This window comes from Ottowia beijingensis (assembly GCF_042680925.1).
Classification (GTDB): domain Bacteria; phylum Pseudomonadota; class Gammaproteobacteria; order Burkholderiales; family Burkholderiaceae_C; genus Ottowia; species Ottowia beijingensis.
Genome location: NZ_JBHUEP010000004.1, coordinates 1 through 56,703 on the forward strand (window position 1 = coordinate 1; position 56,703 = coordinate 56,703).

The window sequence follows — 56,703 nt, forward strand, 5'->3', positions numbered from 1 at the left end:
CGCGGCCGCCGGGGGCGCCGCCGGGGTGCGCGCGGCGGGCGCGGCAGACCGCGCCGCGGGGCGGCCGGGGCTGGGCGGGGTGGCCGCCGCATCGGCATCGGCGTAAGTCACCGGCAGCTCGATGCTGCGGCGTTCGGCGCCGCGCACGAAGGCAGCGGCACGGTCCTGCAGGCTGTCGAGCGTCCAGTCGCCGACGCGCTCGCCGCGCCGCACGAAGCGGGACTGGCCGTCTTCGTCGATCAGCACGCCGCTCAGGGCGGGGCCGGCCACGATGCCGAGCAGCTTGATTTTTTCGATCGCGGCGGGCGGCGGGGGCGCGGCGGCGGCGGCGGCCGGCGCACTGGCAGCGGCCTGCGGGCGCCGGGCGGGGTCCATCAGGGGGCGCTGCAGCACGCCGGGATAGGCGGCGCCGGCGGCAGGGTTGGGCGTGAGCTGGGCGGCGTCGATGTCGTCGAGCGAGGGCGGCTGCGGCTGTGGCGCCTGCCAGGTGCGCCATTGCGCCGGCGCGCCGGGCGCCAGCCACAGCACGGCCAGCACGGCGGCCAGGCCGAGGTCGAGGGCGAGCAGCCCGGCGGTGGGGCCGGTCATGGGACGAGCTTGCGCGCTCATGGCTGGCGCTCCTGCAGCACGAACAGTTCGAGCTGCGCCTGGATCATCGCTGAGGCGCGGCCGGCCTGGGTGCCTTGCGACAGGAGTTGCATGGTGTCGCTGTAGATGGCGGGACGCTCGGCCGGCAGGGCACGCAACAGGCTTTGCAGCTGCGGCCAGTCGCCTTCAACCCGCAGGCTGACGCCGATGCGGCCGAAGCCGGGCTGGTCCTTGTCCTCGCGCGGCGCGGCGGTCTGGCTGCTGGTGACGCGCAGGCCCTGCGTGGTGGCGAGTTCGCGCACGCGCTGCAGCACCGTGTTGCCGAGCTGGGCGGCATCCGCTTCTGGCGGGTGAACGAATTGAGCCAAATTGGCCTGCAGCGCTTGCTGGGATTGCGTAAGGCGCTCTCCGCTTTGTAGCAAACCGGCGAGGCGTGCATGCCGCGGCTCCAGTTCGGCCAGGCGCGCGGCGGCGCGCTGGTGCACACCGGCGACCCACAGCGCGGCGGCGGCCAGGGCCAGCAGCAGGACGGCCAGCGCGCCGAGCGCGAGCCAGCGTGGTTCGGGGCGGGTGGTCACTGATGACCTCCGCTCGCCGGACGCGCCAGTCCGTAGCGGTGGGCGTCGAGTTGCAGTTCGATGATGAAGGTCTCCTTGGTGGCGCCGAAGCCGCGGGTGGCGGGCGAGGCCAGGCGCACGTCGTGCACGCCGGGTTGCGCGGCCAGGCGCTGCACCAGGGCGGCGGCGTCGTCGGCGTTGCCGTTGAGCACCAGCTTGCCGCCTTCGGTGCGCAGGGCGGTGAGCCAGGCGCCGTCGGGCAGCGCGCGCGTCAGCATGTCGAGCACGGGCGGCAGGGCGAGCTGGCGGGCCAGCAGCTTGTCGAGCGCCTGCAGGCGTTCGAGGCGCTGCATCAGGGCCTCGCGCTGCGCGATCTGGGGCGCGGCCTGGCGCTGCAGGGCCTCGAAGGATTGCTGCGCCTGGATCGCGCGCTGGCGCAGCATGAGGGTGGGCGTGAGCGCCAGCGCCGCCAACAGCACCAGCGCCAGCGCCAGCAGCGCCCCGCGCAGCAGCAACCCTTGCCGGGCCAGGCGCTGGCGCAGGTCTTGGCCGTAGCCGCGCAGCACCAGGGGGCGCAGGACGGCGCCGGACGGCGCGGCGGGCAGCACCCAGACTTCGGGCGGCGCGGCGGGGTCGGCGCCGGCCTGGCGCAGCGCGGCTTCGACCTCCTGGCGCGAGGTGACGGCGACGTCGACGCGCTGCAGGCCGTCGGCCGTGGGCGCGGCGGAGAAGCCATAGACGGTGTGGGCGGCGCCGAAAGGGCTGGCGGCGGCGACGTCGAGCTGGACCGCCTGCGCCAGCTCGGCCGGCGCCAGTGGCGGCAGCGTGAGGCGGCGTTCGAGCACCCGGTCGGCGGGCAGTTGCAGCGCAGCCACCGGGGCTTCACCGCCCGCCGGCGCGGGCGTGGCGACGCCGTGCGCCAGGTTCCAGTGGCTGGTCTGGCCGTCGGCCTGGCGCAGCTGCACGCGCACGGCGGGCTGCACCCAGCGCAGCGCCGGCAGCGCGAGCAGGCGCTGCGCGCTGGTGCGCCAGGCGCCGGTGTCGAGACCGAAGAAGCTGCGGGAGTCGGTGCTGAGAAGGGCCATGCAGAAAACGAAGGGCGACCTTTGGGTTCAGGCCGCCGGGGACAGGATTTGCCGGTCGGCGCGCAGGATGCGCCAGGGTGCCGTGTGCGCCAGCGCCGCGCCCAGGGCGACGTCTTGCGTCAGGAGCAGTATTTTGCCAGCTTCGAGCGGCACCCTGGCCTGCAGCCGGTAAACATCTGTGCCGCCGCCGGCGGGCGGGCTTTGCAGGCCGGCGGCGGCCAGCAGGGCCTGCACGGCCGGCGGCGCGGCCAGCGGGTTGACCTGGCCGGTGTTGAGGTCGGCGTTGACCAGGGGCGCGATGCGGGCGTAGAGCGCGTAGTCGACGCCGGGCACCAGCAGCAGGTCTTCGGTGGCCTCGAAGCGGCGTGCCTGCACGCTGGCGGCGCCGGGGGCGGTGGGGTCGACGTCGGGGCGGCCGTCGCGCCAGGCCACGAGCTCGCCCGCCAGCGCCTGGGCGCGGCCGGCGTCGAGGCCGCCGGCGCCCTGCAGCAGCGCCGCCAGCAGCGGCACGCCGGCGCCGTTGAGCGAAATCGTGCCGTTGAGCGGCGCGAGCTCGACGGCGATGTCGAGGCCGCCGTAGGACAGCGCGAGCGTGCTGCTGCCGGCCGGGCGCTGGGGCGCCACCTGCAACGCCTGCAGGGCGAGCGCGATGGCGGCCTCGCCGGCGGCCAGGCCGCTGACCTGGTCGCGCTGGTTGCCGATGATCTGGATCTGCTGGCGCACGGTGCCGGCCAGGCCGATCACCATGAGGCTGAGGGCGGCGACGATCCACAGCACGGCGATCAGCGCCATGCCGGCGGCGCGCCGCGCGGGCGGGGTGGGTGGGCGCTGCTCGGCTTGCTCCCTCTCAGTCGCTCCACCGCGCTGCGCGTCCCCCACGTCGCTTGAAACAAAAAGAGCCCGATGGCCGCGGAGCAGGCCGCACGGGGAGCGCCGTGGCCGGACCTGCGCCGGCCACTGGCGTTGTCCCCCCTCCCGCAGGAGAGGGGGGAAGGCGCGAAGCGACTCAGGGGGGTGTTTCATCTCGCACCACCCCCAAAGCTGCCACCCTGGGCCGAAGGGTCGCTGGTGCGCGTGGCGCGCAGCGGCACCACCAGCGGCGGCCAGGCGGGCTGGGCGCCGTCGATCTGCAGGGCGACGGCGCCGGGCAGCAGGGTTGACGGCAAGGTGTTGAGGGGCACGCCGGGCGGCGGCCAGACCGGGCTCCAGCCACCGCTGGCCGGCTCCTGGTAGCGCAGCGCGAGCGACTGCACGGGCGCCGCCAGCACCCGGGCCTGGGCCTGGGGCCAGGCGTCGAACGTGGGCGCGCCGCTCCAGGGCGCGTAGCGCAGCACCAGCTGGCCGTCGCCGTCCGGCCCCGGCTCGACCGCCAGGCGCAGGTAGTGGCGCCCGCCCAGGCCGTAGCGCGCGGGCATGACGCCGATCCAGGCCAGGGTGTCGGGCGCGGCCTGGAAGAAGGGCTGCTGCTGCGGCGTGCCGGCCTGCAGCGATGCGTAGCGGCGCGCCGAGACGCGGCCGAGCACGTCGTTCAGCAGCTGGACGGCGGCGCGGTAGTCGTCGGCCGCGGCGACGCGCTGCTCGACGCGCTCTTCGGTCTGGCCCATGGCCCGCAGCGCGCCGCTGAGCACCAGCATGAGCAGCGACAGGAGGGCCAGAGCGATCAGGACTTCGACCAGCGTGAAGCCGTGGCAGTGAAACACCCCCCTGAGTCGCTTCGCGCCTTCCCCCCTCTCCTGCGGGAGGGGGGACAACGCCAGTGGCCGGCGCAGGTCCGGCCACGGCGCTCCCCGTGCGGCCTGCTCCGCGGCCTCTCGGCTCTTTCGGCTCTGGCATCGCGGGGGGGGCGGTGCGCCATGAGACTTGTGGGAGCGGGCTTGCCCGCGATCGGCCTGGCCGGCGAGCGGTGCCCCCATCGCGGCCAAGGCCGCTCCCACAAAAGAAGAAAGCGGGCGCCGACGGATTGTCGGGGCGAGGGTCATGGTGGCGCCCTCCCCGGCACGGCGAGGCGCTCGGGGCGCAGGCTGGCGAGCTCGAAGCTGCGCGGTGCGTTGCCGTCGAGCCAGTGCACGCTGACCTGGACTTCGTGCAGGCGCGCCGCCTGCGGAGCACTGTTGGCGGGCGTCGGGTAGGGCTGGCTGCGCAGCTGCCAGGCGTAGCCGGCGGCCTGGTCGGACTCGTTCAGGCCCTGCGGCGGCACGGTCTCGTGCGCAGCCAGCAGCGATTCGGCCAGCAGCATGGCGCGTTCGTGCTGCGCCAGACCGCCGGCCTGGCGTGCGTTGTTGCCGGTGACGCGGTACAGCATGCCCAGCGCCATGGCGGCAATGGCGAAGGCGACCAGGATTTCGAGCAGCGAGAAGCCGCGCGCCCGGCGCGCCGTGTGTGCCCTCATGGCGCAATCGCCTCCTGCTCGACGCGGCCGGAGAACCAGTCGACGCGCAGGCGCACGCCGCTGCCGGAGGGCCGGATCAAATCGACGCTGCCGCCGGAGGCGCCGCCGCGCGGCAGGAAGCGAATGGCCAGGCTGCCGTCGGCGCCGGACTCCTCGGCCGCCATCACGGCGCGCAGCACCAGCGGCTCGGGCACGTGCTGCGGCTCGGCGCCCTCGACGCCGAAGGTGCGGGCCTGCGGGTGGACGGCGAAGCGCACCTCGGTGCCGCTGCTTTGCGCCAGCGCCCGGGCGGTGCGCAGGTCGGTAAGCACCGCGCGCACGGTGTCGCGGTACTGGGCGGATTCGTGCAGGCGGTTGAAGGCGATGGGCACCAGGCCGGCGATCAAGGCGACGAGGGCGAACACCACCAGCAGCTCGATGAGCGTGAAGCCGGCGGCGTGCCTGGGCCAGCGGTTTGCTGCGGTATTCATAGCTGCTGGCGCTTGCTACATAAGCGCTGGAGGCCAATTTGACATCAAATCTGCCCGCGCGCGTTGCTCACTGCTTGTTGCGCACGTCGGCGTTCTCGCCTTCGCCGCCAGGGGCGTTGTCGGCGCCGAGCGAGAGGATCTCGATGCCGCCGTTGGGACCGGGGTTGGCATAGCGGTAGGGGTTGCCCCAGGGGTCGCTGGGCAGGCCGCCCTTGAGGTAGGGGCCGTTCCAGCCGTTGGCGGAGGCGGGCTTGGTGACCAGCGCCTGCAGGCCCTCGGCATTGGTGGGGTAGCGGCCGACGTCGAGCTTGAACAGCTCCATGGACTTGTCGAGGTCGGCGATCTGGATGCCGGCGGTCTTGCTCTTGGCGCCGCCCAGGCGGTCCATCACGGCGGGGCCGACCAGGCCGGCCAGCAGGGCGATGATGGCGATGACCACCAGCATCTCGATGAGCGTGAAGCCACGCGCCGCGCGCGCCATCAAGGGGCGGAGGTTGCGGTTCATGAAGCGATTCCTTTCAATTGATACACAGGGCCTTAGCCCGCCAGATCGTTGATCGACAGGATACCCAGAAGGATGGAGACGATGATGGCGGCGATCAGCACGCCGAGCAGCAGGATCAGCACCGGCTCCAGCAGGGTCAGCGCGCGCTTGATGCCGGTTTCGACCTCGCGGTCGAGCACGTCGGACAGCTCCAGCATCATGGGGCCGATGCGGCCGGTTTCCTCGCCCACTCTGACCAGGTTGATGGCCAAAGGTTCAAACACCTGGGTGCTGTCCATGGCGCGGGTGATGCGCACGCCTTCCTTGACCTGCGGCGCCATTTTGGCCAGCGGCGCGCGCAGGTTGAGGTTGCCCACGGTCTCGGTGGCGATGTGCAGGGCGGTGAGCAGGGGCACGCCGTTGCCCAGCAGGGTGCCGAGCGAGCGGGTGAACAGCGTCAGCTCATATTTGTAGAGCAGGCTGCCGATGATGGGCAAGCGCAGGGCCAGGTTTTGCCACCATATCTGCCCCGCCGGCGAGCGCAGCCAGCGCCAGCCCAGCCAGCCCAGCAGCAGCGCGGCGATGGCGATGGCCAGCCCGTAGTGCTTGAAGCCCTGCCCCAGCATCATGACGATGCGCGTGGGCAGCGGCAGCGCATCGCCCATGTCCTTGAACAGCTTCTCGAACTGCGGCACCACGAAGCCCAGCATGCCCACCAGCGACAGCAGCGCCACGCCCAGCAGAATGGCCGGGTAGATGGTGGCCGAGACCACGCTTTCGCGCAGTGCGCGCAAGCGGTTCATGTGCGCCACCAGGCGTTCGAGCACCTGCGACATCTGGCCGCTGGCCTCGCCCGAGCGCACCATGTTGATGTAGAAGTCGCCGAACAATTCCTTGCGGGTGCTCAAGGCGCGGCTGAACGGCGCGCCGCCCTTGACGTCCTCCAGGATGCCTTCGAGCAGCGTGCGCACGCTGGGCTTGGCGCTCATCTCGATCAGCACGCGCAGCGCGTTGTCGAGTGCCAGGCCGGCGCGCAGCATGATGGACAGCTCGGTCGTCAGCGCCAGCAGGTCGGCCTGGGTGACCGGGCCGCGCAGCGCGCGACGGCTGGTGCGGCCGCGCAGGCCCCTGGCACTGGCGGCGGCGACGGGCGCCTCGGCCGCGTCCTGTACGCGCAACGGCGTCAGGCCGCGCTCGCGCAACTGGCGCAGCACGGCATCGGCGGCGCCGGCTTCGGTGCGGCCCTCGACCAGTTGCCCATCGGGTTGCGCGGCGCGCCAGGCGAATTCAGGCATCGCCCTGGTCCTGCGTGGCGCGCAACACTTCGTCCAGGCTGGTCACGCCCGCGGCCACCTTGCGCAGGCCGTCGTCGTACAGCGTGTACATGCCGGCCTTGACGGCGATGGATTGCAGCGCCGATGCGTCCAACCCCTGCAGGATGGCGCTGCGCATGGCCTCGTCGACCACCAGCAGCTCGTGAATGCCGGTGCGGCCCTGGTAACCGGTGCCGCGGCAATGGTCGCAGCCCCTGGCTCCGTAGATCGGCGCGCCGGGCGGCAGAAAGCGGCCGAGGCCGGAGCTTTGCAGCAGCGCCGGATCGGGCTGCACCGGCGTCTTGCAGTGCACGCACAGCCGTCGCACCAGGCGCTGCGCCAGCACGCCATTGACGGTGGAGGTGATGAGGTAGCGCTCGACCCCCATGTCCTGCATGCGCACCACGGCGCTGGCGGCGGTGTTGGTGTGCAGGGTGGACAGCACCAGATGGCCGGTGAGCGAGGACTGCACGGCAATCTGCGCCGTTTCGCCGTCGCGCATCTCGCCGATCATGATGATGTCCGGGTCCTGGCGCAGGATGGAGCGCAGGGCGTTGGCGAAGGTCAGGTTGATCTGGCTGTGGACCTGGATCTGGTTGATGCCTTCGAGCTGGTATTCGACCGGGTCCTCGACGGTGATGATCTTCTGCGACACCGAATCGAGCTTGGCCAGCGCGGCGTACAGCGTGGTGGTCTTGCCCGAGCCGGTGGGGCCCGTGACCAGCAGGATGCCATGCGGACGATGGATCAGTTGATTGAAGCTGGCCAGGGTCTCGCGCTCGAAGCCCATGTCCTCCAGGCTCAGGCGCACGCTGGCGCGGTCGAGCACGCGCATGACCACGCTTTCGCCGTGCACGGTGGGCACGGTGGAGACGCGCAGGTCCAGCTCGCGCCCTTTCACGCGGGTCTTGATACGGCCGTCCTGCGGCAGGCGGCGCTCGGCGATGTCGAGGTGCGCCAGCAGCTTGACGCGCGAGCTGACCGCCGCACCCTGCTGCGACGGCACCACCTCGCCGGGATGCAGCACGCCGTCGACGCGGTAGCGCACGTGCAGGCCGTCGTCGAACGGCTCGAGATGGATGTCGGAGGCGCGCAGCTCGATCACGCGGCCGATGATGGTGTTGACCAGGCGGATGACCGGCGCCTCGCTGGCCAGGTCGCGCAGATGCTCTACGAAGTCGCCGGCGTCGCCCTCTTCGGCCAGCCCACCCTCGCTGCCCTCGGCATCCGGTTCGTCCAGTACGCGCTGCAGCGCCTTGTCGATATCCGAAGCCAGGCCGACGGCCGGATGCACCTCCAGCCCGGTGGTCAGGTGCAGCGCCTTGACGACGAAAGCATCGTGCGGCGCGCGCATCACCACGTGCAAATGCCCGTCTTCGGCACGCAAGGGCAGCACGCGGTGGGTGCGCAGGAACTCGGGCAGAAGGCCCTCCAGTTCGGGCACCACGTCCGCAAATGCCTCGCCCTGAACAAAAGGCAACTGCAGATGCTCCGCCAGCGCATGCGCGGCGTCAGACTCCGATACCAGCCCCAGGCTCACGAGGACCCCGTCGAGGGCGCCGCCCATCTCACGCTGGGCCGCCAAGGCACGCTCCAAGTCGCGCGGGGTGAGCTTGCCGGCACGGACCAGCAGGTCACCGTACTCGGGCCAACGCACGGCGCGAATGGAGGATGAAGGGAAAGCGGCTTCGTTCAGGAGGGGCTCGGGCATCGGGGATCCGTCACACACGGGCAGATCAGGCGATCTTCTGGCGCGTGCAGCGCATGGATTCTACGTAGACAGCTGGCGCCTGCTGCCAGAACCTTTTCCTCAGACCTCACCTCGGCTGAACGGACCGGCCTGCACGCGCTTGGTGAAGCGCTCGCGCAAATCGGAGACGGGTTTCTCGAAACTGTGAAACACCAGCGCCGACACCGCGAATACCGCCATGAGCCAGACCAGCACCACCCAACCGATGATGGCGCCGATATCCCAGCCCATGACCTTGAAGACATACACCATGATCAGCAGCAGGGGGAAATGACTCAGATACACCGAGTAAGAGTAGTCACCGACCCTGGCCGCCAGCAGGCGCAGGGCACGTGACCGCACCTGGAGACTGGAGAGCCACGGCAGCGTCAGCACGACCCCCACGGAGGGGGCGGCAATGAGCGCCAGATCGTTGAAGCGCCCGCCGGCAAAGCCGCGCCAATCGACGCGCATGAAGTAGAACATGGCGGCCACTGCCCCAAGCAGCAACGCTGCACCGATCAGCGCCTTGAAGCCCTGGCGACTCCCCCACCAGGCGCCATGCCAGCGGTTGAGGATGGCCGCCGCCACGCCCCAGCCGGTGGCATCCAGGTGCATGATGGTAACGCGGCGCACATGGTCGTCCCACTCGAAAAAGTGTGCGGGCGGAGTGATGATGCTGCGCAGGACGGAGGGAATCAGGATCAGCACCAGCGCAACAGCCCAGAACAGATGACGCCGCTCCAGATGCCGCATCCAGGCCACCACACCGATCAGAATGGGCATCAGGAAATAGAACCACTCGTCAAGCGCCAGCGACCACGCTTCGGCGAAGAACAGGGGCTTTTCCTGCGCCCAGGCCAGGTTCTGCGAGAACACCGCGAACGACCAATCGAAGCGCCCTTCCTCTATCCCCCACCAGGCCAGTGCTGCGTTCAACGCCAGGAACAGGTAGTAGTTGGGAATGGTGCGAAACCAGCGCCGGAGCCAGAAGTCTCGTGCACTCGCCCACCAGCCATCGCGCGCCTCGAAGCTGCGGATCATCATCGAACCGATCAGGAATCCGCTCAGCACGAACAACCACTCGATGGCGAACACCGCACACGCGCTGACCGCCGCGCGCCAGCCCTCCCACTTGGACAGACCGGTGCTGACGAAAAAACCCAGAAAACCGTGGTTCATGAGCACCACGCAGATCGACAGGGAGCGCAGCACGTCCAAGCCGAAATTACGCTGGTAAAGGGGAACGGTGTGCTTGCTCATCGGAGATCGGTGGAGTCCACAAAGACACTGTCTCGGGCCAGCCCCGCACGCCAGGCGCGCCAGGCGCGCGAGCGCCAAAGCCGCAGGAGGCTGCGAACGTGCCAGCCGAGGTGCTGCGGATGACGGCGACTGGCCCGCTGCGCGTCATGCACGACAACCGCCTCGTCCACACGCGCCAGTTGCCAGCCGGCGAGTTGCAGTCGCAAACAAAGATCCACGTCCTCGCAGTACATATGGTAGGCGTCGTCAAAGCCGCCGACGCTGGCATAAGCCTCGCGCCGCAGCAGCAGAAAGGCTGCGTTGACCCAGTCTGGGCGGTCGCCGGTATGCACCTCGCGCCGCGGCGCCCCAGGCAGATAGCGGCGCGCCAGCCGCAGGGGCGTGGGCAACAGCCGCTCGTGATCCTGCCTGCGGCCATCCTCGGCCATCTGCACAGGGTAGCTGACGCCCAGACGGGCATCGCCACTGGCGAGCCGGCGCGTCAGCGCGCCAAACGGATTGCCGCGCAGCCGAATGTCCGGGTTGACGACCGCGAAGTATTCGCTCGCACCGCGCCGGGCGTCGAGAGCGAACGCCTGGTTGTGGTTGGCCCCGAACCCCTTGGGCGCGGCGTTTTCCACGGTCTCCAGCTCAAACGGCCACGCCCTTTGACGCAGCTTGGCCGCCAGTTCGTCCTCGGGCAGGTTCAGGGTCAGGATGACGCGCCGAAGTTCTGGCTCATCCAGCGACGCCAGTTCGTCCAGCAATCGCACCACGTCGCCGCCATGCCGGTGGCTGATGATGGACACGCAGATGCCGTTCACGCCAGGCGCTCACCAAACATCATGCAAAGACTTCAGACTGGGCCAGGAGTTGGCCCACACGATCCTTTTCAGAGAGCTGTGGCGCGTCAATGCCGTGCGCCGCGAGCGGCCACTCGATGCCAATGCTCGGATCGTTCCATGCAATGCTGCGCTCATGCTCCGGTGCGTAGTAGTCGGTCGTCTTGTACATGAAATCAGCCGTCTCGCTGAGCACCACGAAGCCATGCGCCATGCCTGCGGGCACCCAGAGTTGGCGGTGATTCTCGGCCGTCAGTTCAACCCCCACCCAGCGACCAAAAGTGGGCGACGTGCGGCGGATATCGACCGCCACATCGAACACCGCTCCGCTGGTCACGCGGACCAACTTGCCCTGCGGCTGCCGGATCTGATAGTGCAGCCCGCGCAACACACCTTTGCGACTGCGGCTGTGGTTATCCTGCACGAAGTCGACGTCCAGCCCAGTGACTTCGGTAAAGGCGCGGCGGTTGTAGCTTTCCATGAAGAATCCGCGCGCATCGCCGAACACCTTGGGTTCGAGGATAAGTACGCCCTCGATCGCCGTGGACAACGCTCTCATACCCGCACCTCTGGTCGTGTTTCGCGCAGCATGCGGATCAGATACTGCCCATACCCGCTCTTGGCCAGCGGCTGCGCCAGTTGCTCCAGCCTGGCGCTGTCGATGAAACCCTTGCGCCAGGCGATTTCTTCCGGGCAGGCGATCTTCAGGCCCTGGCGGCGCTCCAGCGTGGCGATGAACTGGCCGGCATCGAGCAGGCTGTCGTGCGTGCCGGTGTCCAGCCAGGCATAGCCGCGCTGCATGATCTGCACATTGAGCTGGCCTTGCTGCAGGTAGGCGTCGTTGACGCTGGTGATTTCCAGCTCGCCGCGCGCGCTCGGCTGGGTGGCCTTAGCGATGTCCACGACCTGGCTGTCGTAGAAATACAGGCCAGTGACGGCGTAGCTGCTCTTGGGCTGGGGCGGCTTCTCCTCGATGCTGACGGCCTTGCCTGAAGGGTCGAACTCCACCACGCCGTAGCGCTCGGGATCGTGCACGTGGTAGGCGAACACGGTGGCGCCTTCGCTGCGGGCGTCGGCATCGCTGAGCAGGGTTTCGAAGTCGTGGCCGTAGAAGATGTTGTCGCCCAGCACCAGGGCGCTGGGGGCATTGCCGATGAACTGCTCGCCGATGATGAAGGCCTGTGCCAGACCATCGGGGCTGGGCTGCACGGCGTAGCTCAGACTGATGCCCCACTGGCTGCCGTCGCCCAGCAGTTGCTGAAAGCGCGGGGTGTCCTGCGGGGTGCTGATGACCAGGATGTCGCGGATGCCGGCCAGCATGAGGGTGGCCAGCGGGTAGTAGATCATAGGCTTGTCGTACACCGGCAGCAGCTGTTTGCTGAGGGCCAGCGTGGCCGGGTGCAGGCGGGTGCCCGAGCCTCCGGCGAGGATGATGCCTTTGCGTGGGGTCATGTGCTTCAAGAGGGGCGCGTCAAAGGATTTCGGCCAGCATGCGGTCGACGCCCTGCTGCCAGGGGGGCAGCTTCAGGCCGAAGACGGCTTGCAGGCGACTGCAGTCCAGACGCGAATTGTGCGGCCGGCGTGCGGGGGTCGGGTACTGGCTGGCGGGGATGGGCAGGACTTCTTTTACTTTGATATTGATAGCTGCCTGCGCTTGCTGCGCCTGCGCAAACACGTGTTTTGCATAAGAATGCCAGGTGGTCTGGCCACTGGCGGCCAGGTGGTAGATGCCACCCTTGGCGGGTTGCAGGCTCGTGTGCACGATGGTGTGCGCCGTCACGTCGGCGATCAGTTCGGCACCGGTGGGGGCGCCCCACTGGTCGTCGATCACGGTGAGGCGCTCGCGCTCCTGCGCCAGGCGCAGCATGGTCTTGGCGAAGTTGCCACCGCGGGCGGCATAAACCCAGCTGGTGCGCAGGATGAGATGGGGCGCACCTGCCTGCACGATGGCGCGCTCGCCTTCGAGCTTGGTGCGGCCGTACACGCTCAAAGGGCCGGTGGCATCGCCCTCCTGCCAAGGTCGCTGGCCGCTGCCGTCGAACACGTAGTCGGTGCTGTAGTGCACCAGCAGGGCGCCACAGGCCTGGGCTTCGCGTGCCAGCACGGCGGGGGCTTCGGCGTTGATGCGGTGGGCCAGTTCGGGCTCGCTCTCGGCCTTGTCCACGTCCGTATATGCAGCGGCATTGACGATGACTTGAGGCCGCACGGCACGCACAGTGGCGACCAGGCCATCCAGATCGGCCAGATCGCCGCACAGGCCCGTATCACCTCGCCGGTCGAGCGCGATGAGCTCGCCCAGCGGCGCCAAGCTGCGCTGCACTTCCCAGCCGACCTGCCCGTTCTTGCCCAGCAGCAGGATCTTCATGCACCCTGCCCTACGCCGTACTGCGTAGCCACCCAGTCGCGGTAGGCGCCACTTTGCACGTTCTGCACCCAGCCGGCGTTGGCCAGGTACCAGCCCACGGTCTTGCGGATGCCGGTGTCGAAGGTTTCGGCCGGCCGCCAGCCCAGTTCGCGTTCGATCTTGCGCGCGTCGATGGCGTAGCGCCGGTCGTGGCCGGGGCGGTCTTGCACATGGGTGATCTGCGTGCGGTAGCTCTGGCCGTCGGCGCGCGGCTGCAGCTCGTCCAGCAGGTCGCAGATGGTGTGGACGATGGCCAGGTTGGTCTTCTCGTTCCAGCCGCCGATGTTGTAGGTTTCGCCCAGCCTGCCGGCTTCGAGCACGCGGCGGATGGCGCTGCAGTGGTCGGTGACGTAGAGCCAGTCGCGCACCTGCTGGCCGTCGCCGTAGATGGGCAGGGGCTTGCCGGCCAGGGCGTTGACGATCATCAGCGGGATGAGTTTCTCGGGGAAATGATACGGGCCGTAATTGTTGGAGCAGTTGGTGGTGAGCACCGGCAGGCCGTGGGTGTGGCGCCAGGCGCGCACCAGGTGGTCGCTGGCGGCCTTGCTGGCGCTGTAGGGGCTGTTGGGCTCGTAGACGTGCTCTTCGGTGAAGGCGGGGGCGTCGGGGGCCAGGGTGCCGTAGACCTCGTCGGTGGACACGTGCAGGAAGCGGAAGGCGGCTTTGTCGTCGGCGGGCAGCTGGCTCCAGTGGCCGCGCGCGGCTTCGAGCAGGCGGAAGGTGCCGACGATGTTGGTGGCGATGAAGTCTTCGGCGCCGTGGATGGAGCGGTCGACGTGGCTTTCGGCGGCGAAGTTGACGATGGCGCGCGGGCGGTGTTCGGCCAGCAGGCGGTCGATGAGGGCACTGTCGCCAATGTCGCCTTGCACGAAGGTGTGGCGCACATCGCCCTGCACCGAGGCCAGGTTGGCCAGGTTGCCAGCGTAGGTGAGTTTGTCGAGGTTGACGACGGGTTCATCGCCCCCAGCCAGCCAGTCCAGTACGAAGTTGCTGCCGATGAAGCCGGCGCCGCCGGTGACGAGGATCATGCTGATCGCTTTGCAGGTTCGACGCTCAGGCGCCGGAAAAAAAAAACGGATGACAAGCCTTGCGGACGCAGCAGGGCAACTTGGGTGCGGACGTACCCAGGCGGATTATTTCACGCAGCCTTGGAGCGACGGCACCGAGCGGTGACAATAGCGCCTTTCCCGCTGATCGGGGCACACGCCCCTTGTGTCCATGGCTTCATCGTCGAGCAAATCGTCCAGCAAGCGCGCCCCGGCGCAGCCCCACCCGGCCGGCCCGGAGCAGGCGCAGAACATCTGGCTGGCCGGCATGGGCGCGCTGGCCAAGGCGCAAACCGAGGGCAGCAAGGCCTTCGACAGCCTGGTCAAGCAAGGGCTGGCGCTGCAGAACCAGACCCAGGCCCTGGCCAAGGCCCAGTTCGCCGAGGCCGCCCAGCGCATCGAAGCCATGGCCACCACCAGTCCGCTCGGACCTGAGCGCTGGAATGCGCTGGAGGGCATCTTCGAGAAACGCGTCGCCAGCGCACTCGCCCGACTCGGGTTGCCCGATGCAGAAGCGCTGGAACGCCTGGAGGCACGTGTGGCGGCGCTCGAGCAGGCACTGGCCCGGCAGCCCAAAGGCGCCGAGGCTGAACCCGCTGCTGCTGCCGCGAAGAAGCCAGCGACCCGCACCAAACGCACGCCCTGACGCGGGCACGGTGCCGGCGCGACGCGGCACCGAAAGGAACACCCAGACCGTCCCCGTGTCGAACACGCCATGACGCCACCTCTCTCGCAGCCCCTCGTCCCGGCACGGTTGCCGCCGCAGCATCGGCGCGCGCTGGTGGTGGCAGCGGCACTTGCGCTCGCCCTGCACGCCATGTTGCTGTTGCGCTGGCCGCCACTGACGCAGCAGGTGCGGGCCGGCTCCGCCGTGGGCACCGTCAGCACGCGGATCATTGCGCCGCCGGCTGCGCCGCCCGAACCGATGGCGACGCCACAAGTGCCGGAAGAAGTCGCGGCGCCGCCGCCAGTGCCTGCGGCGGTGCCGCAAGCCCGGCCCAGGCCCCGGCCAGCCGCGCGACCGCGCCGTGCCGCGCCGCCCGAGCCCGCGCCCGCCGAGGCGCCATCGCGCGGCGCAGCCGGTGGCGTCATGGATCCCACCGCCTCGCTGCTGGCGCCGCCGCCGCTGGGCGATTTCGGTGGCTCCCGGTCGACAGTCCCCCTGAAGCCCAGCCTGGAGGGTGAGGCGGCCGAGCAGGCGCGCCAGTTCGCCCAGGCCGGCGAGCCGCTGCCGGCGCGCGTCCCACGCGCTGCCACGCTGCAGTACAGGCTGCAGGGTCAGCTGAACGGCGCGCCGGTGACCGGCCCCGTCACCCTGGCCTGGCGCCGCACGGACGAGATCTACGAGGCCGACTGGGAGTCTTCCGTGCCCGCTCTCAGTGCACTGCGCATGAGCTCCGTCGGCCTGGTGGTGCCGCAGGGCCTGGTGCCGGTGCAGGCCGGTCCACGCACCGCAGGGGTGCCGCCGACGCGCTTCGACTACGCCCAGCCTGCCGTGCACTTCGCCTCGTCCGGGCAAAGCGCGGCCTTGCCGCCGGGCACACAGGACGAATTGAGCGTCGTCCTTCAACTGGGCGCCTGGCTGGCAGGCGACGCCCGACGCTTCGAACCCGGCCAGACCTTCGAGCTGCCCATCGCCGGCAGCGATGCGGTTCAGCCCTCGCGCTGGCTGGTCGAGGGCGCCGAAACCATCACGGCCCTGGGCAGCCAATCGGTTCAGGCGTTCAAGCTCACCCGCCTGCCGCTGAGCGGCCAGGGGGCCACAGCGTCCGCCAGGCTCGAGGTCTGGCTGGCCGAAGCCATGGACTACTTGCCCGCGCGCCTGCGCTGGAGCTGGCCCGACGGCACGGCGGTGGATGCCGTGGTCGACACCGCCCGACTCAACCGCACCGATCCCGCCGCCACCACGGCGCCGGCCTCCGCGGGCGCCCGCTGAAGCGGACGCCAGATCCGGACCAGACAGCCCATGGCCAAGAAAGCGCCCCGCCGCACCGCCGAGCGCATTCTGGCCAGCACGCTGGAGCTGTTCAACCGCTTTGGCGAGCCCAACGCCTCCACCACCATGATTTCGGCCGAGCTGAACATCAGCCCGGGCAATCTGTACTACCACTTTCCGTCCAAGGACGAGCTGGTCAACACCTTGTTCGACCAGTACGAGAGCCAGCTGTACGAGCTGCTGGCCGCCAGCACCGACGTGCTGGACGTGGAGGATGCGTGGTTCTTCCTGCATTCGCTGTTCGAGCTGATCTGGCAGTACCGCTTCCTGTACCGCGACGTCGGCCACCTGCTGTCGCGCAACCGGCGGCTGGAGACGCACTTTCCCGCCATCCTGCTGCGCAAGCGCGCCGCGCTGCGCCAGTTGCTCGACACCCTGCAGGCCAAGCGCGCCGCCTCCGCCGCCGAAGACCGCCAGCGCGACGCCGTGGCCGCCAGCATGGTGGTGCTGCTGACCTACTGGCTGAGCTACGAATACGTGCTGCAGCCGCGCAGCGCCATGGAGCCGGAGAACGCCCAGGACGCCCTGCTGCGCGGCGCCTACCACGTGATGGGCCTGCTGGCGCCGCACCTGGACGAGGCGTCGCGCGCGCACCTCACGGCGCTGATCGAGGCCTATGATCCGGCCACCCCCTGACCGATCGCCATGAGCACCTGGCTGCCCTGCCCCTACGCTGCCGACTACCGCTTCGACATCGGCCACGTGCGCGCGCTGTGGCCGGCGCTGCACGCGGTCGACGCCGAGCCGACGCCGCACAGCGACGCGCTGTGGCACGCCTGGGCGCTGTTCCACTCCGGCCAGTTCGAGCAGGCCACCGATGCGGGGCTGGCCGTGGGCGTCGAGGGCCTGGCCGTCGCCAACCGGGCAACTGCCGCGCACGCGGCGCTGGTCGAGCCGCAGGAGACGGTGCGCATCGAGCTGTTCAAGCGCATCCACGCGCGCGCCCTGCAGCACGCCGCGCAGCGGCCCGACCAGGCCAACGCCTGGTACTGGCAGGGCTACGCGCTGGCGCAGTACGCGCAGGGCATCCACGTGGCGCGGGCGCTGGCGCAGGGGCTGGGCACGCAGGTGCGCGCCGCGCTGGAGGCCACGCTGGCGCTGGCCCCCGGCCACGCCTATGCCCACGTGGCGCTGGGCGCCTTTCACGCCGCGGTGATCGACAAGGTGGGCCCGCTGGTGGGCGCCATGACCTACGGCGCGCGCGCCGAGGCTGCGCTGTCGCACCTGTGCGAGGCGCAGCGGCTGGCGCCCGCCTCGCCCGCCGTGCTGTACGAATGCGCCCATGCGCTGCTGATGCTGGACGGCGAAGCGCGCCTGGCCGAGGCCACCCGACTGCAGGAGCAGGCGGCGCAGCTGCCCGCGCGCGATGCGGTGGAGCGCCTGTGGGTGGAACTAGCCCGCGCCAGCCTGGCGCTGTAGCCGCCGATACCGCGTTCGCGGGGTGGCCGGCGGGGGCAACGCACTAAGATGCGCGCCATCTGCCATCACCTGCCAAGGAGACCCCATGTCCGACCTGAAAGCCCGCTTCGAAGAAGCCGTCGCCAACTCCAAGACGCTGAGCGAGCGCCCCGACAACATGACGCTGCTGAAGATCTACTCGCTCTACAAGCAGGCCACCGAGGGCGACAACGAAGAGGCCAAGCCGGGCTTTGCCGACATCGTGGCGCGCGCCAAGTGGGACGCGTGGAAGAAGCTCGAGGGCACCAGCAACGACGAGGCGATGCAGCAGTACATCGACCTGATCGAAGAGCTGCGCCAGGGTTGATCGGCAGGGCTGGCCACATCAAAAAAGTGAGCTGTTTGCGCCCGCCACACAAGGATTTCAGAATCAAATGATTCTGAAATCCTTTTAAACCGGGCGCTGGCCGCTATCAAATCAGCTTGATTCGCAACAAGTCTCAAACCGTGTTGTGGGAGCGGGCTTGCCCGCGATGAGCCGCCTCATCGCCACCAACGCTCGATCGCGGGCAAGCCCGCTCCCACACGGCGGATGTGGCCCGGGCGTCATCCCGGACTTCTTGATAGTCAAGCAATCCAAACGCAAACCGGTCGCCGGCACCGCCCGGATTCACCCCGCCGGGCGTGGCGCCACGGCGTCATCGCGGGCCGTGGCGGTGTCGGCCAGGGTGCGCAGTTGCGCCTGCCGCTCCGCCTTGGGCTGGCGCGCCAGATCGCGCACCGCGGCATGAAAGCGCGGCCAGTCGCCGCCCACCTGCGCGAACAGCGCCTCGAAGCCCGGCACCAGCTCGTCGTAGGCGGCCTGGATGCCGAAGAACGCATTGTTGGCCTGCGCCACCCAGGGATCGAAGCCGTCGAACGGCGTGCCGGCCGCCGCCCACTCGGCCTTCAGTGCCGCGTAGCGCTGACGAAAATGCGCCATTGCTTCTGACTTGAGAGCAGGCAGCGCTTGCGGGTCGTGCGCCAGCGCCGTTTTTTGTGCATAAACGCGGTTCAGTTCGTCGCGCGTGTCGCGGCTCAGCTGCCGGAACGCGCGGCGCCGGCCGTCGAACGCCGCGTAGTCGCGCCGCGCCTGCTCGCTGGCCTGCGTGGCCAGCCAGTGCCGCACGCCCAGGCGCTCCACCGCGGTGGCATACGACTCGTTGAACATGGTGTCGTCGCGCACGTACACCACCTGGTGCGCCAGCTCGTGGAACACCATGCGCGCCAGCTCGCCCTCGGGGTAGCGGATGAAGGTGGACAGCAGCGGATCGCCACCCGCCCAGTTCAGCCAGCCCAGCGTGGAATAGGCCGGCACGCCGTACACGCGCACTTCCAGCCCCTCGTCTTTTTCAAGCTGCGCGGCCAGCGCTTTGGCGTCGGCCTCGTCGTAATAGCCGCGGTAGCCCACGCAGCCCACCACCGGAAAGCACCAGCGCCGCAGCGTCAGCGAATCGGGCGGCGCCGCGGCCACGTTCCACACCGCGGCGCGGCGCTTCAGGTCGCTGTAACGGTGGTAGCTGGCGTTGTCGGGCAGGGCCAGGTCGCTGACGGCGAAGGCGCGGATGCGGCGCGCCAGCTCCAGCCGCGGCTTCAGATCGGCCGGCGTGGCCGGATCGGCCAGCCAGTCGTCGATGGGGCGCGCCGCCGTCATCAGCGCGATGTGGCCCTGCACCGACTGGGCGTAATAGGCGACGGGCGTGCAGCCGCCGAGCACGCCCAGCGCGGCCAGCGCCGCCAGAAACAGTGCCAGCCGGCGAGAGGTGCGGTGTGTGAGCGCCATGGTCGTCGGAGCCGCTGCGCGCGGGTCGGTTCCGCGCCGCGTCACGGCGCGGCCAGCGCCACCTGCACCGCGCAGTCGTAGAACGTCGGCCCGCGCCCCATGTCCGTCAGCGCCTGGCTGGTGAGTTCGTTCACGTTGGTGCCGCGCGGCCCCAGCTTGCGCCACCAGATGCCCAGGCCGTTGACGACGCCGGGTCGGGCGCGTTCGCTCACCTCGGCCTTGCAGTGGTAGCGGCCGCGGTTGTTGAACACCTCGACCAGCATGCCGCTGGCGATGCCGCGCGGCGCCGCGTCTTGCGGATGAATTTCGAGCAGCGGTTCGCCCTCGATGCTGCGCAGGCTCTGCACATTGACGAAGCTGCTGTTGAGAAAGTGCCGCGCCGGCGGCGAGATCATGGCCAGCGGGTAGGCTGCACTGGCGCCGGCCACTTCACGGTTAGGCACATGGTTCGGCAGTGAGTCGCCGCCCTTTCTGGACAGCTCACTATCGAATTCGCAGCGACCGGACGCGGTGGGAAAACCGCCCTCGGCGAACGGCGCGTCCGGCAGCTTCAGGCGCGCGAAGCCGTTCGCCAGCAACTCGTCGAAGTTCACCTGCTTGCCATACGCCTGCCGGCACAGCGCCTCGTCGCTGTCGGCAAAGCACGGCGCATCGAAGCCCATGCGCGCCGCCAGGTCGCGGAAGATCTGCGCGTTGCTGCGCGCCTCGCCCTGCTGCGCCATCGCCGGGCGGTTCAGCAGCACGTCGGTGTGGCCGTAGGCGAGGTGGATGTCCCAGTGCTCCAGCTGCGTGGTGGCGGGCAGCACGATGTCGGCGTGATCGGCCGTGTCGGTGCGGAAATGCTCCAGCACCACGGTGAACAGGTCTTCGCGCGCGAAGCCGCGCACCACCTTGGGCGATTCGGGCGCCACGGCCACCGGGTTGCTGTTGTAAACCACCAGCGCCTCGATGGGCGGGCCGCCCGACAGCGCGTCGGCATCGCCGTTCAGCGCATCGCCGATCCGCACCATGTTCACGGTGCGCGGCGTGCGCCCGGCCAGCAAGTCGGGCCGCTGCAACGCCGCGCGGTCGACCGGGAACGCGCCCGAGGACGACAGCAGCACGCCGCCCGCGCGGTGCCGCCACGCGCCGGTGAGCGCCGGCAGGCAGGCGATGGCGCGCACCGCATTGCCGCCGCCGGCGCAGCGCTGCACGCCGTAGTTCAGGCGGATCGCCGCCGGCCGCGTGGTGCCCCAGGCGCGCGCCAGCCCGCGTACCTGATCGGCGGTGATGCCGCACACCGCTGCCACGCGCTCCGGATTCCAGAGCAGCGCGCGCTCGCGCAATGCGGGCCAGCCGCGCGTATGGCGCTGGATGTAGTCGTGGTCCAGCCAGTCGTGCACGATCAGCTCGTGCATCAGCCCCAGCGCCAGCGCGGCGTCGGTGCCGGGCAGCAGGGCGATGTGCTCGTCGCACTTGTCGGCCGTCTCCGTCTTGCGCGGGTCGATGCAGACCAGGCGCGCGCCCTGTCGCCGGGCCTGCTGCGCCAGGCGCCAGAAGTGCAGGTTGCTGGCGATCGAGTTGCTGCCCCAGATCAGGATCAGCCTGGCCTCGGCAAAGAACTCCACCCGCATGCCCACCTTGCCGCCGAGGGTGCGCGTCAGCGCCTCGCCGCCGGCGGTGGCGCAGATGGTGCGGTCGAGCAGGCTGGCGCCCAGCTGGTGGAAAAAGCGCCGGTCCATCGACTCGCCCTGCACCAGCCCCATGGTGCCGGCGTAGCTGTAGGGCAGGATGGCCTGCGGGTTGCGCGCGGCGATGACCTTCAGGCGCGTGGCAATCTCATCCAGCGCCGCATCCCAGCCGATCGGCTCGAAGCGCCCCTCGCCCTTGGCGCCGGCGCGGCGCAGCGGCGTCAGGATGCGCTCGGGGTGGTGCGTGCGCTCGGCGTAGCGCGAGACCTTGGTGCACAGCACGCCGTCGGTGGGCGGGTGCGCCGGGTTGCCGCGCACGCGCACGGCACGGCCGTCCTGCACCGTCGTCACCAGGCTGCAGGTGTCGGGGCAATCGTGCGGGCAGGCGCCCACCACTTCGTTGGACTGGGTCATGGGGCGATGTGCGAAATTTCACACCCGCCACACCCCCGCGAACAGGTGTAGAAGTTAGACTTCATTTCCAAATAATCCACACTTTTCTGGACGTTTTCCATGGACAGGTCATTCTCCATCAGCCGCCGCCAACTCGCCAGGATGGCTGCTGCCAGCGCCGTGGCGGGCGTGGGCCTGGCCCGTGCGCAGGACAGCCGCATCGTGCTGGGCCAGTCGGCCGCCTTCAGCGGCCCGGCCATGCAGCTGGGCACGCAGTTTCACGCCGGCGCCAGGCTGTGGTTCGACCAGCTCAATACCAAGGGCGGCGTGGGCGGGCGGCAGGTCGAGATCCGCCATCTGGACGACGGCTACGAGCCCGACCGCTGCGTCGCCAACACCGAAAAGCTGATCAAGGACGAGGTGTTCGCCCTGTTTGGCTACATCGGCACGCCCACCAGCCTGGCGGCGCTGCCGCTGGCCACCTCGGCGCGCGTGCCTTTCATCGCGCCCTTCACCGGCGCCATGGGTCTGCGCGAGCCGTTCAAGCGCGAGGCCTTTCACCTGCGCGCCTCGTACGACGACGAGACGGCGCTGATCGTCAAGCAGCTGATCGAGCTGAGCCAGAACCGCATCGGCGTGTTCTACCAGAACGACGCCTACGGCAAGGCCGGCCTGTCGGGCGTGACCAAGGCGCTGGCGGCGCGCCAGCTCAAGCCGGTGGCCGAGGGCACCGTGGAGCGCAACAGCGAGGACGTGGCCGCCGCCGTGGCCAAGCTGGCCAAGTCGGGCGCGCAGGCCATCGTGCAGATCGGCGCCTACAAGGCCTGCGCCGCCTTCATCCGCCAGGCCAAGCAGGCCGGCTACGGCGGCAAGTTCTACAACGTGTCGTTCGTCGGCACGCAGGCGCTGGCCGACGAACTGGGCAAGGACGGCGCCGGCGTGGTGGTGTCGCAGGTGGTGCCCTCGCCCTACAACCCGGCGCGGCCGGTGTCGCGCGAGTTCGTCGCCGCCGCCAAACAGCAGGGCCGGGTGCAGGCCAACTTTTCCAGCATGGAGGGCTACCTGGCCGCCAAGCTGTTCACCGAGGGCCTGACGCGCGCCGGCGGCAAGCCCACGCGCGAGGCGCTGATCGCCGCACTGGAGTCGATCAACGAGGACTTCGGCGGCTACCGCGTGAGCTTCGGCCCGGGCAACCATGTGGCGTCGAAGTTCGTCGAGCTGTCGATGCTGACGGGCGACGGCCGGGTGCGGACCTGACGCCACGGCGGCGCCACGGCAGGGCCGGCCCCGCGGCCCTGCCAAGGGCGGTGCAACGCCATCATTTTGATAGCGCCCCGCGCACACCCCTGCGGCGACAGGGGCGTTTTCGGCACTGCTCTCGCCAGCGCGCGCACGCCCCGGTAGACTGCGGGCCATGAACCTGATCGAACCCATCCTGGCACAGGCCGCGGCCATCACCCAACTGCGGCGCGACATCCACGCGCACCCTGAGCTCTGCTTCGAGGAAGTGCGCACCGCCGACCTGGTGGCGGCCAAGCTGACCGAATGGGGCATCCCCATTCACCGCGGGCTGGGCACCACCGGCGTGGTGGGCATCGTGCACGGGCGCGACGGCGGCGCGGCCGCGAAAAACGGACGAGCGATTGGCCTGCGCGCCGACATGGACGCGCTGCCCATGACCGAGTTCAACACCTTCGCCCATGCCAGCCAGCACCACGGCAAGATGCACGCCTGCGGCCACGACGGCCACACCGCCATGCTGCTGGCGGCGGCGCAGCATTTTTCGAAGAACCGCAATTTCGACGGCACCGTGTACCTGATCTTCCAGCCGGCCGAGGAAGGCGGCGGCGGCGCGCGCGAGATGATCCAGGACGGGCTGTTTGAGCAGTTCCCGATGGAGGCCGTGTTCGGCATGCACAACTGGCCGGGCATGGACGTGGGCAAGTTCGCCGTCTCGCCCGGCCCGGTGATGGCATCAAGCAACGAGTTCAAGATCACCATCACCGGCAAGGGCGGCCACGCCGCGCTGCCGCACATGGGGTGCGACCCGGTGCCCATCGCCTGCCAGGTGGTGCAGGGCTTCCAAACCATCGTCACGCGCAACAAGAAGCCGGTGGACGCGGCGGTGATCTCGGTCACCATGATCCACGCCGGCGAAGCCACCAACGTGATCCCGGACAGCTGCGAAATCCAGGGCACGGTGCGCTGCTTCAGCTTCGAGGTGCTGGACCTGGTGGAGCGCCGCATGCAGGAGATTGCCGAGGGCGTGAGCGCCGCCTTCGGCGCCACCTGCGACTTCCACTTCCACCGCAACTACCCGCCCACCATCAACACGCCTTACGAGGCCGACTTCGCCCGCCGCGTGATGGCCGGCATCGTCGGCGCCGACAACGCGCTGGCGCAGGAGCCGGTGATGGGCGCGGAGGACTTCTCGTACATGCTGCTGGAAAAGCCCGGCGCCTACTGCTTCATCGCCAACGGCGACGGCGCGCACCGCGCCACCTACGAAGGCGGCGGCCACGACGCCGGCCCCTGCACGCTGCACAACCCGCACTACGACTTCAACGACGAGCTGATTCCGCTGGGCGGCACCTACTGGGTGCGCCTGGCCGAGGAATGGCTGGCGCATGAACCACCGGCCGACCGGCCGATGCCGGTGAAGGGCTGAGGCGCGGTTGGCCTCTGGTGGACGCGGGCTGGCCGGCGATGGCAACGCACCATCGCGGGCCAGCGCGCCCCCACGGAAACCCCAAAAACTATAGCTGCTTGCGCTTGATAGACAATGGTTTCAGGCATTTTTCGCTTGAAATCCATACAGGACGGGCGCAAGCCACTATCAATTTATAAGCGGCCGCCACGCATGATCCCCATCCCCGAGGCCTTCTCCGCCCGCTACGCGCAGGCCCGCGTCAAGTTCCTGGAGGCCGCCGCCACCGCCGGCACGCGCATCGCATCGCAAAACCACCCGCTGCCCGGCCGCGACGGCGAGGTGCTGGCAATGGACACAGCGCTCGACGGCGACGAGCAGAGTGACCGCCTGCTCATCGTGAGCAGCGCCTGCCACGGCGTCGAGGGCTACTGCGGCAGTGGTGTGCAGGTGTTCGCGTTGCACGACGCCGAATGGCGTGCCAGGGCGCGCGAGGCCGGCGTGGCCGTGCTCTACATCCACGCGCTGAACCCCTACGGCTTCTCGCACCTGCGCCGCGTGACGCACGAGAACGTCGACCTGAACCGCAACTTCCCCGACTTCAGCCAGCCGCTGCCCGTCAACGAAGGCTACCGCCGCGTGCACGAGCTGCTGCTGCCCGCCGCCTGGCCGCCCGACGCCGCCAACCAGGCCGCCGTGCAAACCCTCATCGAACGCGAGGGGCTGCCGCTGTGGCAGGCCGCCGTCTCGGGCGGGCAGTACGAGTTTGCCGACGGTCTGTTCTTCGGCGGCCAGGCACCCACCTGGAGCCACCGCACGCTGCGCGCCGTGCTGGCGCAGCACGGCGGCCGGGCGCAGCAGGTGGCCTGGATCGACCTGCACACCGGCCTGGGCCCCAGCGGCGTGGGCGAGCGCATTTACGCCGGCCGCGACGATGCCGCCGCCGTGGCCCGCGCGCGCCGCTGGTGGGGCGACGAGGTCACCTCGATCTACGACGGCTCATCGACCAGCGCGCTGCTCACGGGCCTGATGTGGAACGCCATCTACGACGCCGCGCCGCAGGCCCAGTTCACCGGCATCGCGCTGGAATACGGCACCGAGCCCATCCCCGAAATCATCGACGCCCTGCGCGGCGACCACTGGCTGGCCCTGCACCCCGAGGCGCCGGCCGAACTGGCGGCGCAGATCAAGGCGCGGCTGCTGCGCGCCTTCTACACCGACACCGATGCCTGGAAGGGGCAGATCGTCAGCCAGGCGCGGCAGGCGCTGTTCCAGGCCGTGGATGGGCTGGCGCAAGGCGCCGGCTCGCCGGCCTGAGCCGGGCAGCGCACACATCCTGTCACCAGGCCGCTGGCGCGGGGCGGGAATAAGGCGGCACCCTGGGGCGTTGTCGGTGCAGGCAAGCCCGCCGCACCACACCGAAAGGACCGCCCATGACCCGCACCCTGACCGCCCTGGCCCTCGCCGCCGCCAGCCTGACGCTGGGCACCGCCGCACAGGCCCACACACCGCACCCGCTGACGCCGGCGGTGGCCGATGGCCTGGCGCCCGGCGCGCTGGCCCCCTACCTGCTGACCGTGATGGGCGAGCGGCGCATCGTCCGCGGCGACGACCGCGGTGAGGATGACCGCCGCGGCCGCCGTGGCGGTCGCGCCGACCGGGACGATGACGACGACGACGACCGCCGCAGCCGGCGCGGCCATCGTGCCGACCGGGACGACGATGATGATGACGATGACGACGACCGCCGGGGGCGCAGGTCACGTGATGACGACGACGATGATGATGACGACTGACAGCGCGTCGGCACCATATACTCCCCGCATACCCCGCCGCTAGCGCCCGCCAATTGGGCGCTGGCGAGCGATACCCCCCTGCAAGCTGGTATCAGAACGCGCCGTTCAGCGCCTCGCGCCCTTGCGCGATGACCAGCAGGCCGTCGAAGATCAGGCTTTCCACCAGCTCGTAGGGCCGCGTCATCGACGGCAGCATCTTCCAGCCGGCGCCGCCCGTCATCAGGCACAGCGGCTGCATGTCGCAGTGGCGGAACAGGTTCTGGTACATGCGCTCGCAGGCGCCGGCGATGGCGAAGGTGCCGCCGCTGGTCAGCGCGTCGCTGGTGTTGGTGGGAAATTCCACCACGTCACCGGTGGGCACGTGCAGCCCGGCGGTGCCCGATTCGAGCGCACGCAGCATGATGCCGTGGCCGGGCAGGATCAGCCCGCCCAGAAAGCGCCCGTGCTGGTCGATGGCCTCCACCGTCACCGCCGTGCCCACCATCACCAGGATGATGGGCCGCGCCGGCCCGCGCCGCAGCATGTGGTGGCGCGCGCCGATCATGGCCACCCAGCGGTCGGCGCCCAGGCGGGGCGGAAAGTCGTAGCCGTTGGTCAGGCCCGCCTCGGCCTCGGCGGCCACCACCCAGCGCGGCTCCACGTTCCACAGCTCCATCTGCTCCTGCACGCGGTGCTTCACGGCCTGGCCGGCCACGATGCAGCCGAGCATGCGCGTGGGCTCGGGTATCTGCGACCACACGCCATCGCCCAGGCGGTCGATCTGCTCCAGGAACTCGGCGCCCTGCGCCAGCATGCGCGCGCCAGCGGCGGGTTGGTCGTACAACGTCCACTTCAGGCGCGTGTTGCCGACGTCGAGGGCCAGAAACGTCATGGGGCGCAATATAAGCGGTTTTGTCCTACACCCGATTCGGGGGCGTCGTCCTGGCGACGTCATGCGTTGCGGGTACAGTCCGTGATTCCCTGACCACCAACCAAGGAGAAAGCAATGGGATTGTTCAGTTTCATCAAGGAAGCCGGTGAAAAGCTGTTCGGCGGCAAGGAAGTCGAGCAGGCAGCGGCTGCCAGCGCACCCAACATCGCCGAGCTGAACCAGAAGGCCGGCGACGCCATCAAGACCTACATCGAGAAACAGAACCTGGGCCTGTCGGGCCTGGGCGTCACCTTCGACGGCGCCACTGGCAAGGTCACGCTGAGCGGCAACGCCCCCAGCGAGGAAGCCGCCGAGAAGGCCGGCCTGGCCGCCGGCAACGTGGCCAGCGTGTCCGACGTGGACAACAACCTGCAGTACCCCGCGGGTACGGCATCGCAGTTCCACGACGTGGTGAGCGGCGACACGCTGAGCGCCATCTCCAAGAAGTACTACGGCGATGCCAACAAGTACAACGTGATCTTCGAGGCCAACAAGCCGATGCTGTCGGACCCGAACAAGATCTACCCCGGTCAGAAGCTGCGCATTCCGGCCCTCTGATTTCGATAGCTGCCCGCGCTTGCCCCGCAAGCGCTGCAGCCCGATTTCATGAGCAAACAAGGCACTTTCCGGTGCCTTTGTCGTTTGCGGCGCCAGCGTGGGGCGGCGTAGAGTGCGGCGCATGACCGCCCTCGCCCCCGACGACATCACCGCGCTCGACGCCTGCGCGCTTTCCGACGCCATCCATGCGCGGCGCATCTCGTGCCGCGAGGTGATGCAGGCCAACTTGGCGCGCATCCACCGGCTCAACCCCACGTACAACGCCCTCGTCAGCCTGCGGCCCGACGATGAACTGCTGGCCGAGGCCGAGGCCTGCGATGCCGAGCTGGCGCGCGGCAAATCGGGCCAAGGATCGCGCGGCTGGATGCACGGCCTGCCGCAGGCCATCAAGGACCTGGCGCACGCCGAAGGCCTGCCCACCACGCTGGGCTCGCCGCTGATGACCGACTTCATTGCCAAGGAGGACGGGCTGATGACGGCGCGCATGAAGGCCGCCGGCGCCATCGTCATCGGCAAGACCAACGTGCCCGAGTTCGGCCTCGGCTCGCACACCTTCAACGAGGTGTTCGGCGCCACACGCAACGCCTACGACCCGGCCAAATCGGCCGGTGGCTCCAGCGGCGGCGCGGCGGTGGCGCTGGCGCTGCGCCTGCTGCCGGTGGCCGATGGCTCCGACTTCATGGGAAGCCTGCGCAACCCGGCGGCTTGGAACAACGGCTTCGGCTTCCGGCCTTCGCAGGGCCGCGTGCCGCTGTGGCCGGCGGTGGACGTGTGGATCAACCAGCTGGTCACCGAAGGCCCCATGGCCCGCAGCGTGCGCGACGTGGCGCGGCTGCTGCAGACACAGGCCGGCTGGTCGCCGGATACTCCTCTTTCGATAGCTGACAGCGCTGATTGGGCGGGCGCTGAAGGCCAATTTGACCTGAAATCGCAACGCATCGGCTGGCTGGGCGATCTGGACGGTTACCTGGCCATGGAGCCCGGCATTCTGGACGCCTGCACGCAAGGCCTGCAGCGGCTGGAAGGCCTGGGCTGCGCCGTCGCGCCCGCGCGGCTGGGCATGCCGCCCGCCCGCGTGTGGGACGCCTGGCTGGTCTGGCGCCGCGTGCTGGTGGCCTCGCGCATCGCGCCCTTCTTTCTGCAGGCGGCCAACCGCCCGCGCATCAAGCCCGAGGCGGTGTGGGAGTTCGACCAGGCGCAGGGCTGCACGGCCAACCAGTTCCTGGCCGCCAGCGTGGCGCGCACGCAGTTCCACCAGAGCATGCTGAAGCTGTTCGAGCAGCACGACTTCCTGGCCCTGCCCGCGGCCCAAGTGTGGCCGTTCGACATCGGCGAACGCTGGCCACGGCAGATCGCGGGGCGCGCCATGGACACCTACCACCGCTGGATGGAGGTGGTGATCTACGCCACCTTCGCCGGCCTGCCCTGCATCAGCGTGCCGACGGGCTTCAACGCCGCGGGCCTGCCGATGGGCCTGCAGCTGATCGGCAAGCCGCAGGACGACGCGGGCGTGCTGCGGCTAGCGACGGCGTACGAGCAGGCGATCGGCGACTGGCTGGCGGTGCAGCCGCCGCTTCAGGGGTAGCGCGCCATCACCGCGCCGATCCAGGCGCCAAAGGCGCGGCCCAGCTTACGGTAGCCGCTGGCGTTCAGGTGGATCTCGTTGATCCAGTCGCCCGACGGCCCCGCGTCGTCGGGCGAGGCCGGCAGCAGCGCCACCTGGCCGGCCGAGTCGAACACGTGCACGCCGGGCGTGGCGTCGGGCCCGCCGCTGGCTTGGTCAAAGCCCATCAGCAGGCGGCGCAGGCGCTCGAACAGCAGCTCGGTCAACGCCTGTTGCCAGGCCGCCGGCACACCGTAGCGCAGCAGCACCGGGTACAGCCAGCCCTGCAGCGCCAGCCCGGCGCCGGACGGGCGCGCCACCGCCGTGGCGTAGGTGTGCAGCAGCAGTGGGCGCCCGGCGCTCGGCCCCTGGTCGCGCCAGGCGACGAAGGCGGCCAGGTTGGCGCGCAGGTGGTCGGCCAGCCGCGCCCAGCCGGGCTCGCTGATCCAGTCGGCAGCAGCGCTGGCGTGGCCCACTTCCTCGAACGTGCGCAGCAGGCGCTGCGCCTCGGGCGTCGGCACGCCGGCGTCATCGGCCAATGGCGTGGCGGCGGCGGCGATCAGGTCGTTGCCGTCGGCCGACAACAGCACGGCGTCCCAGTAGCGGGCCAGGCGGCGGTGGTGCAGCAGGCGCTCGCAGTGGCCGTCGGCGCGGCGGTCCACCATACGCTGCAGCGTGTGGCCCGGCGCGGCGCAGTTGACGATGGCGGCCGAGCGCGGCAGGCGCAACTCGGCCAGCAGGTTGGGGCTGTAGCGGCCGGTGGCGGTGATGCTGAACCACGAGTCGCCCTCGGCCAGCAGGCGCCAGCCGTAGTCGGACAGCGGCGGCGCGCTGTCGCGCAGCAACGCCTCGGGCGGAAACAGGTCGGGTGGCATGGCGGCGCCTCCTGGGCAGAAGCCCACAGCCTAGCGGCGACGCGCGCGCAGCGCCATCCCCCGTTGGGCAGAGGCCGTCTGAACTACGTTTTTGATAGCTGCCTGCGCCCGTCCAGCAAGCGCTGAGGGCCAAAAAGGCTTGAAAACCGCGCCGTCAGTTCTGCCGCCACGGCAGGCCGGCGTGGCGCCAGCCGTTCTTGTGGCCGCGCTGGGCGTGCTCGTCCGGCACGCCCTCGAAGCCGCCGGTGATGCTGTAGGCCGTCAGCCCCAGCTCGGTGGCGCGCTGCGCGGCGGCGATGGAGCGCACTCCGCTGCGGCACAGCATCATCAGGCGGCGCCCATCCTCGGCCGCTTGGCGGATCGCGCGGTCGAACCCGGGGTTGAGGGCCATGCCGGGCCACTGCTTCCAGGGCACGGCCAGCGCACCGGGCACGAAGCCGACCCATTCGCGCTCGGCGTCGGTGCGCACGTCCACCAGCACGGCGTCGCCGGCCTCCATCCATTCGTGGGCCTGCTGCGGCGTGATCTCACCCGCATAGCCCTCCGCGGCGGCATCGGCCACCCCGTCGCCGCTGCCGGCGTCCTGCCGCAGGCCGGAGCGCTGGTTGGCCGGCACCGCCTCGTCGATGCGGCGCGGCTTGGGCAGGTCGAGCGCGTTCATCAGCGTGATGAACTCGTCGCGCGACTTGCCTGCCAAGCGCGGGTTGGTGGCCTTTTCGGCGCCGATGGTGGACTGTGTGCGGCCGTGGTAGTCGTGGCACGGCCAGACGATGGTGGTGTCGGGCAGGGTGAACAGCTGCTGGGTGATGCTGTCGTACAGCGCGCCGGCATCGCCCGACTGGAAGTCGGTGCGGCCGCAGCCCTGGATCAGCAGCGTGTCGCCGGTGAACACATGGCGGTCGTCGTGCCGCTGGTCGGGGCGCATCTGGTGGCCCAGCGGCGCCTGGGTGGCCTCGCTGGGCGGCTCGTCGTGCGGGTGCGGGGCGCGCTGCCAGTAGAAGCACACGCCGCCCGCCGTGTGGCCAGGCGTGTGCAGCACCTGCAACTGCTCGCGGCCGAAGCGCACGGTGTCGCCACCGCTCAGCTGCACGGCGGCGGTGCCGATGTCGCAACCCGCCGGCGCAGCGGTGCGCGCGCCGGTCAGCTCGGCCAGCCGGGCGGCGCTGGTGATGTGGTCGGCATGGGCGTGGGTTTCCAGCGCCCAGATCAGGCGCACGTTCAGGCGCTCGAGCGTGGCCAGGTCGCGCTCGAGCTGCACATCCACCGGGTCGATGATGACCGCCTCGCGCGAGTCCTCGTCGAACAGGATGTAGGTGTAGGTGCTGGAAGCCGGGTCGAAAAGCTGGGTGGGGTTCATGCCCCCAGTTTATGCGCGCAGCCCCGGCGGGCGCTATGCGAAGCGAACCAGCAACTCGGCCACTTCGTCGGCACCCAGCTGCTCTTCGGCGATCAGGGTGGCCACCATGGCGAAGAACGCCTTGTCGAGCGCCTTGCGGGCGGCGGCCATCTGCTGGGCCACCTTCTCGGGCTCGGTGTCGGCCTGGATCAGCTTCTGCAGGCCGCGCAACTGGCCCTCCACGCGCGCCAGTCGGGCGCACAGTGCCTTCTTGCGGGCTTCGTCATTGGTCACGGTCATGTCAGCGCGCTCCCAGATTTGGAGTTGTGTCGATATACGGGTACGGGTGGCAGAATGGCCCCATGAAGTTCGGATGGTAGGGCTTCGGACGCCACTTGAACACCACCTGATCGCGCTAACCTGATCTGGGGAGCGGCAAACTGCACAGTACGCGGCCGCGCGAGGCCGCACCCGCACTGCCGCGGACTGGTAAAAACCCTCTGACGCGCAGGGGCTCGCCTCCCACAAGATGACAGCGTTTTGCCGCATACAACAGAGGAGACAGACAGATGGCCCAACGCCCCGCTTCACCCCGCCGCCGCAACCTGCTGAAAGGCGCCGCCGTTGCCGCTGGCGCGCTGACCGCGCCCATGGTGTCTACGGCGCAGACCACGTCGCTGCGCTTTCAGAGCACCTGGCCGGCCAAGGACATCTTCCATGAATACGCTCAGGACTTCGCCAAGAAGGTGAACGACATGGCGGGCAACCGCCTGAAGATCGAGGTGCTGCCGGCCGGCGCCGTGGTGCCGGCCTTCCAGTTGCTGGAGGCGGTGAGCAAAGGCACGCTGGACGGCGGCCATGGCGTGATCGCCTACCACTACGGCAAGAACTCGGCGCTGGCGCTGTGGGGCTCGGGCCCGGCCTACGGCATGGACCCGAACATGGTGCTGGCCTGGCACCACTACGGCGGCGGCAAGGCGCTGGTGGAGGAAATCTACAAGAGCCTGAACATGGACGTGGTGACCTACCTGTACGGCCCCATGCCGACGCAGCCGCTGGGCTGGTTCAAGAAGCCGGTGGCCAAGGCCGAGGACATGAAAGGCCTGAAGTTCCGCACCGTTGGCTTGGCAGTAGACGTGTTCACCGACATGGGCGTGGCCGTCAACCCGCTGCCCGGCGGCGAGATCGTGCCGGCGCTGGACCGCGGCCTGATCGACGCTGCCGAGTTCAACAACGCCTCGTCCGACCGCGTGCTGGGCTTTGCCGACGTGGCCAAGAACTGCATGCTGCAGAGCTTCCACCAAAGCGGCGAGCAGTTCGAGATCCTGTTCAACGGGCCCAAATACCGCGCCCTGCCGCAAGAGCTGCGCAACATCATCGACTACGGCGTGCAGGCCGCCAGCGCCGACATGAGCTGGAAGGCGATCGACCGCAACTCGAAGGACTACGAGGAGCTGAAGAAGGAAGGCGTGAAGTTCTACAAGACGCCTGACGCCATCCTGCGCCAGCAACTGGCCTCGTGGGACAAGACCATCGCCAAGAAGGCGGCCGAGAACCCGTTGTTCAAGAAGGTGCTCGACTCGCAGCGCGCCTTCGCCCAGCGCGCCGGCCAGTGGCAGAACGACTACACGGTCGACTACAAGATGGCCTTCAACCACTACTTCGGCGCCAAGAAGAGCTGACATGCGATGCCGCAGCCGGCAGTCGCGCCGCTTGGCTCGTGCATGGTCCGGGGCGCCCACCAGGGCGCCCTTGTCTTGTGGGCGGCGGCAGCGTGCCTGACGTTCCATTCGATTCTATTTTCATAGCTACCCGCGCAATCAGGGCGGGCGCTGAGGCCGAAAACACCCTTAAACACAACACAACGGTGCGGCGCCGCTGTGCCCGTCACCGGGAGTCGAGTGAATGCAGAATTTCTTGCTCGCCGTCGATCGGCTGTCCACCTGGATCGGCAAGGCCTTTGCCTGGTCCATCGTCGGGCTGACCTTGCTCATCAGCTGGGAGGTGTTCTCGCGCTATGTGCTGAACAAGCCGCACGCCTGGATGCTGGACGCGCAGATCATGCTGTACGGCACGCTGTTCATGACCGCCGGCGCCTACACCCTGGCCGCCAGGGGCCACGTGCGCGGCGACGTGCTGTACGGCTTCTTCAGGCCGCGCACGCAGGCCGCCATCGACCTGGTGCTGTACATCGTGTTCTTCCTGCCGGGCATCATCGCCCTCACCTGGGCCGGCTGGCACTACGCGCAGGAGTCGCTGGCGATCCGCGAGCAGACCTTCAACGCCGATCCGCTGCCGGTGTACCCGTTCAAGTTCGTCATCCCGCTGTCGGGCGCGATCCTGCTGCTGCAGGGCATCGTCGAGATCATCCGCTGCGTGATCTGCCTGCAGACGGGTGAATGGCCGTCGCGCGAGAAGGACGTCGAAGAGGTCGATGTCGACAAGCTGAAGGAAATGGTGCACGTCAAGGACGAGGACATCCAGGCGCTGGACCAGTACGTCGTCGCCCAGGAGCGCCAGTCATGAAGATCCGCAAGGAACTGTGGTTCGGCTTCGTGCTGATGGCGCTGATCGTGGCCGCCGCCATCGGCATGCTGCTGAGCGTCGACAAGGTCACCAACGGCCACATCGGCCTGCTGATGCTGTCGCTGGTGGTGGTGGCGATCATGCTGGGTTTTCCCACCGCGTTCACGCTGATGGGCATGGGCATGCTGTTCACCTGGTTGGCCTACGAGCGCGACACCACGCGCACGCTCGACCTGATGGTGCAGTCGGCCTTCAAGGTGATGGGCAACGACGTGCTCATCGCCATCCCGCTGTTCGTCTTCATGGGCTACCTGGTGGAGCGGGCCAACCTGATCGAGAAGCTGTTCAGGAGCCTGCACCTGTCGATGGCGCGCGTGCCGGGCTCGCTGGCCGTGGCCACGCTGGTCACCTGCGCGGTGTTCGCCACCGCCACCGGCATCGTCGGCGCGGTGGTTACGCTGATGGGGCTGCTGGCGCTGCCGGCCATGCTGCGCGCGGGCTACAGCGTGCCGGTGTCGGCCGGCGCCATCACGGCAGGCGGCTGCCTCGGCATCCTGATTCCGCCCTCGGTGCTGCTGATCGTCTACGGCGCCACGGCCGGGGTGTCGGTGGTTCAGCTGTACGCCGGCGCCTTCTTCCCCGGCCTCATGCTGGCCGGCCTGTACGTGTTGTACGTCATCATCCTGGCCAAGCTCAAGCCGGCCTGGGCGCCGCCGCTCAGCGCCGACGAGCGCACCGTGGCCCTGCCCAGGCCGCTGGTCAGCCTGGGCGCGACGCACGAAGACCGTGCGCTGCCCTTTCTGATGCGTGCCGTCAGGACTGGCGGCAATGCTGAGGCCAGTCCACGCTACCTGCGCCGGCAACTGCTGGTGCTGCTGCTGCCGGCCATCTTCTTCTTGCTGGGCGGCATCTGGGCCTACAGCCAGAGCACGGCCACGCCCACGGTGTACGAGGTGCCGGTCGAGCTGGAACGCCTGGGCGCAGGCCATTCATCGGGCGGCAGCAGCGGCCTCGCGGAACCACCCGGCAGCGGGTTGGCGGAACCACCCGGCAGCGGGCTGGCCGAACCACCCGGCAGTGACGACGTAACCGCACCCGCTTCCGGCCTGGCCGAACCACCGGGCGCCGGCGATGCCGTTGCCAATGGCGTTTCGGAGCCGCCCGGCGCCCCTGCCGCCGCCGGTGGACTGAGCGAGCCGCCGGGCGAGGCCGTACCTGAAGCGGACGCGGAACGCCGCGCCCCCTCCTCCACGTTCTGGATCGTGCTGGGCATCGGTGCGCTGGCATTGCTGGCCTATTACGCGCTGCTCAACATGGCGCGGCTGGAAATCTTCAAGATGCTGCTGGCCAGCTTCTTCCCGCTGGTCGTGCTGATCCTGGCGGTGCTGGGCTCCATCGTGTTCGGCCTGGCCACGCCGACCGAGGCGGCGGCCGTGGGCGCCTTCGGCGGCTACGGGCTCGCCTGCCTCTATGCCCTGAACAAGCGGCGCCGCGAAGCCGGTGCGCTGCGCACCTTCCTGCTGTGGACCCTGCTGTGGCTGCCGGCGCTCGCCACCATCGGCTGGTTCCTGGCCGGACGCAGCGGCGTGGTCGCGGCGCCCGTGCCCATGTCGCTGGGCTGGCTGGCCGTGGCCACGGTCGCCGTCTGGTGCGTGCTGGCCTACCGGCAGGCCGGGCTGAAAGGCGAAGTCAGCGAAAGCGTGTACCTCACCGCCAAGACCTCCGCCATGGTGTGCTGGCTGTTCGTCGGCTCGGCCATCTTCTCGGCCGCCTTCGCGCTGCTGGGCGGGCAGGAACTCGTGGAGCAGTGGGTGCTGAGCATGAACCTGACCAAGACCCAGTTCCTGATCCTGACGCAGGTGATCATCTTCATCCTGGGCTGGCCGCTGGAGTGGACGGAGATCATCGTCATCTTCATGCCGATCTTCGTGCCGCTGCTCGACAACTTCGGCGTCGACCCGCTGTTCTTCGGCCTGCTGGTGGCGCTGAACCTGCAGACGGCCTTTCTCAGCCCGCCGGTGGCCATGTCGGCCTTCTACCTGAAGGGGGTGGCGCCGCCGCACGTGACGCTGAACCAGATCTTCCTGGGCATGCTGCCGTTCATGGGCATCCAGATCCTGGCCATCGTGCTGCTGTACATCTTTCCGCAGATCGGCCTCTGGCTGCCGCAAATCCTGTACAAATAAGCCGCGTGGCGGCTTTCACACCCAGGGCCAGCCAAGCAAGTGGCTGGCCTTTTTACTGCGCAGCCCACATAATTTGACGTTTACGTAAACGTCAACCGAACGGAGACCCGTGCATGGCGAAGAAGAACAACGGCAAGCCCTCCCTGGACCGCTGGCAGGTGCCCGTCGGCGGCAAGGGCTTCGCGCTGAAGGACTGCGACCCCGGCGCCAAGCCCTACGGCAACGGCGACAAGAACGGCGACAAGGCCCGCGTGGCCGAACTGGCCCGCGAGATCGACGCGCTGCAGGACGTGTTCTACGCCGATGGCCGCTTCAAGCTGCTGGTGCTGCTGCAGGGCACCGACACCGCCGGCAAGGACGGCACCATCCGCGCCGTGTTCAAGGAGACCAGCCCGCTGGGCGTGCGCACCCACGGCTGGAAGGCGCCCAGCACGCTGGAGCGCAGCCACGACTACCTGTGGCGCATCCACCAGCAGGTGCCGGCGGCGGGCGAGTTCATGATCCACAACCGCAGCCACTATGAGGACGTGCTGGTGCCGGTGGTCAACGGCTGGATCGACAGGAAGCAGACCGCGCAGCGCTACGCCCACATCAACGACTTCGAGCGCCTGCTCTGCGAGACCGGCACCGTGGTGATGAAGTTCATGCTGCACATCAGCTTCGAGGAGCAGCGCGGGCGCCTGCAAGAGCGCATCGACGACACCGCCAAGCACTGGAAGTTCAGCCTTGGCGACCTGGAAGTGCGCAAGCAGTGGAAGGAGTACCAGCAGGCCTACGAGAACCTGCTGCGCGCCACCAGCACGGACTGGGCCCCCTGGACCGTGGTGCCCGCCGACAGCAAGACGCACCGCAACCTGATGATCGCCACCCTGGTGCGCGACAAGCTGAAAGCGCTCAAGCTGCGCTACCCACCCGACGACCCACAGCTGAAAGGGCTGGTGGTGCAATAGCCGCCAGCGCCAGCAGCTATCAAAATCGCAGGAGACAAACCATGACCGACCTGTCCGCAGAATTCAAGGCCCTGGCCGAATACCGGCCCACGCACAAGGTGCGCTTCGTCACCGCCGCATCGCTGTTCGACGGCCACGACGCCGCCATCAACATCATGCGCCGCATCCTGCAGAGCATGGGCGCCGAAGTGATCCACCTGGGCCACAACCGCAGCGTGGACGACGTGGTGACCGCCGCCCTGCAGGAAGACACGCAGGGCATCGCCATCAGCAGCTACCAGGGCGGCCACGTCGAATACTTCAAGTACATGGTCGACCTGTTGAAGCAGCGCGGCGGCGCGCATATTCAGGTGTTCGGGGGCGGCGGCGGCGTGATCGTGCCGGCCGAGATCCGCGAACTGCACGACTACGGCGTCGGCCGCATCTACAGCCCCGAGGACGGCCAGCGCATGGGGTTGCAGGGCATGATCGGCGAGATGGTGATGCGCTGCGACCAGGACATCTCCGGCTACGCACCCAAGAAGCTGGAGGCCATCCAGGGTCAGACCGAAGCCGCGTGGCGCGCGCTGGCGCAGCTCATCACCGCGCTGGAGAACGGCCAGGCCGATGCCAAGCTGGTAAAGGCCGTGCAGGCCGACGCAGCCAGGAAGAAGATTCCCGTGCTCGGCATCACCGGCACCGGCGGCGCCGGCAAGTCGAGCCTGACGGACGAGCTGATCCGCCGCCTGCGGCTCGACCAGGACGACGCCCTGCGCGTGGCCGTCATCAGCATCGACCCCAGCCGCCGCAAGTCCGGCGGTGCGCTGCTGGGCGACCGCATCCGCATGAACGCCATCGGGCCGTGGGCGGGGCAGCAGCGCATCTTCATGCGCAGCCTGGCCACGCGCGACACCGGCAGCGAGATCAGCGCCGCGCTGCCCGACGTCATCGCCGCCTGCAAGGCGGCCGGGTTCGACCTGGTGATCGTCGAGACCTCCGGCATCGGCCAGGGCGACGCCGCCATCGTGCCCTTCGTCGACGTGCCGATGTACGTGATGACGCCCGAGTACGGCGCCGCCAGCCAGCTCGAGAAGATCGACATGCTGGACTTCGCCGAGTTCGTGGCCATCAACAAGTTCGACCGCAAGGGTGCGGCCGATGCGCTGCGCGACGTGGCCAAGCAGGTGCAGCGCAACCGCGAAGCCTTTGGCAAGAAGCCGGACGAGATGCCGGTGTTCGGCACCCAGGCCGCGCGCTTCAACGACGACGGCGTGACGGCGCTGTACCAGGCGTTGAAAGTCCGCCTCGGTGAACTCGGCCTGCCGCTGAAGGAGGGCCGCCTGCCCGCCGTGAACGTGCGCCACAGCACCAACCAGACCCCCATCGTGCCGCCAGCACGCACGCGTTATCTCGCCGAGATCAGCGACACCGTGCGCGGCTACAAGACCCGTGTGCGTCAGCAGGCGCGCCTGGTGCGCGAAGTGCAGCAGTTGCGCGAGACCGCGCGCATGCTGGAGCAGGACGACCCGAAGAAATCCGGCGAGCATGGCGCCCGCGCCACGGTGCTGAAGCTGGCCGACCAGCGCGCCGAGAAGGTGGACCGCGACGCCGCCAAGCTGATCGAGCAATGGCCCGACATGCAGAAGGCCTACGCTGGCGACGAGTACGTGGTGAAGATCCGCGACAAGGAAATCCGCACAGCGCTCACCACCAGAAGCCTGAGCGGCACCACCATCCGCAAGGTCGTGCTGCCCCAGTTCGAGGACCACGGCGAGATCGTCAAGTGGCTGATGCTGGACAACGTGCCCGGCAGCTACCCCTACACCGCCGGCACCTTCGCCTTCAAGCGCGAGGGGGAGGACCCGACCCGCATGTTCGCCGGCGAGGGCGATGCCTTCCGCACCAACCGCCGCTTCAAGCTGCTCTCCGAAGGCATGCCGGCCAAGCGCCTGTCCACCGCCTTCGACTCGGTCACGCTGTACGGCAACGACCCCGACTTGCGGCCCGACATCTACGGCAAGGTGGGCAACTCAGGGGTGAGCATCGCCACGCTGGACGACCTGAAGGTGCTGTATTCAGGGTTCGACCTGTGCCACCCCGCCACCAGCGTGAGCATGACGATCAACGGCCCGGCCCCGTCGATCCTGGCCATGTTCATGAACGCGGCCATCGACCAGCAGCTGGAGAAATTCAAGACCGACAACGGCCGTGAAGCGACGGATACCGAGGCCGAGAAGATCAAAGAGTGGACGCTGGCCAACGTGCGCGGCACGGTGCAGGCCGACATCCTGAAGGAAGACCAGGGCCAGAACACCTGCATCTTCTCGACCGAGTTCAGCCTGAAGGTGATGGGCGACATCGCCGAATACTTCGTGCACCACAACGTGCGCAACTTCTACTCGGTGTCGATCAGCGGCTACCACATCGCCGAGGCCGGCGCCAACCCGATCAGCCAGCTGGCCTTCACGCTCAGCAACGGCTTCACGCTGGTCGAGGCGTACCTGGCGCGCGGCATGCACATCGACGACTTCGCGCCCAACCTGAGCTTCTTCTTCTCGAACGGCATGGACCCGGAATACACCGTGATGGGCCGTGTGGCGCGCCGCATCTGGGCCGTGGCGATGAAGGAGAAGTACGGTGCCAACGAACGCAGCCAGAAGCTGAAGTACCACATCCAGACAAGCGGCCGCAGCCTGCACGCTCAGGAAATCCAGTTCAACGACATCCGCACCACGCTGCAGGCGCTGATCGCCATCTACGATAACTGCAACAGCCTGCACACCAACGCCTTCGACGAGGCCATCACCACGCCGACCGAGGACAGCGTGCGCCGCGCGATGGCGATCCAGCTCATCATCAACCGCGAGTGGGGCCTGGCCAAGAACGAGAACCCCAACCAGGGCGCCTTCATCATCGAGGAGCTTACCGAACTGGTGGAAGAGGCCGTGCTGGCCGAGTTCGAGAAGATCGCCGACCGCGGCGGCGTACTGGGCGCCATGGAAACCGGCTACCAGCGCAGCAAAATCCAGGAAGAGAGCATGCACTACGAAATGCTCAAGCACACCGGCGAGTACCCCATCATCGGCGTCAACACCTTCCGCAACCCGCATGGCGACGAGGTGCTGGAAAGCCTGGAGCTGGCGCGCTCGACCGAGGACGAGAAGCAGAGCCAGCTCAAGCGCCTGGAAGAGTTCCACCAGCGCCACGCGGCCGAATCACCCAAGCAACTCGCCCGCCTGCAACAGGCCGTGATCGACAACCAGAACGTATTCGCCGTGTTGATGGATGCCGTGCGCGTGTGCTCGCTGGGACAGATCACCAACGCGCTGTTCGAGGTGGGCGGCCAGTACCGCCGGAGCATGTAGTCAGAAACACTCCTGGGCCGAGCGCAGCGACGGCCCGAGTGGATTCCACCTCCCCTCTGGCCGTGCCGAGAAGCGCAGGGCGTGGGGCGGGCGCGGCAGCGCAGCATGCCGCGCTTCGTGCTCTGACTCGCTGCGGCTGTCTGAGCGAAGAGAACGCATTGAACGAAGCGAGTTCCGCAGCGCCGCCCCGCGCCCGAGCATCGCAGGTTGCCCCGAAGCGAAGCGCAGGGGACACGGCCAGTGGGGTCGCCTTTTTCTTTGGTTACTTTCTTTTTGGCGAGACAAAAAGAAAGTGACTGCGCCGCCGGGCGCACATCCCGGCCGACAGCGCCTCCACCACCTCAAAAGCAGCTATCCGGCAACAGCGCCGACCCGCGCGTTTTCAAGGTCAAACTGCATCGCCGCCAACCGCGCATACAACCCACCCCGCGCCACCAGCTCGCCATGCGTGCCCACATCCACCACGCGCCCATGGTCCATCACCACGATGCGATCGGCCCGCAGCACCGTCGCCAGCCGGTGCGCGATCACCAGCGTCGTGCGGCCCTGCATGGCCGACTCCAGCGCCGCCTGCACCATGCGCTCGCTCTCCGCATCCAGCGCGCTCGTGGCTTCGTCCAGCAACAGGATCGGCGGGTTTTTCAGCAGCGCGCGGGCAATGCTGATGCGCTGCCGCTGCCCGCCCGACAGCCGTACCCCGCGCTCGCCCAGGTGGGTCGCATAGCCCTCGGGCAACGCGCTGATGAAGTCGTGCGCGAACGCGGCGTGCGCGGCGGCCTGCACCTCGGTCTCTCTCGCATCGGGCCGGCCGTAGCGGATGTTGTCCAGCGCGCTGGCCGAAAAGATGGTGCTGTCCTGCGGTACCAGGCCGATGCGCCCGCGCAGGGCATCGAGTGACAGCTCGGTCACCGGCACACCGTCCACCAAGATGCGGCCCGCCTGCACGTCGTAGAAGCGCAGCAGCAGCTGCAGCACCGTGCTCTTGCCCGCGCCGCTCGGCCCCACCAGCGCCACCGTTTCGCCCGGCCGCACGTCGAGCGAAAAATCCTGCAATGCCGGCTGCGTCGGCCGCGACGGGTAGTGAAAACCCACGCCCTCGAACCGCACCGATGACCCACCCCGCACCGCCGGCAGCGCACGCGGCCGCACCGGCTCGGCCACCGGCGAGCGCGCGTGCAACAACTCCATCAGCCGCTCGGTCGCGCCGGCGGCGCGCAGCAGCTCGCCATAAACCTCCGACAGCACCGCCACCGAGCCGGCCAGCACGATCACGTACACCACCGTCTGCCCCAGGTGGCCGGGTGTGATGTCGCCGCGCAGCACCGCCTGCGTGCCCTGGTACAGGCCCCACAGCAGCGCGCCGAAGGTGGCGATGATGATGAAGGCCACCAGCACCGACCGCACCTGCGTGCGGCGGCGCGCGGTCTCGAACGCGCGCTCGGTGGCGCCGTCGAAACGCGCCGCCTCGCGCTGCTGCTGCGCGTAGCTCTGCACCACCGGGATGGCGTTCAGCACCTCGGCGGCGATGGCGCTGGAGTCGGCCACGCGGTCCTGGCTGGCGCGGCTCAGGCGGCGCACGCGCCGACCGATGACCAGCGTGGGCAGCACCACCAGCGCCAGGATGCCCAGCACCGGCAGCATCACGCGCGGGTTGGTGGCCACCAGCATGCCCAGCGCGCCGATGCCCATCACCGTGTTGCGCAGCCCCAGGCTGAACGATGAGCCCACCACCGTCTGCACCAGCGTGGTGTCGGTGGTCAGGCGGCTCAGCACCTCGCCGGTCTGCGTGGTCTCGAAGAATTCCGGGCTTTGCCGCACCACGTGCGCGTACACCGCGTTGCGCAGATCGGCCGTGATGCGCTCGCCCAGCCAGCTGACCATGTAGAAGCGCGCCGCCGACAGCACGCCCATGGCCACGCCCACGCCGAACAGCGCGAGGAAGTGCCCGCGCAGCGCCAGCACGCGCTCGCCCGTGTTGCCGCCCACCAGGCCGCCGTCGATCAGCGACTTCAACGCCACCGGCAGCGCCAGCGTGGTGGCTGCCGCCCCCAGCAGAAACAGCAGCGCCAGCGCGATGCGGCCGCGGTACGGCCGCAGAAACGGCAGCAGCCCGCGCAGCGCGCGCGGGGACCGGGCGGCCGAACGCACCAAATCAGGCTTCATGGTTCATGGCATCCGTCATGTCGTCCGTCATGTCGTCCAGTGGCCGCGGCGCAGGCCATGCGCGAACGCCGTCGCCGGACCTGCGCCGGCGAGTGGCGTTGTCCCCCACTGGGGGAAGGCGCCGCAGGCGACTGAAGGGGAGTCATTCTTCCGGCCGCAGCCACAGCCAGATCGCCACCGCCAGCATCACCGCCGGCACGCCGATGCGCAGCCACAGCGGGATGGCGGCAAAGAACTGCATGCCGATGGCGCTGCCGCCCATCATCAGCGTGCTGTACCACTTGGCGCTGCGCGGCACGGCGCCGCGTTCGCGCCATCGCACGATCGGCGGGCCGAACAGGCGGTGGTTCAGCAGCCAGATCTCGAACGCCGGCCAGCCCTTGCTGGCGGCCCAGGCCGAGACGATAAGAAACGGCACCGTGGGCACCACCGGCAGCGCCAGCCCGACCAGGCCCAGGCCCAGCGCCACCACGGTGATGGCGCGCCACAGCAGCGTCATCAGGCGGCGGCGCAGCAGCACGCGCTGTTCGGTGGTCAGGGGCGGATCGCGGTCGATGGACATCAAATGAGGCTTCAGCGCCCGCACGACGGGCGCTTGCAGCTATCAATAAAGTAGTAACCTCGGCCCGCAGATCATAGCCGCCGCCGCGCTGCCGCCGCGTAGGACGGCGCTGCGAGCGGAGCGCGGCGCGGGCGCCTTGCCGGATGGCGACAATCGGCGCGATGACCGCTTCCACCCTGCCCCCTTCCGGCTGGCGCCAGCAGGCGCTGCTGCACTGGCGCATGACGCGGCCGGCTTTCCTGCTCGTCACCGTGTCCGCCGCGCTGGTGGGCATCGCGTCGGCCGCCTCGTGCGGCTGCGGCTTCGATCTGCCGGCCGCGCTGGCCACCGTGCTGCTGGCGTGCGTGGCGCACGCCGGCGCCAACGTGCTGAACGATTACCACGACGCCCGCAACGGCGCCGACGCCGCCAACACCGAAGGCCTGTACCCGTTCACCGGCGGCTCGCGCCTGATCCAGCAAGGCCAGGTGAGCGAGGCCGACACACGGCGCTGGGCCGCCATGCTGCTGCTGTTGCTGATTCCGGCCGGCCTGCTGCTGGCGGCGCGCAACGGCGGCGGCGGGCTGCTGCTGGTGGGCGCGGCGGGGCTGCTGATCGCCTGGACCTATTCGGCGCCGCCGCTCAAGCTGATGTCGCGCGGGCTGGGCGAGCTGGCGATCGCCGCCGCGTGGTGGCTGGTGGTGATCGGCGCGGACTACGTGCAGCGCGGCCAGTTCTTCCTGATCCCCGCGTCGCTGGGCTTCAGCGTGGCCACGCTGGTGGCCTGCGTGCTGCTGATCAACGGCGTGCCCGACGCGGCCGCCGATGCGCGCGTGGGCAAGCGCACGCTGGCCGTGCGCCTGGGCGCGCGCGGGGCGGCGGCGCTGTACCTGTGGCTGGTGCTGCTGGCGCACGGCTGGCTGGCGCTCAGCGTGTGGCTGCTGATTCCGCCGCTGACTGCCCTGTGGGGGCTGCTGTCGCTGCCGCTGTCGCTGGCGGCGGCGGTGCTGTTCTGGCGCCACGCGCGCCAGCCGCAGCGCCTGCGGCCCGCCATTGCGCTGACGATTGCGGCGGCCAATGTGCATGCGCTGGCCATCGCGGTGGCCCTGGCGCTGGCGGCTGCGGCGCGCTGACCGCCTCTCCTTTTTTGTGGGAGCGGGCTTGCCCGCTCCTACAAACTCATCAAAAACAATAGCTGCTTGCGCCCGCCATATAACGATTTCATATGCTTTTCTCTTGAAACCATTGATGGACGAGCGCAACCCACTATCAAAATCATACCCACCAGCGTGCCCCGCCCGTGACCACCGCTGTCACGCCGCTCACGCACAATAGGTCATGATCTCGCTGCCGCCCTTCGTCCCGCCCACGCCCTTCACCGATCCCGCCGCCGCGCTGGCGCAGGCGCAGCGCATCTACGACGCCGCGCTCGCCCACCTGCGCGGCGCCCTGCAGGCCTACGTGGCGCAGGCCGACGGCCCCGGCGAGCGGCCCACCCGCGTGCGCGCCTGCTACCCCTTCGTGCGCCTGGCCACCACGCACAGCCGCCACCCCGACACGCGCCTGGCCTACGGCTTCGTCTCGCACGCCGGCCATTACGAGACCACGCTGACGCGGCCCGACCTGTTCGCCGATTACTACCTCGAGCAGTTCCGGCTGCTGCTGGCCAACCACGGCGTCACGCTGGAGATCGGCACCAGCAACGAACCCATCCCGCTGCCCTTCAGCCTGGGCGACGACGACCACTTCGAAGGCAGCATGACCGCGCTACAGCGCCAGCGCCTGGCCGACGTGTTCGACCTGCCCGACCTGACCGCCATGGACGACAGCATCGCCAACGGCACGCACCGCGTGCTGTCCGGCGATGCGTACCCGCTGGCGCTCTTCACCGCGCCGCGGGTGGACTATTCGCTGCACCGCCTGCGCCACTACACCGGCACCTCGCCCGAGCACTTCCAGAACTTCATCCTGTTCACCAACTACCAGTTCTACATCGACGAGTTCATCGCGCTCGGCCAGCTGGAGATGCAGAACTCAGGCAGCCCCTACAGCGCCTTCGTGCAGCCGGGCAACGTGATCACGCGGCGCGCCGGCTCCGACGCGCGCGACGAGGGCGGCACCCCACCGCCGCGCCTGCCGCAGATGCCGGCCTACCACCTCAAGCGCGACGACCGCAGCGGCATCAGCTTCGTCAACATCGGCGTCGGCCCGGCCAACGCCAAGACCATCACCGACCACATCGCCGTGCTGCGCCCGCATGCGTGGATCATGGTCGGCCACTGCGCCGGCCTGCGCGGCAGCCAGCAACTGGGCGACTACGTGCTGGCCCACGGCTACGTGCGCGAGGACCACGTGCTCGACGAAGACCTGCCGCTGTGGATCCCCGTGCCCGCGCTGGCCGAGGTGCAGATCGCCCTGCAGCAGGCCGTGGCCGACGTCACCGGCCTGCCCGGCGACGAACTGAAGCGCGTGCTGCGCACCGGCACCGTGGCGACGACGGACAACCGCAACTGGGAACTGCTGGGCGCTGGCGCGCCGCAGCGCCGCTTCTCGCAATCGCGCGCGGTGGCGCTCGACATGGAAAGCGCGACCATCGCCGCCAACGGCTTCCGCTTCCGCGTGCCCTACGGCACCCTGCTGTGCGTCAGCGACAAGCCGCTGCACGGCGAAATCAAGCTGCCCGGCATGGCCAACCACTTCTACCGCGAGCGCGTCAACCAGCACCTGAAGATCGGCATCCGCGCCATCGAGCGCCTGCGCGAAAACGGGCTCGATCGGCTGCACAGCCGCAAGCTGCGGAGCTTTGCGGAGGTGGCGTTTCAGTGACGCTTCTGATTCGATAGCTGCTGGCGCAGACTGGGTATCGCCTGCAGGCCAATTTCTTGATGATCATCAAAACTCACAGCAGCTCGATGACGGGATTTACCACGGCTTTACACGCGCTTAGCGCGCCGACCACCGGGCCCGCCGATACTCCCTCGCCATGAAAGGCCCGCCACCCCCGACCACCGCGCCGCGCCGACGGCCGCGCGCCCTGCCTACGCTGCTACTGGGCCTGAGCGTGGCGCTGGCCGGCTGCGCCAGCCGCCTGCCCGCCACCAACGCCGCCGCCGAGGTGGCCGTGCCCACCCGCTGGAGCGAAGGCGGGGCCGACCAGGCGCAGTCGCCCACGTCGCTGGTCAGCTGGTGGCAGCGCTTTGGCGATGCGCAGCTCAGCGCGCTGATCGAAGACGGCCTGCGCCACAGCCCCACCGTGCACGCGGCCGTCGCCGCGCTGCGCCAGTCGCGCGCGCTGGCCGATGTGGCCCGCGCCGGCTACAGCCCGAACGTCACCGGCTCCAGCTCGGCGCAGCGCAGCCGCACCGCATCGGCTGGCACCACCAACACCTTCGCCGTCGGCCTGAACGCCAGCTGGGAGCCCGACCTGTTCGGCGCGACCCGCGCCGGCGTGAGCGCCGCCGAAGCCGACGCACGCGCCGCGCAGATGAGCCTGGGCAACGTGCAAATCTCGCTGGCGGCCGAAATCGCGCTGGCCTACATCGACCTGCGCGACCAGCAGGCGCGCCTGACGATTGCCGAGCGCAACCTTGCCAGCCAGGACGACACGCTGCAAATCACCCGCTGGCGCCAGCAGGCCGGCCTGGTGTCGGCGCTGGACGTGGAGCAGGCGGCCACCTCGGCCGAGCAGACGCGCGCCCAGGTGCCGGTGCGGCAGGCCGCGCGCGATCAGGCGCGCCACCGGCTGGCGCTGCTCACCGGGCGCGCCCCCGGCACGCTGGCCGCGCTGGGCAACGCCCCCGTGCCGCTGCCGCCGGACGATCTGGTGATGGCCTTCCCGGCCGACACCCTGCGCCAGCGCCCCGACGTGCAGCAGACCGAAGCGCAGGTGCGCGCCGCCTGGGCGCGCCTGGTGCAGGCCGACGCGGCGCGCTACCCCACATTCAGCCTGAGCGGCTCGCTGGGGCTGCAGGCGCTCACGCTGGGCGGCCTCACGGCCGGCGGGGCACTGGTGCGCACGCTGGCGGCCGGGCTGTCGCTGCCGATCTTCGACGGCGGCGCCATCAACGCCACCGTGCGCGCGCAGCAGGCCGCGTATGAGCAGGCGCGCGCCAACCATCAGTCCAGCGTGCTCACCGCGCTGCAGGACGTGGAAGACGCACTGGTCGCGCTGCAAGGCGACCGCGCCCGCATCGGCAGCCTGCAGGCGGCCGCCAGCGCGGCCGAGCGGGCCGACGCGCTGGCGCGCCAGCAATACCAGGCCGGGCTGATCGACTTCGCCACGGTGCTCACGTCGCAGCGCACGCTGCTGTCGGCGCAAGACAGCGCCGCCAGCGTGCGCGCCAGCCTGGCCAACGACCACGTGGCGCTGTACAAGGCGCTGGGCGGCGGTTGGGCCCCCACATCGGCCGACTCCGATCCGGCCACCGATGCCAGCGCCAACGCCAACGCCGGCACAGTGCCCGGCGCCGATGCCGCACCTGAGCCGACGGCGGCCATCGTCGCCACCCCCATTTCCAACGCCGCTGCGCGCTGACCCCCGATGACCGAACCCACCCTGACCCCCGCCCCGATGCCCGAGCCGGCGCCGCCCGCCCCCGCCACGGCGCCCGCCGCCACCAGCGTCGATCAGTTGCTGGGCGAAGACCGCCCCCCGGTGTGGTGGCGCCGACCCACGCCGTGGGTGGCGCTGGCCGTGCTGATCGCGCTGGGTGCCGGGCTGTGGTGGTGGCAGGGCCGCCAGGCCGCGCGCGCCGCGCCGGTGTACGTGACCACGCCGGTCGAACGCGGCGACATCACGCTCACCGTCACTGCCAACGGCACGCTCAACCCCACGCGCTCGGTGGCGGTGGGCAGCGAGCTGTCGGGCACGGTGGCGCGCGTGCTGGTCGACGTGAACGACCAGGTCAAGAAGGGCCAGGTGCTGGTGGAACTGGACCGCTCCAAGTTTCAGGACACGGTGGATCGCACGCGCGCCGCGCTGGTGGCCGCGCAGGCCAGCCTGGCGCAAAACGAGGCCACGGTGCGCGAGGCGCGCGCCACCTTGCGCCGCTACGAGGAAGTCTCGCGCCTGTCGGGCGGGCGCGTGCCCTCGGCCACCGAGCTGGACACCGCCCGCGCCGCGCTGGCGCGCGCCGTGGCCAACGTCGACAACGCGCAGGCCGTGGTCAAGCAGTCGCGCGCCACGCTCTCCACCGAGGAGACAAACCTGGCCAAGTCGGCCATCCGCTCGCCCATCGACGGCGTGGTGCTGGCGCGCAGCGTGGAGCCGGGCAACGCGGTGGCGGCGTCGCTGCAGGCCGTCACGCTGTTCACGCTGGGCGAGGATCTGACGAAGCTCACCTTGCAGGCCAGCGTGGACGAGGCCGACGTGGGCTCGGTGCAAAAGGGCCAGGACGCGAGCTTCACCGTCAGCGCCTACCCGGCCCGCAAGTACCCGGCGCTGGTCGATCGCGTGTCCTACGGCTCGACCACCACCAACAACGTGGTCACCTACACCACCAACTTGACCGTCAACAACACCGACCTGAGCCTGCGCCCGGGCATGACGGCCACCGCCACCATCACCGCCACCGAGCGCAAAGGCGTCCTGCTGGTGCCCAACACGGCCCTGCGTTTTTCGCCCGCCACGGCCGAAGCGGCCCAGCCGGCGGCATCGGGCAGCGGCGGTCTGGTGTCGCAGATGATGCCGCGCCCGCCGCAAAACAGCGCGCGCCGCTCGACCACCGAGGCCAATGGCGCCTCGGCACCCAACCAACAGCGCCAGCTGTGGGTGCTGAAAAACCAGCAGCCCGTGGCCGTGAAGGTGCAGACCGGCATCACCGACGGGCGGCGCACCGAAGTCAGCAGCCCGGAACTGCAAGAAGGCATGGCCGTCATCACCGACCAGCGCAGCGGATCGGGCAGCTGAGCATGGCGCAAGACGAAACGCCGCTGATCCGCCTGCGCGGCGTGACCAAGCGCTACGGCGAAGGCGCCACCGCGTTCCTGGCGCTCAAGGGCGTCGACCTGGACATCGGGCGCGGCGAATTCGTCGCCATCATGGGGCCCAGCGGCTCGGGCAAGTCGACCGCCATGAACACGCTGGGCTGCCTGGATCGGCCCACCGGCGGGCAATACCTGTTTCTGGGCGCGCACGTCGAGTCGCTCTCGCGCGACGAGCGCGCGCGGCTGCGCCGGCGCTACTTCGGCTTCGTGTTCCAGGGCTTCAACCTGCTGGCGCGCACCAGCGCGCAGGAAAACGTCGAGCTGCCGCTGCTGTACCGCGGCGAAGCCGCCGCGCGCCGCCACGTGGCCGCTGCCAGCGCGCTGGAAAAAGTGGGCCTCAAGGGCTGGGAGCACCACACGCCGGCCGAACTCTCGGGCGGGCAGCAGCAGCGAGTGGCCATCGCGCGCGCCATCGTCACGTCGCCCGCCGTGCTGCTGGCCGACGAGCCCACCGGCAACCTGGACACCAAGCGCAGCCACGAGATCATGGACCTGCTGGCGCGCCTGAACAGCGAACAGGGCATCACCGTGCTCATGGTCACCCACGAGCCCGACATGGCCGCCTACGCGCACCGCATCGTGCGCTTCGTCGACGGCCTGGTGGCCAGCGACGAACGCAACCCTCAGCCCGTGCCGCCGGGCAGCTACGTGGCCCCGGCCGAAGGAGAGCGCTGATGTTGTGGAGCACGCTGATCCTGGCGCTGCGCTCGATCCGGCGCAACCTGCTGCGCTCGTTCCTCACGGTGCTGGGCATCGTGATCGGCGTGTCGGCCGTCATCACCATGGTCACGCTGGGCAGCGGCGCCACGCAGGCGGTGCAAAACCAGATCTCCAGCCTGGGCACCAACCTGCTGATGATCCGCCCCGGCCAGCGCATGGGCCCGGGCAGCACGGGCAACACGGCGCCATCGTTCAAGGACAGCGACGCCGAGCTGATCGCCGCGCAGATTTCCGGCATCACCGCGGTGGCGCCCGAGGCGCGCTCCTCCGTCACGCTGGTGGCGGGCGGCCAGAACTGGACCAGCAGCGTGGTCGGCTCGACCAACGAATGGCTGACCACCAGCAGCTGGGAGCTGGCCAGCGGCCGCAGCTTCACCGAAGCCGAGCTGCGCGCTGGCGCGGCCGTGTGCATCATCGGCGGCACCATCCAGCGCCAGCTCTACGGCGGCGGCGACCCGCTGGGCCAGCAGCTGCGCGTGGGCACGGTGCCGTGCCAGGTCATCGGCCTGTTCAAGACCAAGGGCCAGGGCTCCTTCGGCAACGACCAGGACGAGGTGGTGCTGATGCCCATCAAGACGCTGCAGCGGCGCCTGACCGGCAACACCAACGTCAACACGCTGCTGGTCTCGCTCGACCCGGCCAGCGACGCCGCGCGCGTGAAGAACGGGCTGACGCAGTTGCTGCGCGAGGCGCGCAAGCTGGCCGACACCGACGACGACAACTTCAACGTGCTCGACACCAAGCAGTTGGCCGACACGCTGTCGGGCACCACGCGCGTGATGACCACCCTGCTCGGCGCGGTGGCCGCCGTCAGCCTGCTGGTGGGCGGCATCGGGGTGATGAACATCATGCTGGTCAGCGTCACCGAGCGCACGCGCGAGATCGGCCTGCGCCTGGCCATCGGCGCGCTCGAGCGCGAGGTGCTGATGCAGTTTCTGATCGAGGCCGTGGTGCTGTCGGCCCTAGGCGGGCTGGTGGGCATCGTGCTGGCCACCGGCGCGTCGGTGGTGCTGGCGCAGGTGATGCAAGTGCCCTACGTGTTCCAGCCCGGCATCAACCTGCTGTCCTTCGTGTTCTCGGCCGGCATCGGCGTGCTGTTCGGCTACTTCCCGGCGCGCCGCGCGGCGCGCATGGACCCGATCGAGGCGCTGCGGCACGAGTGAACGTGCCGCAACGGATCAGTAGTTCGGCTGGAACTTCCGAATTGCCGCCTTCGCTTCCGCATTCAGCTCGAACCCCTTGCCGAACTTGGCCGCCAGTTCGGCGCAGCGCTGCTCGAACGCGTCGATGCCCTGCCCGTAGATGAACTGCATCGCCCCGCCGGTCCAGCCTGGAAAGCCGATGCCGAAGATGCTGCCGATGTTGGCGTCGTGCACGCTGGTGAGCACGCCCTCGGCCAGGCAGCGCGCGGTTTCGACCGACTGGCGGTAGAGCAGGCGGTCCTGGATGTCCTTCACGTTCCACTCGACGCCGGGCTTCTCGAACAGCGTTTTCAGCTCGGGCCACAGTTGCTTCTTCCCGCCCTGCGGGTAGTCGTAGAAGCCGCCGCCCGCGGCACGGCCGCTGCGTTTCAGCTCCTTCACCATGCGCTCGACCAGCAACTCGCCGGACGTCGCCTCGTAGGTCTTGCCCTCGGCGGCGAAGTCGGCGCGGGTCTGATCCAGCACATGCACCGACAGCGACAGCGCGGTTTCGTCCAGCACGGCCAGCGGGCCGACAGGCAGGCCGGCCTGCACGGCGGCGTTCTCGATGACGGCGGCGGGGATGCCCTCGCCCAGCATGGCCGCGCCTTCCATCACATAGGTGCCGAAGGTGCGGCTGGTGTAGAAGCCGCGCGAATCGTTGACCACGATGGGCAGCTTGCCCAGGGCCAGCACGTAGTCGAAGGCGCGCGCCACGGTTTCGTCGTCGGTCGTTTCCCCACGGATGATCTCGACCAGCTTCATCTTGTCGACCGGGCTGAAGAAGTGGATGCCGACGAACTTCTCCGGCCGCTTCGATGCCTGTGCGAGCCCGCTGATGGGCAGCGTGCTGGTGTTGCTGGCGAAGAAGCCACCCTCGGCCAGCAGCGGCTCGGCCTCCTGCGTCACCTTGGCCTTCAGCTCGCGGTTCTCGAACACGGCCTCGATGATCAGCTCGCACCCCTTCAGGTCGGCCACGTCGGCCGTCGGCGTGATGCGGCCCAGCAGCGCGGTCTGGTCGTGCGGGTTCATGCGGCCCTTGTCGACGCGCGATTGCGTGAGCTTCTGACTGTAGGCCTTGCCGTGCTCTGCTTTTTCAAGCGAGACGTCCTTCAGCACCGTGGCGATGCCGCGGCTGGCCTGTGCGTAGGCGATGCCGGCGCCCATCATCCCCGCCCCCAGGATGCCCACCTTCTGCGGCTTGTACTTGGGCACGTCCTTCGGCCGCGACTGCCCGCTCTTGATCGCGTTCAGGTTGAAGAAGAACGTGTTGATCATGTTCTTCGCCACCGGGCTCACCATCAGGCTGGCGAGGTAGCGGCTTTCGATGCGCATCGCCGTATCGAAGTCGACCTGCGCGCCTTCCACCATGGCTGCCAGCGTGGCGTGCGGCGCGGGGTACAGGCCGCGCGTCTTGGTCTTGAGCATCGCGGGCGCGACCACCAGGCCACCGGCGATCTTGGGGTTGCTCGGCGTGCCGCCGGGCATCTTGTAATCCTTGCGGTCCCACGGGTGCGTGGCGGCATCGGCGCTGCCCTGCACCGACGCGATCCAGGCTTTGGCACGCGGCAGCAGCTCGTCGGCGCTGGCCACCAGCTCATGCACCAGGCCCAGCTGATGCGCCTCGGCGGGGTTGAACATCTTGCTCTCCAGCACGTAGGGCTGCGCGCCCATCAGGCCGAGCAGTCGCACCATCTTGGTGATGCCGCCGCCGCCCGGCAGCAGGCCGATGGTGACCTCGGGCAGGCCGAACTGGATCTTCGGGTCGTCGACGGCGATGCGGTGATGGCCGATGAGCGCCACCTCCCAGCCACCGCCCAGCGCCGCGCCGTTCAGGCAGCTCACCACCGGCTTGCCCAGCGTCTCCAGCGTGCGGAAGTTCTTCTTGATGCGCTCGATCTCGGCGAAGACCTTGGGCGCGTCGGCGGCTGTCATTCGCATCACGCCCTTCAGGTCGGCGCCGGCGAAGAAGGTCTTCTTGGCCGAGGCGAGCACGATGCCCTGGATGGCGTCCTGGTCCTTCACCACCTGCTCGGTGACGGCCTGAAGGTCGTCCTGCCACTGCAGGCACATGGTGTTGACGGGCGAGCCTTCCTCGTCAAACGTGATGGTGGCGATGCCGTCGGCCAGCGCGTAATGCAAGGTCTTGAGTTTCATGATTCTATGGATTTGATAGCTGCTTGCGCTTGTACAGCAAGGGATGCAGGCATATTTGACTTAAAAAAACCCAACAACCGGGCGCAGAGAGCGCAGAAATTTCGCAGAGGACGCAAAAGGAAAAACAAAGTTTTTTTGGCTGTTCTTTCTGCGTCCTCTGCGAAACCTTTGCGTCCTCTGCGTCCGGATGTCCGGATGTCCGGATGCCCGGATGCCCGGCTGTCCGGCTGTTGCGGCCCGCACGAGACTCACAGCCGCTCGACGATGGTGGCGATGCCCATGCCGCCGCCCACGCACAGCGTGGCCAGGCCGTAGCGCAGCTGCCGGCGGTGCAATTCGTCGATCAGCGTGCCGAGGATCATGGCGCCCGTGGCGCCCAGCGGGTGGCCCATGGCGATGGCGCCACCGTTCACGTTCACCTTCTCGTGCGGCACGTCGAATGCCTTCATGAACTTCATCGGCACGGCGGCGAAGGCCTCGTTGACCTCGAACAGGTCGATGTCCTCGATCTTCAACCCCGCCTTGGCCAGCGCCTTGCGCGTGGCGGGCATGGGGCCGGTGAGCATGATGGTCGGGTCGGCACCGCTCAGCGCCGTGGCGACGATGCGCGCGCGCGGCTTGAAGCCGTGCGTCTTGATAGCGGCCTCGTTGCCGACCAGCACCGCCGCCGCGCCATCGACGATGCCCGACGAGTTGCCGGCGTGGTGCACGTGCACGATGCGCTCCACCTGCGGGTAGCGGCCGATGGCGACCGCGTCGAAGCCCATCGCGCCCAACTGCTCGAACGAGGGCTTGAGGCCCGCCAGCGCCTCCACCGTGGTGCGAGGCTTGATGAACTCGTCTTCATCCAGGATGGTCTGGCCCAGCATGTCCGTCACCGGCACGATGGAGTTCCTGAAATAACCCTCGGCCCGCGCCTGCGCGGCGCGCTGCTGCGAGGTGACGGCGAAGCGGTCCACGTCCTCGCGCGAGAAGCCTTCCAGCGTGGCGATCAGGTCGGCGCCCACGCCCTGCGGCACGAAGTCGGTGGCGCTGTTGGTGGCCGGGTCCTGCGCCCAGGCGCCACCGTCGGCGCCGATGGGCACGCGGCTCATGCTCTCCACGCCGCCCGCCACCACCAGGTCTTCCCAGCCTGAGCGGACTTTCTGCGCCGCCATGTTCACCGCCTCCAGCCCCGAGGCGCAGAAACGGTTGAGCTGCACGCCGGCGCACTGCCAGTCCCAGCCGGCCTTCAGCGCCGCCACCTTGGCGATGACCGAGCCCTGCTCGCCGATGGGCGACACGACGCCCATCACCACGTCGTCGACGGCGGCCGTGTCCAGGTCGTGGCGGCGGCGCAGCGCATCCAGCGTGCCGGCCAGCAGGTCGACGGGCTTGACCTCGTGCAGGCTGCCGTCCTTCTTGCCCTTGCCGCGCGGCGTGCGCACGGCGTCGAAAACATAGGCTTCGGTCATCGAGTGGTCTCCTTGCAGGTGCTTCGTTTCAGTATAGGGATTCGATCGGGTGAACGCGCGGCCCAGGCCGCCGCCCGGCGCGCACGCCTGTCCGCCGGGCGACAGCGGGGAGCAGCGGCCAGTGACGCGCCGAGCGGGCACTACAGGGTTTGCGCTATCCAACCCCGGGCCGTTGGGCCACTAAAGTGACGCGCAACTTTCACATTGGACGGGCAGGGGACACATTGCAGTTTCTGCAGTTGGTGATCAGTGGCATTGCGCAAGGCTGCATCTACGGCCTGATCGCGCTGGGCTTCGTGCTGATCTACAAGGCCACGGAGACCGTCAGCTTTGCACAGGGCGACCTGATGATGCTGGGCGCCTTCGGCGGCCTGGCCGGCATGACCATGCTGGGCTTTCCGTTCTGGCTGGCGGTGCCGGCGGCCATCGCGGCGATGGCGCTGTTCGGCGTGCTGACCGAGCGCGTGGTGATCCGCCCCATCCTGGGCCAGCCGGCGTTTTCCATCGTCATGCTGACCATCGGCATCGGCTACGTCGCACGCGGGCTGATCACCATGCTGCCCGGCATCGGCACCGACACCCACACCCTGCCCGTGCCCTACCGCAACGTGACCTGGAACGCGGGCGGCCTGATCCTCAGCGCCGAGCACATGGTGGTGATCGTGGTCACCGCGCTGCTGTGCCTGGGCCTGTTCGCCATGTTCCGCTACAGCAAGCTGGGCATCGCCATGCAGGCTTCGTCGCAGAACCAGCTGGCGGCGTACTACATGGGCATCCCGGTGAAGCGGCTGAACGGGCTGGTATGGGGCCTGGCGGCGGCGGTGGCGGCTATTGCGGGCCTGCTGCTGGCGCCCATCACCTTCGTGCACGCCAACATGGGCTTCATCGGGCTGAAGGCGTTTCCGGCCGCCGTGGTGGGCGGCTTCGGCAGCCTGCCCGGCGCCATCGTGGGCGGGCTGATCATCGGCATCGTCGAGTCGCTGTCGGGCTTCTACCTGCCCGAGGGCTTCAAGGACATCGCCGCCTATGTGGTCGTCTTGATCATGCTGATGGTCAAGCCCAACGGCCTGTTCGGCGACAAGCTGACGAAGAAGGTATGACCCCCCTGAGCCGCTCCGCGTCTTCCACCCTTTGCTATGCGGGGGGGACACCGCCAGTGGCCGGCACAGGTCCGGCCACGGCGGTCGCTGGTATCGCCGGCTCCGCGGCGGTCGGTCTGCTGGTGTTGACGATGCTGGCGATGCAAACCGCCGGGGGCGGCTGACACATGCGCTTCATCTTCAAGACCAGCTACGAGCAGGACATCCGCCTGGCCAAGCACGGCGGGCATGTGTTCTGGTATTCGGCGCTGTTGCTGTTCATGTTCGCCGCGCCCTGGCTGCTGCCGGAGTACTGGCTGGCGCAGCTCACCTTCGTGCTGATCTACAGCGTGGTCGGCCTGGGGCTGATGCTGCTGGCAGGCTTCACCGGGCAGTTCTCGCTGGGGCATGCGGCCTTTCTGGGCGTGGGCGCCTACACGCAGGGCGTGCTGACCAACCTGGGGCTGCCGTTTCCCATCGCCATGGCGTGCTCGGCGCTGGTGGCCGCCGCCGTGGGCGTGGTGGTCGGCCTGCCGGCGCTGCGGCTCAAGGGCATCTACCTGGGCATCGCCACCTTGGCCTTCGGCTTCATCGTCGAAGAAGTGTTCGCGCGCTGGGACCGCCTGACCGGCGGCAACGCCGGCATGCACGTCAAGTCGCCCGCCATCTTCGGCTGGTCGATCGAGACCGGCACGGGCTTCTATCTGCTGTGCCTGCTCACCGTGGTGCTGGTCACCCTGGGTGTGCTGAACCTGCTGCGCTCGTCCACCGGGCGCGCCTTCGTGGCGATCCGCGACTCGGAAATCTCGGCGCAGAGCATGGGCATTCACCTGGCGCGCTACAAGACGCTGTCGTTCGCGCTGTCGGCGGCGCTGGCGGGCCTCGGCGGCGCGCTGTATGCGCACCAGATCCAGTTCCTCTCGCCCGACCAGTTCAGCATCCTGCAGTCGATCGACCTGCTGCTGATGGTGGTGATCGGCGGGCTGGGCTCGGTGCACGGGGCGTTTCTGGGTGCGGCGTTCCTGATCGCCATGCCCCAGCTCATCGCCATGGTCAAGGACTACCTGCCCGCTGCCATCGGCTACGCGCCGGGGCTGCAGGGCTTCGTGTACGGCGCGGTGCTGATCGCCTTTGTGCTGTTCGAGCCGCTCGGCCTGTACGGGCGCTGGCTCAAGGTGCGCACCTGGCTGCAGCTGTTCCCGTTCTACCGCAAGGGCATGTTCAAGCGGCAGAAGTCGTTCCAGAAGTCGGACAGGTTGAAATG

Annotated in this window: 50 protein-coding genes and 1 pseudogene (1 of these 51 only partly in view); 24 read left to right on the forward strand and 27 right to left on the reverse strand. The window is 69.1% G+C overall.

All coding sequences use genetic code 11. The features are described 5' to 3' along the window. The 16 genes from ACFSCU_RS02180 to rfbB all read right to left on the reverse strand — a co-directional run. Window positions 1–588 (reverse strand): hypothetical protein (locus ACFSCU_RS02180; protein ID WP_377559763.1); only part of this gene is annotated, 588 nt, incomplete at its 3' end. A gap of 17 nt (window positions 589–605) precedes the next feature. Further along, complete coding sequence (gene gspM / locus ACFSCU_RS02185) at window positions 606–1,166, reverse strand: type II secretion system protein GspM (RefSeq protein WP_180549964.1); 561 nt, start codon at window positions 1,164–1,166, stop codon at window positions 606–608. After that, window positions 1,163–2,230 (reverse strand): PilN domain-containing protein, encoded by a 1,068-nt coding sequence (locus ACFSCU_RS02190; protein WP_377559765.1) that lies wholly within the window; start codon window positions 2,228–2,230, stop codon window positions 1,163–1,165. The genes gspM and ACFSCU_RS02190 overlap by 4 nt, the downstream gene beginning before the upstream one ends. A 27-nt stretch (window positions 2,231–2,257) precedes the next feature. After that, complete coding sequence (locus tag ACFSCU_RS02195; RefSeq protein ID WP_377559766.1) at window positions 2,258–3,022, reverse strand: type II secretion system protein GspK; 765 nt, start codon at window positions 3,020–3,022, stop codon at window positions 2,258–2,260. A 227-nt stretch (window positions 3,023–3,249) separates the two neighbouring features. Next, window positions 3,250–3,930 (reverse strand): prepilin-type N-terminal cleavage/methylation domain-containing protein, encoded by a 681-nt coding sequence (locus ACFSCU_RS02200; protein ID WP_377559768.1) that lies wholly within the window; start codon window positions 3,928–3,930, stop codon window positions 3,250–3,252. Window positions 3,931–4,205: 275 nt separating this feature from the next. Beyond that, window positions 4,206–4,619 carry a type II secretion system protein gene (locus tag ACFSCU_RS02205; RefSeq protein ID WP_180549968.1) on the reverse strand — a complete coding sequence of 138 codons (414 nt, stop codon included), beginning with the start codon at window positions 4,617–4,619 and terminating at the stop codon, window positions 4,206–4,208. Then, window positions 4,616–5,089 (reverse strand): GspH/FimT family pseudopilin, encoded by a 474-nt coding sequence (locus ACFSCU_RS02210; protein WP_377559770.1) that lies wholly within the window; start codon window positions 5,087–5,089, stop codon window positions 4,616–4,618. The genes ACFSCU_RS02205 and ACFSCU_RS02210 overlap by 4 nt, the downstream gene beginning before the upstream one ends. A gap of 67 nt (window positions 5,090–5,156) precedes the next feature. Next, window positions 5,157–5,594 (reverse strand): type II secretion system major pseudopilin GspG, encoded by a 438-nt coding sequence (gene gspG / locus ACFSCU_RS02215; protein ID WP_257645658.1) that lies wholly within the window; start codon window positions 5,592–5,594, stop codon window positions 5,157–5,159. 32 nt (window positions 5,595–5,626) lie between these two features. Next, window positions 5,627–6,868: a type II secretion system F family protein gene (locus tag ACFSCU_RS02220; protein ID WP_180549969.1), complete on the reverse strand. Its 1,242-nt coding sequence runs from the start codon at window positions 6,866–6,868 to the stop codon at window positions 5,627–5,629. Further along, entirely contained in the window at window positions 6,861–8,597 is a 1,737-nt protein-coding gene (gene gspE / locus ACFSCU_RS02225; RefSeq protein WP_180549970.1) for a type II secretion system ATPase GspE, read from the reverse strand. Before gspE ends, ACFSCU_RS02220 begins: the two co-directional genes overlap by 8 nt. A 99-nt stretch (window positions 8,598–8,696) precedes the next feature. Continuing rightward, window positions 8,697–9,878: an acyltransferase family protein gene (locus ACFSCU_RS02230; RefSeq protein ID WP_377559771.1), complete on the reverse strand. Its 1,182-nt coding sequence runs from the start codon at window positions 9,876–9,878 to the stop codon at window positions 8,697–8,699. Continuing rightward, complete coding sequence (locus ACFSCU_RS02235; protein ID WP_308645788.1) at window positions 9,875–10,681, reverse strand: glycosyltransferase family 2 protein; 807 nt, start codon at window positions 10,679–10,681, stop codon at window positions 9,875–9,877. The genes ACFSCU_RS02230 and ACFSCU_RS02235 overlap by 4 nt, the downstream gene beginning before the upstream one ends. Before the next feature lie 19 nt (window positions 10,682–10,700). Next, window positions 10,701–11,258 (reverse strand): dTDP-4-dehydrorhamnose 3,5-epimerase, encoded by a 558-nt coding sequence (gene rfbC, locus ACFSCU_RS02240; RefSeq protein WP_377559772.1) that lies wholly within the window; start codon window positions 11,256–11,258, stop codon window positions 10,701–10,703. Continuing rightward, window positions 11,255–12,151: a glucose-1-phosphate thymidylyltransferase RfbA gene (gene rfbA / locus ACFSCU_RS02245; RefSeq protein ID WP_257646023.1), complete on the reverse strand. Its 897-nt coding sequence runs from the start codon at window positions 12,149–12,151 to the stop codon at window positions 11,255–11,257. The genes rfbC and rfbA overlap by 4 nt, the downstream gene beginning before the upstream one ends. 19 nt (window positions 12,152–12,170) lie before the next feature. Further along, window positions 12,171–13,064: a dTDP-4-dehydrorhamnose reductase gene (gene rfbD / locus ACFSCU_RS02250; protein ID WP_377559773.1), complete on the reverse strand. Its 894-nt coding sequence runs from the start codon at window positions 13,062–13,064 to the stop codon at window positions 12,171–12,173. Further along, window positions 13,061–14,131, reverse strand: a complete 1,071-nt coding sequence (rfbB, locus tag ACFSCU_RS02255; protein WP_180549974.1) for a dTDP-glucose 4,6-dehydratase — start codon at window positions 14,129–14,131, stop codon at window positions 13,061–13,063. Before rfbB ends, rfbD begins: the two co-directional genes overlap by 4 nt. Window positions 14,132–14,321: 190 nt before the next feature. On the opposite strand from rfbB, the gene ACFSCU_RS02260 reads away from it, so the two are divergent. The 5 genes from ACFSCU_RS02260 (at window position 14,322) to ACFSCU_RS02280 (ending at window position 17,910) form a co-directional block, all read left to right on the forward strand. Beyond that, complete coding sequence (locus ACFSCU_RS02260; protein WP_180549975.1) at window positions 14,322–14,795, forward strand: phasin family protein; 474 nt, start codon at window positions 14,322–14,324, stop codon at window positions 14,793–14,795. Window positions 14,796–14,864: 69 nt separating this feature from the next. Then, window positions 14,865–16,085: a DUF3108 domain-containing protein gene (locus ACFSCU_RS02265; RefSeq protein WP_377559774.1), complete on the forward strand. Its 1,221-nt coding sequence runs from the start codon at window positions 14,865–14,867 to the stop codon at window positions 16,083–16,085. Between the two features lie 30 nt (window positions 16,086–16,115). Further along, window positions 16,116–16,781, forward strand: coding sequence for a TetR/AcrR family transcriptional regulator (locus tag ACFSCU_RS02270; protein ID WP_377559775.1), 666 nt, complete (start codon window positions 16,116–16,118; stop codon window positions 16,779–16,781). A gap of 9 nt (window positions 16,782–16,790) precedes the next feature. Next, the gene (locus ACFSCU_RS02275; protein ID WP_180549978.1) at window positions 16,791–17,564 is read left to right on the forward strand and encodes a hypothetical protein; all 774 of its coding nucleotides are present in this window, start codon (window positions 16,791–16,793) and stop codon (window positions 17,562–17,564) included. Between the two features lie 85 nt (window positions 17,565–17,649). After that, window positions 17,650–17,910, forward strand: coding sequence for an acyl-CoA-binding protein (locus ACFSCU_RS02280; protein WP_377559777.1), 261 nt, complete (start codon window positions 17,650–17,652; stop codon window positions 17,908–17,910). 303 nt (window positions 17,911–18,213) lie between these two features. Here ACFSCU_RS02280 and ACFSCU_RS02285 read toward each other — a convergent pair whose 3' ends face one another. Continuing rightward, a complete protein-coding gene (locus ACFSCU_RS02285) occupies window positions 18,214–19,365 on the reverse strand; it encodes an aminopeptidase (protein WP_377559778.1) in 1,152 nt (383 codons plus the stop codon). Between the two features lie 41 nt (window positions 19,366–19,406). After that, window positions 19,407–21,449: a molybdopterin-containing oxidoreductase family protein gene (locus ACFSCU_RS02290; RefSeq protein ID WP_180549979.1), complete on the reverse strand. Its 2,043-nt coding sequence runs from the start codon at window positions 21,447–21,449 to the stop codon at window positions 19,407–19,409. Between the two features lie 99 nt (window positions 21,450–21,548). On the opposite strand from ACFSCU_RS02290, the gene ACFSCU_RS02295 reads away from it, so the two are divergent. The 4 genes from ACFSCU_RS02295 (at window position 21,549) to ACFSCU_RS02310 (ending at window position 25,871) form a co-directional block, all read left to right on the forward strand. Next, a complete protein-coding gene (locus tag ACFSCU_RS02295) occupies window positions 21,549–22,685 on the forward strand; it encodes an ABC transporter substrate-binding protein (protein WP_377559779.1) in 1,137 nt (378 codons plus the stop codon). 157 nt (window positions 22,686–22,842) lie between these two features. Next, window positions 22,843–24,096 carry a M20 aminoacylase family protein gene (locus ACFSCU_RS02300; RefSeq protein ID WP_180549980.1) on the forward strand — a complete coding sequence of 418 codons (1,254 nt, stop codon included), beginning with the start codon at window positions 22,843–22,845 and terminating at the stop codon, window positions 24,094–24,096. Between the two features lie 192 nt (window positions 24,097–24,288). Next, on the forward strand, window positions 24,289–25,392 hold the full coding sequence (locus tag ACFSCU_RS02305; protein WP_180549981.1) for a M14 family metallopeptidase: 1,104 nt from the start codon (window positions 24,289–24,291) through the stop codon (window positions 25,390–25,392). Window positions 25,393–25,508: 116 nt separating this feature from the next. After that, a complete protein-coding gene (locus ACFSCU_RS02310) occupies window positions 25,509–25,871 on the forward strand; it encodes a hypothetical protein (protein ID WP_377559780.1) in 363 nt (120 codons plus the stop codon). Between the two features lie 91 nt (window positions 25,872–25,962). Here ACFSCU_RS02310 and ACFSCU_RS02315 read toward each other — a convergent pair whose 3' ends face one another. Continuing rightward, on the reverse strand, window positions 25,963–26,742 hold the full coding sequence (locus ACFSCU_RS02315) for a type III pantothenate kinase (protein WP_180549984.1): 780 nt from the start codon (window positions 26,740–26,742) through the stop codon (window positions 25,963–25,965). Between the two features lie 114 nt (window positions 26,743–26,856). Between ACFSCU_RS02315 and lysM the strand changes: the two genes are divergently transcribed. Further along, complete coding sequence (gene lysM / locus ACFSCU_RS02320) at window positions 26,857–27,339, forward strand: peptidoglycan-binding protein LysM (RefSeq protein WP_180549985.1); 483 nt, start codon at window positions 26,857–26,859, stop codon at window positions 27,337–27,339. 121 nt (window positions 27,340–27,460) lie between these two features. Further along, complete coding sequence (locus tag ACFSCU_RS02325; protein WP_180549986.1) at window positions 27,461–28,924, forward strand: amidase; 1,464 nt, start codon at window positions 27,461–27,463, stop codon at window positions 28,922–28,924. On the opposite strand, the gene ACFSCU_RS02330 is transcribed toward ACFSCU_RS02325, so the two are convergent. The 4 genes and pseudogenes from ACFSCU_RS02330 to ACFSCU_RS02345 all read right to left on the reverse strand — a co-directional run bounded on the left by ACFSCU_RS02330 (window position 28,915) and on the right by ACFSCU_RS02345 (window position 31,453). Next, complete coding sequence (locus ACFSCU_RS02330) at window positions 28,915–29,817, reverse strand: hypothetical protein (RefSeq protein WP_180549987.1); 903 nt, start codon at window positions 29,815–29,817, stop codon at window positions 28,915–28,917. The genes ACFSCU_RS02325 and ACFSCU_RS02330 overlap by 10 nt on opposite strands. 154 nt (window positions 29,818–29,971) lie before the next feature. Then, window positions 29,972–30,379: a rhodanese-like domain-containing protein gene (locus tag ACFSCU_RS02335; RefSeq protein WP_308645914.1), complete on the reverse strand. Its 408-nt coding sequence runs from the start codon at window positions 30,377–30,379 to the stop codon at window positions 29,972–29,974. A 24-nt stretch (window positions 30,380–30,403) separates the two neighbouring features. Next, a pseudogene (locus ACFSCU_RS02340) lies at window positions 30,404–31,174 on the reverse strand (MBL fold metallo-hydrolase); the annotation flags it as partial. A gap of 33 nt (window positions 31,175–31,207) precedes the next feature. Continuing rightward, window positions 31,208–31,453, reverse strand: a complete 246-nt coding sequence (locus tag ACFSCU_RS02345; protein ID WP_180549989.1) for a metal-sensitive transcriptional regulator — start codon at window positions 31,451–31,453, stop codon at window positions 31,208–31,210. A gap of 269 nt (window positions 31,454–31,722) precedes the next feature. Between ACFSCU_RS02345 and ACFSCU_RS02350 the strand changes: the two genes are divergently transcribed. From ACFSCU_RS02350 to icmF, 5 genes are all read left to right on the forward strand, one after another. Then, complete coding sequence (locus ACFSCU_RS02350; RefSeq protein ID WP_180549990.1) at window positions 31,723–32,835, forward strand: TRAP transporter substrate-binding protein; 1,113 nt, start codon at window positions 31,723–31,725, stop codon at window positions 32,833–32,835. Window positions 32,836–33,058: 223 nt separating this feature from the next. Next, the gene (locus ACFSCU_RS02355; protein ID WP_180549991.1) at window positions 33,059–33,679 is read left to right on the forward strand and encodes a TRAP transporter small permease subunit; all 621 of its coding nucleotides are present in this window, start codon (window positions 33,059–33,061) and stop codon (window positions 33,677–33,679) included. Further along, window positions 33,676–35,865: a TRAP transporter large permease gene (locus ACFSCU_RS02360; protein ID WP_377559781.1), complete on the forward strand. Its 2,190-nt coding sequence runs from the start codon at window positions 33,676–33,678 to the stop codon at window positions 35,863–35,865. Before ACFSCU_RS02355 ends, ACFSCU_RS02360 begins: the two co-directional genes overlap by 4 nt. Window positions 35,866–35,978: 113 nt before the next feature. Continuing rightward, window positions 35,979–36,815: a PPK2 family polyphosphate kinase gene (locus tag ACFSCU_RS02365; RefSeq protein ID WP_180549992.1), complete on the forward strand. Its 837-nt coding sequence runs from the start codon at window positions 35,979–35,981 to the stop codon at window positions 36,813–36,815. 41 nt (window positions 36,816–36,856) lie between these two features. Next, window positions 36,857–40,159, forward strand: coding sequence for a fused isobutyryl-CoA mutase/GTPase IcmF (gene icmF / locus ACFSCU_RS02370; protein WP_377559783.1), 3,303 nt, complete (start codon window positions 36,857–36,859; stop codon window positions 40,157–40,159). Between the two features lie 351 nt (window positions 40,160–40,510). Here the strand turns inward: icmF and ACFSCU_RS02375 are convergent, their stop codons facing one another. Continuing rightward, window positions 40,511–42,322, reverse strand: a complete 1,812-nt coding sequence (locus ACFSCU_RS02375) for an ABC transporter transmembrane domain-containing protein (RefSeq protein ID WP_377559784.1) — start codon at window positions 42,320–42,322, stop codon at window positions 40,511–40,513. Between the two features lie 142 nt (window positions 42,323–42,464). Beyond that, on the reverse strand, window positions 42,465–42,884 hold the full coding sequence (locus ACFSCU_RS02380; RefSeq protein WP_257645659.1) for a YbaN family protein: 420 nt from the start codon (window positions 42,882–42,884) through the stop codon (window positions 42,465–42,467). Window positions 42,885–43,045: 161 nt separating this feature from the next. Here ACFSCU_RS02380 and ACFSCU_RS02385 point away from each other — a divergent pair, with 161 nt between their 5' ends. The 6 genes from ACFSCU_RS02385 (at window position 43,046) to ACFSCU_RS02410 (ending at window position 50,731) form a co-directional block, all read left to right on the forward strand. Next, complete coding sequence (locus ACFSCU_RS02385; RefSeq protein ID WP_377559786.1) at window positions 43,046–43,996, forward strand: prenyltransferase; 951 nt, start codon at window positions 43,046–43,048, stop codon at window positions 43,994–43,996. Between the two features lie 205 nt (window positions 43,997–44,201). After that, complete coding sequence (locus ACFSCU_RS02390; RefSeq protein ID WP_377559787.1) at window positions 44,202–45,689, forward strand: AMP nucleosidase; 1,488 nt, start codon at window positions 44,202–44,204, stop codon at window positions 45,687–45,689. Window positions 45,690–45,846: 157 nt separating this feature from the next. Beyond that, a complete protein-coding gene (locus tag ACFSCU_RS02395) occupies window positions 45,847–47,397 on the forward strand; it encodes an efflux transporter outer membrane subunit (RefSeq protein WP_377559788.1) in 1,551 nt (516 codons plus the stop codon). A gap of 6 nt (window positions 47,398–47,403) precedes the next feature. Further along, the gene (locus ACFSCU_RS02400) at window positions 47,404–48,771 is read left to right on the forward strand and encodes an efflux RND transporter periplasmic adaptor subunit (protein WP_377559790.1); all 1,368 of its coding nucleotides are present in this window, start codon (window positions 47,404–47,406) and stop codon (window positions 48,769–48,771) included. 2 nt (window positions 48,772–48,773) lie between these two features. After that, window positions 48,774–49,523: an ABC transporter ATP-binding protein gene (locus ACFSCU_RS02405; protein ID WP_377559792.1), complete on the forward strand. Its 750-nt coding sequence runs from the start codon at window positions 48,774–48,776 to the stop codon at window positions 49,521–49,523. Beyond that, window positions 49,523–50,731, forward strand: a complete 1,209-nt coding sequence (locus tag ACFSCU_RS02410) for an ABC transporter permease (RefSeq protein WP_180549993.1) — start codon at window positions 49,523–49,525, stop codon at window positions 50,729–50,731. Before ACFSCU_RS02405 ends, ACFSCU_RS02410 begins: the two co-directional genes overlap by 1 nt. Before the next feature lie 15 nt (window positions 50,732–50,746). Here ACFSCU_RS02410 and ACFSCU_RS02415 read toward each other — a convergent pair whose 3' ends face one another. Further along, window positions 50,747–52,906, reverse strand: coding sequence for a 3-hydroxyacyl-CoA dehydrogenase NAD-binding domain-containing protein (locus tag ACFSCU_RS02415; protein ID WP_180549994.1), 2,160 nt, complete (start codon window positions 52,904–52,906; stop codon window positions 50,747–50,749). 248 nt (window positions 52,907–53,154) lie between these two features. Then, window positions 53,155–54,360: an acetyl-CoA C-acetyltransferase gene (locus ACFSCU_RS02420; protein WP_180549995.1), complete on the reverse strand. Its 1,206-nt coding sequence runs from the start codon at window positions 54,358–54,360 to the stop codon at window positions 53,155–53,157. Window positions 54,361–54,584: 224 nt separating this feature from the next. Between ACFSCU_RS02420 and ACFSCU_RS02425 the strand changes: the two genes are divergently transcribed. Then, window positions 54,585–55,460, forward strand: coding sequence for a branched-chain amino acid ABC transporter permease (locus ACFSCU_RS02425; RefSeq protein ID WP_180549996.1), 876 nt, complete (start codon window positions 54,585–54,587; stop codon window positions 55,458–55,460). 167 nt (window positions 55,461–55,627) lie between these two features. After that, window positions 55,628–56,703, forward strand: partial view of a branched-chain amino acid ABC transporter permease gene (locus ACFSCU_RS02430; protein WP_180549997.1) — the 5' portion only. The gene runs 1 nt beyond the window's last position; 1,076 of the gene's 1,077 nt are visible here — the first part of the coding sequence; it begins with the start codon at window positions 55,628–55,630; the stop codon is cut by the window's right edge — 2 of its three bases fall inside, at window positions 56,702–56,703.

Bases quoted from the DNA above. Each gene is read 5' to 3' on its own strand.
- ACFSCU_RS02390 (WP_377559787.1), top strand. From the start codon at position 44,202: ATGATCTCGCTGCCGCCCTTCGTCCCGCCCACGCCCTTCACCGATCCC.
- ACFSCU_RS02275 (WP_180549978.1), top strand. From the start codon at position 16,791: ATGAGCACCTGGCTGCCCTGCCCCTACGCTGCCGACTACCGCTTCGAC.
- rfbC (WP_377559772.1), bottom strand. From the start codon at position 11,258: ATGAGAGCGTTGTCCACGGCGATCGAGGGCGTACTTATCCTCGAACCC.
- rfbD (WP_377559773.1), bottom strand. From the start codon at position 13,064: ATGAAGATCCTGCTGCTGGGCAAGAACGGGCAGGTCGGCTGGGAAGTG.
- ACFSCU_RS02280 (WP_377559777.1), top strand. From the start codon at position 17,650: ATGTCCGACCTGAAAGCCCGCTTCGAAGAAGCCGTCGCCAACTCCAAG.
- gspE (WP_180549970.1), bottom strand. From the start codon at position 8,597: ATGCCCGAGCCCCTCCTGAACGAAGCCGCTTTCCCTTCATCCTCCATT.
- ACFSCU_RS02205 (WP_180549968.1), bottom strand. From the start codon at position 4,619: ATGAGGGCACACACGGCGCGCCGGGCGCGCGGCTTCTCGCTGCTCGAA.
- ACFSCU_RS02395 (WP_377559788.1), top strand. From the start codon at position 45,847: ATGAAAGGCCCGCCACCCCCGACCACCGCGCCGCGCCGACGGCCGCGC.
- icmF (WP_377559783.1), top strand. From the start codon at position 36,857: ATGACCGACCTGTCCGCAGAATTCAAGGCCCTGGCCGAATACCGGCCC.
- ACFSCU_RS02405 (WP_377559792.1), top strand. From the start codon at position 48,774: ATGGCGCAAGACGAAACGCCGCTGATCCGCCTGCGCGGCGTGACCAAG.
- ACFSCU_RS02365 (WP_180549992.1), top strand. From the start codon at position 35,979: ATGGCGAAGAAGAACAACGGCAAGCCCTCCCTGGACCGCTGGCAGGTG.
- ACFSCU_RS02420 (WP_180549995.1), bottom strand. From the start codon at position 54,360: ATGACCGAAGCCTATGTTTTCGACGCCGTGCGCACGCCGCGCGGCAAG.
- ACFSCU_RS02355 (WP_180549991.1), top strand. From the start codon at position 33,059: ATGCAGAATTTCTTGCTCGCCGTCGATCGGCTGTCCACCTGGATCGGC.
- ACFSCU_RS02345 (WP_180549989.1), bottom strand. From the start codon at position 31,453: ATGACCGTGACCAATGACGAAGCCCGCAAGAAGGCACTGTGCGCCCGA.
- rfbA (WP_257646023.1), bottom strand. From the start codon at position 12,151: ATGACCCCACGCAAAGGCATCATCCTCGCCGGAGGCTCGGGCACCCGC.
- ACFSCU_RS02210 (WP_377559770.1), bottom strand. From the start codon at position 5,089: ATGAATACCGCAGCAAACCGCTGGCCCAGGCACGCCGCCGGCTTCACG.
- ACFSCU_RS02375 (WP_377559784.1), bottom strand. From the start codon at position 42,322: ATGAAGCCTGATTTGGTGCGTTCGGCCGCCCGGTCCCCGCGCGCGCTG.
- ACFSCU_RS02400 (WP_377559790.1), top strand. From the start codon at position 47,404: ATGACCGAACCCACCCTGACCCCCGCCCCGATGCCCGAGCCGGCGCCG.
- ACFSCU_RS02260 (WP_180549975.1), top strand. From the start codon at position 14,322: ATGGCTTCATCGTCGAGCAAATCGTCCAGCAAGCGCGCCCCGGCGCAG.
- ACFSCU_RS02290 (WP_180549979.1), bottom strand. From the start codon at position 21,449: ATGACCCAGTCCAACGAAGTGGTGGGCGCCTGCCCGCACGATTGCCCC.
- ACFSCU_RS02305 (WP_180549981.1), top strand. From the start codon at position 24,289: ATGATCCCCATCCCCGAGGCCTTCTCCGCCCGCTACGCGCAGGCCCGC.
- ACFSCU_RS02230 (WP_377559771.1), bottom strand. From the start codon at position 9,878: ATGAGCAAGCACACCGTTCCCCTTTACCAGCGTAATTTCGGCTTGGAC.
- ACFSCU_RS02380 (WP_257645659.1), bottom strand. From the start codon at position 42,884: ATGTCCATCGACCGCGATCCGCCCCTGACCACCGAACAGCGCGTGCTG.
- ACFSCU_RS02415 (WP_180549994.1), bottom strand. From the start codon at position 52,906: ATGAAACTCAAGACCTTGCATTACGCGCTGGCCGACGGCATCGCCACC.
- ACFSCU_RS02310 (WP_377559780.1), top strand. From the start codon at position 25,509: ATGACCCGCACCCTGACCGCCCTGGCCCTCGCCGCCGCCAGCCTGACG.
- ACFSCU_RS02315 (WP_180549984.1), bottom strand. From the start codon at position 26,742: ATGACGTTTCTGGCCCTCGACGTCGGCAACACGCGCCTGAAGTGGACG.
- ACFSCU_RS02265 (WP_377559774.1), top strand. From the start codon at position 14,865: ATGACGCCACCTCTCTCGCAGCCCCTCGTCCCGGCACGGTTGCCGCCG.
- gspG (WP_257645658.1), bottom strand. From the start codon at position 5,594: ATGAACCGCAACCTCCGCCCCTTGATGGCGCGCGCGGCGCGTGGCTTC.
- rfbB (WP_180549974.1), bottom strand. From the start codon at position 14,131: ATGATCCTCGTCACCGGCGGCGCCGGCTTCATCGGCAGCAACTTCGTA.
- ACFSCU_RS02300 (WP_180549980.1), top strand. From the start codon at position 22,843: ATGAACCTGATCGAACCCATCCTGGCACAGGCCGCGGCCATCACCCAA.
- ACFSCU_RS02360 (WP_377559781.1), top strand. From the start codon at position 33,676: ATGAAGATCCGCAAGGAACTGTGGTTCGGCTTCGTGCTGATGGCGCTG.
- ACFSCU_RS02410 (WP_180549993.1), top strand. From the start codon at position 49,523: ATGTTGTGGAGCACGCTGATCCTGGCGCTGCGCTCGATCCGGCGCAAC.
- ACFSCU_RS02220 (WP_180549969.1), bottom strand. From the start codon at position 6,868: ATGCCTGAATTCGCCTGGCGCGCCGCGCAACCCGATGGGCAACTGGTC.
- ACFSCU_RS02325 (WP_180549986.1), top strand. From the start codon at position 27,461: ATGACCGCCCTCGCCCCCGACGACATCACCGCGCTCGACGCCTGCGCG.
- ACFSCU_RS02295 (WP_377559779.1), top strand. From the start codon at position 21,549: ATGGACAGGTCATTCTCCATCAGCCGCCGCCAACTCGCCAGGATGGCT.
- ACFSCU_RS02330 (WP_180549987.1), bottom strand. From the start codon at position 29,817: ATGCCACCCGACCTGTTTCCGCCCGAGGCGTTGCTGCGCGACAGCGCG.
- lysM (WP_180549985.1), top strand. From the start codon at position 26,857: ATGGGATTGTTCAGTTTCATCAAGGAAGCCGGTGAAAAGCTGTTCGGC.
- ACFSCU_RS02285 (WP_377559778.1), bottom strand. From the start codon at position 19,365: ATGGCGCTCACACACCGCACCTCTCGCCGGCTGGCACTGTTTCTGGCG.
- ACFSCU_RS02270 (WP_377559775.1), top strand. From the start codon at position 16,116: ATGGCCAAGAAAGCGCCCCGCCGCACCGCCGAGCGCATTCTGGCCAGC.
- ACFSCU_RS02190 (WP_377559765.1), bottom strand. From the start codon at position 2,230: ATGGCCCTTCTCAGCACCGACTCCCGCAGCTTCTTCGGTCTCGACACC.
- ACFSCU_RS02385 (WP_377559786.1), top strand. From the start codon at position 43,046: ATGACCGCTTCCACCCTGCCCCCTTCCGGCTGGCGCCAGCAGGCGCTG.
- ACFSCU_RS02195 (WP_377559766.1), bottom strand. From the start codon at position 3,022: ATGGCGCTGATCGCCGTGCTGTGGATCGTCGCCGCCCTCAGCCTCATG.
- ACFSCU_RS02350 (WP_180549990.1), top strand. From the start codon at position 31,723: ATGGCCCAACGCCCCGCTTCACCCCGCCGCCGCAACCTGCTGAAAGGC.